This is a genomic window from Bradyrhizobium sp. AUGA SZCCT0222, from assembly GCF_018130205.1.
Lineage (GTDB): Bacteria > Pseudomonadota > Alphaproteobacteria > Rhizobiales > Xanthobacteraceae > Bradyrhizobium.
Map to the genome: position 1 here is coordinate 173,015 of NZ_JAFCLX010000009.1, position 44,771 is coordinate 217,785.

Sequence of the window (44,771 nt, forward strand, 5' to 3'; positions counted from 1 at the left end):
TGCGTGACAGAGATAGCGCGCTAGGGTTATATCCAGCAAGTACGCACAGTGCTGGCACTAGGTACCACGGAGTGAACCATGCAGGACCTGTTCGCCAAGAAGTACGATTGCGCAGCCGGATGTCCCGTGGAAGCGACGCTGGATTTGATCGACGGAAAATGGAAGGCGATCATCCTCTATCATCTCCTGAAGGGAACACTGCGCTTCAACGAGTTGAGACGCCGCCTGGCCAAAATCACCCAGCGCATGTTGACCCGACAGTTACGCGAGCTCGAGGAAGTCGGCCTCGTGAGCCGGACGATCTTTGCGGAGGTACCACCCCGTGTCGAATATAGGCTGACGGCCCAGGGACAATCGCTGGAGCCGGTCATCCGCGCCTTGTGGGTCTGGGGTGACGCCCACCTCGCCCAGCGAAGCCAGCAAACGACAAATCCGGTGCCCGTTATCAAGCGCGAGGAGCCGAAGCGTCGAGCTGCTGTCGCTGTCCGGGCGATGCGATGAACCTGGTGCGCGAGTTGGAGACCTCAGCCAGAAGCGTCTGAGCCGTCCCACTGTACCAACTCTACGGTGATGCCCTCGGGACCCTCGAAGAGCCGCAGCTTTCGGCTGATGTAGTCCATCTCGTCACTCAGCACGGTTACGCCGTTGGCCACGAGGCGCGCGGTAGCCGCCTCAATGTCGTCGACGCGGAACGCGAGATGATTGAAGCCCAGTTTTCGCAGATTCGTCGGGTGCGCACCCGGATCGGTCCCCGGTGGCGGGTCAAACTCAAGCAGCTGAATTTCGAAATGAGGATCCGCTCCTTCAAGCACGAGGGTGATGTGCTGCGCTTTCATGCCCGGCATGCCCATGTACCGGGCGGGAAGGCCACCGTCGATCGTCGCGACGTGACCCTTTCTGAAGCCAAGCAGCGCGAAGAACGCGATCGCCCGGTCGGCGTCTGCCACTGCGATCGTGATATGATCCGGATTGAGTATCATCTGGTCACTCCCTGTCATCAACGCCGCGCACTCGGCCGCACCGGCTTGCCTCCGTCAGGTGAGCTACCGGCAAATAGCGCACCCGCCCCTTAAGGCTACCAGCTCGCTCCGTCGCACGGTAGGCGGGCCAGCCCGCGGCGAAGTCTGCTTCGGGTCACAAGCTGGTCCGCTCATGGCCCGAAAGTGGACGGTCCCGGATTTACAAGTAACGCGCGAGCGAGCGCTGCGGACAAAGACTGCACGGCGCGATTGACGAAAGCCTCGCGCCGCGAGGATCACTACCAGCGCCTGACGTTGCAGATGGTCGGCTTCAATCATGGAATCATCGCCACCAATAGAGCGGGCCGGCCTTGATCTGGGTCAAAGACGTGACGCAGGCCAGCAAGCACTGTGCCGTAGTGGGGGCTCTCTTTCGCAACGGAGAAACGCATGAAACATGTAAGAAGGACTGTCCTTGTAGCTACCGCCTTCACGTGTGCGGCATTGTTCTCCTTCGGTTGGTCTGAGCAAGGCGGCATCTCACTCTCAATCGAGAGTGCCCAGGCAAGAATCGGTCGTCCGCTGACGCCTGTGAGCGTCGCGGGTGTTGCGCGTCGACAGGCGCGGCGCGGTGCGTACGGGTATGGGGCCGGGGTAGTCGGCGCTGGCCTTGCAGGCGCCGCCGTCGTCGGCACGGCTGCTGCCGTTGCTGCCGCGCCTTACTACGGAAGAACAGGTTATTACTCCGGCGGTCCTTACGCGGCTTACGGGTTCCCCGCGCAGGACTACGCGACCCGCAACGGCTTTGTGTGCCAGCCTGGAACCATGACAAAACTCGACGACGGCAGGATGTATCCTTGCCAGTACTCTACCATGCGGAGACGCGGCTCGTTTGAGCCGCGTCTACCGTCTTGGGCCGCCGGCGTTTCCCTGGAAACGACGCGGATTACTCCACCGGCACCACGTCCACGGCCACCGCGAGCTTTTGCTTGCGCGATCCCACGATGATGCCATCGACCGGCGAGACGTCGGAGAAGTCGCGTCCGACCGCCAGGATGATGTGGTCGTTCTCGACCAAAAGGTCGTTGGTCGGATCGAACCCGATCCAGCCGATCTCGCTGCCGCACCACACCGACACCCAGGCGTGCGTAGCGTCGGCACCCTGCAGGCGCGGCTTCCCCGCCGGCGGGTAGGTGCGTAAGTAGCCGCTGACATAGGCCGCCGGCAGCCCGAGGCCGCGCAGGCCTGCGATCATCACGTGGGCAAAGTCCTGGCAGACGCCGTGACGTTTCTCGAACACTTCCCGAAGCGGCGTCGAGATCACGGTGGCTTTCGGATCATATTTGAACTGGTTGCGGATGCGGTGCATCAGGTCGACCGCGCCTGTGAGAATGCCCTGCCCTTGCGGAAAGCTCGCCGCGGCGTAAGCCGTGACCGGGCCAAGCACCGGCACGAGCGAACTTGCAAAGACGTAGCCGACCGGCGAGGCCGGACCGAGGCTTGAGGCCTCGAAGGCGACGTCGCGGACGCTTTCCCATGACGGGCTGGGCGCGGTGCGGCCAAGCGCCTGCCGCGATACTGACACCCGCGACCTGGAATCGATCCGCAAGGTTCGATGCGCGGTTTCGATAAGCACGCTCTCGGTATGGGTTCCGAAAAAATCCCGCCGTATCGTGCGCTCCGCCGGCTTGGGTCGGATCTCGACGGAATGCGAGACCAGTTGCTGCCCGTCGCCGCTGCGCGGCTCGAGCCGCAGCGAGCAGCGCGCGAAACTCACCGGGCTCTCATAGCTATAGGTCGTGACGTGACGGATGTCGTAGATCACGCGAGGCCCGTCAGCTTCTCCGGCCGGCTCGCATTTGGTCCGTGCGGGAAGTAATGCAGGCCGATGGCGTCGGCGAGGTTGAGCAGATCCTGCTCCAGCGCGAACAGGGCTTTGACATCCAGCGCCGCGGCCTCCGCGGTCGTCAGCATCGCCTGCAACGCCACGGCCAGTCGCTGCGGCCGCTCGATCAAACCATGCTCCTTGAGGCTCGGAAGGCTCGCAATGTGCTCGTTGAGCGCCGCCACCTGGAACGCGACCGAGCGCGGATTGTAGGGGTCGAGCACCGCCAGATCGCGCACCGGCGCCAGCGCCGGGCCGACCAGATAGCGCGAACGGTAGGTGATCTGGCAATCCACCAGCGTCAGCAGGACATCGAGGTCCTCGTCGCCGGCTTCGTCATAGGCGAACTGACGCGCAAACCGTGCGGTGTTGATGGCGCGCTCGGCGCGGCGGCCCATCTCGAGGAAGCGCCAGCCGGCGGCGCGGTTCATGTTCTCCTGCGCCAGCCCGGCAAAGCTCGCGAGTTCCTGCAAGGACAGTTCGGCGGCGCTGACGACGCCGTCATCATCGTCGGCCTCCACAGAGAGGCGTTCCACCATCTCGGTGATGACCTGCCAGGCATCGGGCGAAAGCCGCTCCCGCAGCGAAGTCGCGGTGCGCTGCGCCGATCGCAGCAGCGACAGTGCCGAGCCGAATTTTTCCGCACTCTGCAGCGCCTCGGCGGCGACCTTGGCGGAATTGGCCCGGCTCGCCTGCGACGTCGCTCCCCAGGTCACCAGAAGACGCTGGATGCGCTCGACCGAATGCAGCGCGGTCGATGCCCCGGTCGGTGCGCCCTTGGCGGACTCGCGCGTCGGCGTGCCGAGCGCGCGGATCAGCCGCAGTGTCGCCTCGGCGCGTTCGAGATAGCGGCCGAGCCAGAACAGATTGTCTGCGGCACGGCTCGGCACCACACCGGCGATGCGCCTGATCCGCACCGTGTCGGCCGCCGGCAGCAGCGTCGAAGCCGCTATTGGTTTGTCGGACACCACCCAGACGTCGGCCGATCGCGCCCCGTCGCCCATCGATACGGCGCGGGCATCGGGCTCATCGGCGATCCGGCAGAAGCCGCCCGGGAGGATGGTCCAGCCGTTCGGCGTGGCGGCGGCAAACACCCGGAGCACGAACGGACGCGGCGTGATCCGGCCGTTCTCCCAGGTCGGCGTCGTCGACAGCCGCACCAGCTCCTGGCCGACAAAGTCGATGCCGCGGTCGGAAATCGCAGACCTGAGCCGCTCGCGCTCGGGCGGCAACAATTCACCTGATAGCACCGGGCCGTTGCTCGCAAAGCCCGGCACGGCGCGGCCATACGCGCCCTCGATCGCAAAATCGTCGAGCCGCGACAGCACTTCCTCGCGCGCCGATTTCTGGCCGCACCACCAGGTCGCGATGTGCGGCATCAACAAATCCTCGCTGAGCAGGCGGCGGCACAGATTGGGCAGGAAGCCGAGCAGCGCCCGCGCCTCCAGCACGCCGGAGCCGGGCATGTTGGCGACCACGACGCCATTTTTTCGCAGCACGTCGATCAGGCCGGGCACGCCAAGATGCGAGGACGCATCGAGCTCCAGCGGATCGAGGAAATTGGAATCGACCCGGCGCAGCAGCACATCAAGCCGCTTCAGGCCGGCGACGGTGCGGATATGGATGCGGTCGCCGCTGACGGCGAGGTCGTCGCCCTCGACCAGCAGGAAGCCGAGATAGCGCGCGATCGTCGCATGTTCGAAATAGGTTTCGTTGAAGGCGCCCGGCGTCAGCAATCCGATGCGCGGCTCGTCGCGGTCGGCGCTCGCGCGCAATGAATCGCGGAACGCCTCGAAGAACGGCGCGACGCGTTCGACATTCATCGACTTGTAAAGATTGGAGAAGGCGCGCGACAGCACCAGGCGGTTTTCCAGCGCGTAGCCGGCGCCCGACGGCGCCTGCGTACGGTCGCTGAGCACCCACCAGCGGCCATCGGGGCCGCGGCCGACATCGGCGGCGTAGAGATGCAGATAGCGTCCGCCCGGCGGTTTGACGCCGCAGACCGCGCGCAGATATTCGTTGCTGCCGGCGATCGCCGCCGCGGGCACCGCGCCATCAGCCACCAGCCGGCCCTCGCCATAGAGGTCGCGCAGTATCATTTCGAGCAATTGCGCGCGCTGGGCGATGCCCGTGGTCAATTGCCGCCAGTCGTTCTCGTCGATGATCAGCGGCAGATGGCTCAGCGGCCAGAGCCGGTCGGCGGTCTCGCCGGGCGCGCGATAGGTGACGCCGGCCTCCCGCAAATGGCGGTCGGCGGAAGCGAATCGGCGCTCGATGTCGGCGGGCGAAAGCGCGGCAAAGGCGTCGAAAAACCGGGCCCAGGCCGGCCGGGGCGCACCGTCCTGGCCGATATATTCATCGGGAATTCCGGGCAGCCGGGCGTAGTCACGGGTCCATTGCGCCATCCGGCGCTGGCCCGGACGGGCCTTGTTATCCTGACTGCCGGCTTGCCCAGCCATCCGACTCTCCGATCTCAGCACCTTTAGTGCCGGAGCGGCGTCCTCAAGTCGAGCGTCAAAGGAAATTCTATTGTGCGTTCCTCGGGCGGCAGATCGACCTTGCCCGGGGTGTGGCCGTGGTCCTGAAACCGGGCCAGCCGCCGCGCCTCGGCCTCGTAGGAATTGACCGGCTTGGTGTCATAGCTGCGGCCGCCGGGATGGGCGACATGGTAGACGCAGCCGCCGAGCGAGCGGCCATTCCAGGTATCAATTAAATCAAATGTCAGCGGGGCGTGGACCGGAATGGTCGGATGCAGCCCGGACGCCGGTTGCCAGGCCTTGAAACGGACACCGGCGACCGCCTCTCCGGAGCGGCCGGTGGCCGTCATCGGCATCCGCCGGCCATTGCAGGTGACGACGTGGCGGCCTTCGACAAAGCCCGACGCCTTGATCTGCAACCGTTCCACCGACGAATCGACATAGCGCACGGTACCGCCGGCCGAGCCTTCTTCGCCGAGTACGTGCCACGGCTCCAGCGCCTGACGCAGTTCCAGCGAAACGCCGCCGTGATGGACCCGGCCGAACACCGGGAAACGAAATTCGAGCTGCGCGGAATACCACTCCGGCGAGAATTCGTAGCCGGAGTGCTTGAGTTCTTCGAGCACGCCCAAAAAGTCTTCCCAGAGAAAATGCGGCAGCATGAAGCGGTCATGCAGCGTGGTGCCCCAGCGCACGAAATTGCCCTGTTGCGGCTCGCGCCACATTTTTGCGATCAGCGCCCGGATCAAGAGTTGCTGCGCCAGCGACATGCGCGGATCGGGCGGCATTTCCAGCGCGCGGAACTCGACCAGTCCGAGACGGCCGGTCGGCCCGTCGGGCGAATAGAGCTTGTCGATGCAGATTTCGGCGCGATGGGTATTGCCTGTTATGTCGACCAGGATGTGCCGGAACAGGCGGTCGACCAGCCATAGCGGCGCCTCGATGCCCGGCGGCGGCACGTGGGCCAGCGCGATTTCAAGTTCATAGAGGCCGTCATGCCGCGCCTCGTCGATGCGCGGCGCCTGGCTGGTCGGGCCGATGAACATGCCCGAGAACAGATAGGACAGCGACGGATGTCGCTGCCAGTACAGCACGAGGCTCTTCAACAGATCCGGCCGGCGCAGGAACGGTGAATCCTGCGGCGTGCTGCCGCCGACCACGACGTGGTTGCCGCCGCCGGTGCCGGTGTGGCGGCCGTCGACCAGGAAGCGGTTGGCGCCGAGGCGCGTTTTTGCCGCGTCCTCGTAAAGGCCGAAGGTGATGTCGACCGCCTCGCGCCAGTTCTGCGCCGGCTGGATGTTGATTTCGATCACGCCGGGATCGGGCGTCACCTTGATGACTTCGACGCGCGGATCATACGGCGGCGAGTAGCCCTCGACATGGACCTGCAGCTGCAGCTCTTCGGCGGTCGCCTCCACCGCCGTGATCAGCTCCAGATAATCTTCCAGTTTCTCGACCGGCGGCATGAAGGCGCACAAAACGCCGTCGCGGATTTCGATCGACATCGCCGTGCGCACGGGCTCGAGTTTTGGCTTCTCCTTGGCCTTCGCGTCCTTGGCTTTGGTCCCCGTGTCGGAAGCTGCCAGTTCGTCGCGTGGCTCCATCGGATCCTGCTCGACGATGTAGGGATATTCTTCCGGCGGAATGTGTTCCAGCGAAGCGATCGGCAGCCGCAGGCCCAGCGGGGAATCGCCTGGAAACAGGAACAGATGGCCGCGCCGGATCTTCCAGCGTTCGCTGCGCCAGTGCCCGGGCGGGTGCTTGAAGGCCTCGTTCCAGCGCTGGATCGGCAGCACAAATCCCTTGGGCTTGTTGAGCCCGGAATCGAACACCCGCGCCATCCGTGAGCGCTCTTCCGGATCGGCCAATTTGGAGTCGGTCGGATCGACGTTGGCCGGCAGCGCCGCTTCCTTCTGCAGCCAATGCGCGGTGTCTTCGAAGGCGGGCAGCACGTAGTCGGTTGTGAGGCCGAGCTTTTGTGCGACGCCTCCGGCAAAATGTTTGGCGTCGGCGATTTCGGCCTTGCGCGGATTTTCGATGTTCGCGATCAGTTCGGCGTTCTTCCAGATCGGCACGCCATCCTTGCGCCAATAGAGCCCGAACGCCCAGCGCGGCAGGCTCTCGCCCGGATACCATTTGCCCTGCCCGTAATGCAGCAGACCGCCGGACGCAAAACGCGCGCGTAACTTACGAATGAGATCGTCGGCGAGCGTGCGCTTGGTGGGACCGACCGCGGCGATATTCCATTCCGGCGATTCCAGATCGTCGACCGAAACGAAGGTCGGCTCGCCGCCCATCGTCAGCCGCACGTCATCTTTCTTCAAATCGGCATCGACCGCTTCGCCTAGCCTGTCGAGGCACGACCAGGATTCGTCCGAGAACGGCCGCGTGATCCGCGGCGCCTCGCGGATACGCTTGACGCTCATCTCGAAGCCGAACTCGACATTGGCAAAGCCGGCGCTGCCTGAAATCGGCGCCGCCGAACGATAATGCGGCGTGGCGGCGACGGGAATGTGCCCCTCGCCGGTCAGCATGCCCGAGGTGACGTCGAAGCCGATCCACCCTGCCCCCGGCAGATAAACCTCGGCCCATGCGTGCAGGTCGGTGAAATCGCTCTCGACCTCGCGCGGGCCTTCGACCGGATCGATGTCGGGGCGGAGTTGAATGAGGTAGCCGGAGACAAAACGCGCCGCGAGCCCGAGATGCCTGAAGATCTGGATCAGGAGCCAGGCGGAGTCGCGGCAGGAGCCGGAGCCGGCGGCGAGCGTCTCCTCCGGCGTCTGGATGCCCGGCTCCATGCGGATGACGTAACCGATTTTCTTCTGCAGCTGCGCGTTGAGGTCGACCAGGAAATTGACGGTGCTGTCGGCCTGGCGCGGGATGTCCTTCAGGTAGGCGGCAAATAGCGGCCCCTCGTCCGATGTCGCCAGATATGGCGCCAGCTCGGTCTTGAGATCGTCGGTATATTGAAACGGCAAACTGGTGGCATAGGGCTCGACGAAGAAGTCAAACGGATTGACCACGGTCATCTGCGTCGAGAAATCGACCTCGATCTTCAGCTCGGTCGCCTTCTCCGGGAAAACGAACCGCGCCAGCCAGTTGCCTTGCGGATCCTGCTGCCAGTTCACGAAATGATTTGAAGGCGTGACCTTGAGCGAATAGCTCAGGATCGGCGTGCGCGTGTGCGGCGCCGGCCGCAGGCGTACGGTCTGAGGCCCGATGTCGATCGGTCGGTCGTATTTGTAGTGCGTAACGTGATGTAGTGCGACGAAGATCGACACGGACGGGCTACTCCAGCAGCTTTTTTAAGCAGAACACTGGTTCCGGTGTGGATCAAGCACTAACAACGGGCAGCGGTTGCCTATGGGAAGTGCGGATATCGCCCTCGGTGTCGTCCCGGCCTTGAGCCGGGACCCATACCGCGTGATCTCTCCATGGGGCACACTGGCCGACACCTTCCGCAAAACCAAAGCCTGTGGTTATGGGTCCCGGCTCAAGGCCGGGACGACAGCGAATGTGCGTCACCTACATCGTCGCGCCAATCACCCACGGTGCAAACTCGGCGCCGCCGAAATCGAAGCTCTCGCTCTTGGTCGGCTGGCCCGATGCGGTTTTCAGCATCAGCTCGAAGATGCGCTGGCCGCATTCCTGCACGGTCTCCTGGCCGTCGAGGATGGTGCCACAATTGACGTCCATGTCCTCTTCCATGCGGGTGTACATCGGCGTGTTGGTCGCAAGCTTGATCGAGGGCGCGGGCTTGCAGCCGAACACGCTGCCGCGGCCGGTGGTGAAGCAGACCAGATTGGCGCCGCCCGCCACCTGCCCGGTCGCCGCGACCGGGTCGTAGCCGGGCGTATCCATGAACACAAAACCCTTCTTGGTGACGGGCTCGGCGTAGTTCAGCACGTCGACCAGATTGGTGGTGCCCGCCTTGGCCATCGCGCCCAGTGACTTTTCCAGAATCGTCGTGAGGCCACCGGCCTTGTTGCCGGGGCTCGGATTGGCGTTCATCTCGGCGCCTTCCCGCGCCGTGTATTCATCCCACCAGCGCATCAGGCCGACCAGTTTCTCGCCGACCTCACGGCTGACCGCGCGGCGCGTCAACAGATGTTCGGCGCCGTAGGTTTCCGGCGTCTCCGACAGGATCACGGTGCCGCCATGACGCACCAGCAGATCGCTCGCAGCGCCCAGCGCCGGATTGGCTGACACGCCTGAATAGCCGTCGGAGCCGCCACATTGCAGGGCCACGGTTAGTTCGCTGGCGGGTACCGGCTCGCGCTTCACTTTATTCGCGTCGATCAACGCCTCGCGCACAAAGGCGACGCCGGCTTCCACGGTCTTGCGGGTGCCGCCGACTTCCTGGATGTCCATCGCGCGCAGACGGCCCGCGAGCTTCTGCTCCTGCATCAGCCCGCCGATCTGGTTGACCTCGCAGCCGAGGCCGAGCACCACGACGGCCGAAAAATTCGCATGCCGCGCATAACCGCCGAGCGTTCGCCGCAGCAGCGCCAGCGGCTCGTCCTGCGTCATGCCGCAGCCGGTCTTATGCGTCAGCGCCACCACGCCGTCGACATTGGGGAAATCCGCGAGCGGATTGTCGCCGGTGAACGGGTTCTTCTTGAAGATGTCGGCGACCATGCCCGCGACATGCGCGCTGCAATTCACCGAGGTGAGGATGCCGATATAGTTGCGAGTCGCGACACGCCCGTCGGAACGGCGAATGCCTTCAAAGGTCGCGGGCAGATCGAAATTCGGCGTCGGAATAACGTCGACGCCGAACGCGTAGTCCTTGGCAAAATCGCCCATACCGCAATTCTGGGTGTGGACGTGCTGGCCCGGCGCGATCGGAATCGTCGCAAAGCCGATGATCTGGCCGTAACGCCGCACCGGCTCGCCGGCCGCAATCGGCTTGATCGCCACCTTGTGGCCGGCGGGAATCCGCTCGACCGTGGTGACGCCCTCGGCCACGACCATGCCCGCCGGCAGGCTGGAACGTGCAATCAGCACGCCATCATCGGGGTGCAAGCGGATCACGGGGGCTGGGGCCATGGCAGGTCTCCTGGCTATCTCAAAACGATCGTGCCCCGGATGCTGGTGATCCGGGGCCCATGTCTTACCACAACAAATCGGTCCCGGCTCTGCGATGCACCGCCAAAGCAGCGCTGCATCGCGTCCGGAACACAAGAGCTTACGCCTTGCCGGCTGAATCCTTGCGGGTCTGGTTCACCTGCATCTTGGCGTAGGTCGCCATCAGGCCGCTCTCGTTGGACAGCGTCACCAGCTTGAAGCCCATGTTGATCGCGCGCACGGCACCTTCGGCGCCCGAGCAGTGGATACCCGCGTGAAGACCGCGCTTGCCGCATTCCTTGATGATCTTCTCGTAGATCTTGAGGATTTCCGGCTCGTCGCGGTCGAGCTTCGGCACCAGGCCGTAGGAAAAGCCGAGATCGGAGGGGCCGATATAGACGCCGTTGATGCCCTCGACATCGAGGATCGCTTCCATGTTCTCGACCGCGGTCTTGGTCTCCATCATCGGCAGCAGCACGATCTCGTCATTTGCGGTCTGCTGATAGGTGCCGGCGGAACCGTACATGCCGGAGCGGATCGGGCCGTTCGAACGCGTGCCCTTCGGCGGATATTTCGCGTATTGAACCAGGTTCCGGGCTTCCTCCGGCGTGTTGATCATCGGGCAGATCACGCCATAGGCGCCGCCGTCGAGCACCTTGCCGATGATGCCGGGCTCGTTCCAGGGAACGCGGACCATCGGCGTCACCGGGTGACCGTTCATCGCCTGGAAACACTGCACCATCGACTGATAGTCCTGCACACCGTGCTGCATATCCACGGTGACGCTGTCGAAGCCGCATTGCGCGATCACTTCGGCCGAAAACCCTGACGGGATGGCCAGCCAGGCGTTGACGACGGCCTTGCCTGAAGCCCAGACTTTCTTGACGTTGTTTGTAGTCATTGATCGCGTTTCCTTTTGTGATCGTTGCAATCGGTGGATTTCACTGAACAGCTGAGCTCACCGCCCGCTGGATACTGACCTCGCTGACACCGACCTCACGGGCGGTACTGACGATCGCTGCCCAGGTATCATCCGGCAGCGGCACACCGTTGCTGGTGCGGTCGGCACGCATTTTCTTCTCGGGATCGCCGGGGATCAGCACGGCGTCAACGCCTGAGATCGGCTTGGTGTCCCGGATGAAGTCGACATAGCGCGAGATTTCGCCGTCGAAGAAATTGCTGGTGTCGATCACCTTGGGATCGACATAGATCGCGAGCATGCCGTTGGCGAATTGCCGGTCCGCCGAAGTAGCACCAGTGCCGGTCAACGCGCCGCCGAGCAGTTCGCAGATAAAGGCGAGCCCTGAGCCCTTGTGCTCGCCGAACGCGCGGATCGCGCCGGTACCCTTGGTGTGATCGCGCGGGCCTTCCGCGCTGTGCGGCCCATACAGCACGGCCGGGTCTTCATTCAGTGTGCCGTCGGCATCGACCAACGCACCCTCTGGCAATTTCTTGCCGCCGCGGCTCGCGACCAGCACCTTGCCTTCGGCGACGACCGAGGTCGCAAAATCGAGCACGATCGGATCCTGGCCCTTTCGCGGAATGCCGACGCAATAGGGCGCGGTCGACAGCCGCTTCTCGACGCCGCCATAGGGCGCGACCAGCAGCGAGCCGGCGGCGTTGACGAAATGCACCGAGACCAGGCCTTCGGCCGCAGCCATCTCCGCCCAGTCGCCGACGCGGCCGATATGGCCGGCGTTACGCAGGGCAATCGCGGCGAGCCCCGCCTTCTTGCATTTCTCGATGCCGAGCCGCACCGCCTGCGGCGTCACGGTCTGTCCGTACCCGAACTTGCCATCGACGACCGCAAGCGAAGGCGTATCAACCACGACTTCGACGGTCTGATCGGGAACCACCCTTCCCATTTTCTTCCAGCTGACATAGAGCGGCACCCGGATCACGCCGTGGCTGTCATGGCCGGTGAGATTGGCTGTGGTCAGGTAAGTCGCGATGCGCCTTGCTTCTTCGGCGGAGGATTCCGAACGGGAAAAGACCTCGGCAACGAAATCGATCAAATTGCTGACTTGGATCGTGACCATGTCTGGAGTTCAGCCTGTTCTTCGTCTGCGGTCCAGCCGCATCATCCCGCGACGAAACCGCTAGCTCCCGCACCGGTTTTCACGACCAGCTTGGCTGCACTTTGAGCGAAAAATGGCGCGCGTGTCTATGGCCTCAGTCGCACTCGGGCAATGATTGCAATCATTTGCCTGGCCGCTATGCGTGGCGCCGGTAGCATCATGCAAATTTGTGCTCACTCCTCGATCTCGCCGCTTTCCTCGCCTGCCACTTCCATGGCCACGAGGCAGCGTTCCAGCACGCCCAGCATGTCCTGCAATTCGGCAAGTTTGCGGGCACCATATCGGCTGGTGATTTCGGCGTAGATCGCTTCCGAGGTCGGCGCCACCGCCTCGATCAGTTTCAATCCCTTGGCTGATATCGACACCACGGCGCGGCGCAGATCGGCCTTGGCCGTACGGCGCTCGATCAACTGGCGCGCTTCGAGGTCGCGCAGGATGCGCGACAGGCTTGGTCCCAGCAGAAACGCGACACGCGCCAACTCGGTTACTTCAATGGCATCCACGGTGGTGAGCGCGCGCAGGATCCGCCATTGCTGTTCGGTCAGGCCGTGATTGCGCAAGGAGGGGCGGAACTGCCGCATCACGGCTTCGCGGGCGCGCAGCAGCGACATCGGCAGCGAACGCGAGAAGTCGCGCATCGGCGCGCGCCGCGCCGTCTCGGCCGCTTCGGTGCTGGATTCCGTCTGCGATTTCTTCCGTGCCATCCGCCAATCGTCCGCCATCAGTAATGTTGATCAAAGGGAATAAAGTTTTGCGGTGCAGCAAGCGCTAATTCGGTTTGATCGATTTCACTTAACATGTTAATCATCTGCCGGCACCATCTTTTTGCTGAGAGCATATGGCCCTTTCCACCGACCAGATTCGCGCCGCCGCCGAGCGGCTGGACCATGCGGAAAAGACCCGCACGCAGATCCGGCAGATTTCGCTCGAACACCCCGCCATCACCATCGCGGACGCCTATGCGATCCAGAAGGCGTGGGTCGAGATGAAGATCGCGCAGGGCCGCATTGTCAAAGGCCACAAGATCGGCCTGACCTCAAAGGCGATGCAGAGCGCGCTCAATATCAACGAGCCGGATTCCGGCATCCTGCTCGACGACATGTTCTTTGCCGATGGCGGTCTCGTGCCATCGGACCGGTTCATCGCGACCCGCGTCGAGGCCGAACTTGCGTTCGTGATGAAGACGCGGCTTTCGGGCCCCGACTGCACGATGTTCGACGTGCTCAACGCCACCGATTTTGTGGTGCCGGCGCTGGAAATTCTCGATACCCGCGTTGAACGCGTCGATCCGCAAACCAAAGCGACGCGAAAGATCTTCGACACCATCGCCGACAACGCCGCCAATGCCGGCATCGTGCTCGGCGGCCGGCCTATCCGCCCGATGGACGCCGATCTGCGCTGGATCGGCGCGCTGTGCTTCCGCAACGGTCAGCTGGAAGAGACCGGGCTTGCCGCGGGCGTGCTCAACCATCCCGCAACCTCCGTGGCCTGGCTCGCCAACAAGATCGCGCCCAATGGATTGGCGCTGGAAGCGGGGCAAGTGGTGCTGGCGGGATCCTTCATTCGCCCGATCGAAACCCGCAAAGGCGACACGATCCAGGCCGACTATGGTCCCTACGGCTCGGTGAGCTGTTACTTCGCTTGATATTTTTGCGAGAAACGCTGGAGTACCGACATGCCGCATTTCACGATCGAATACTCCGCCAATCTCGATGCGCGCGTCGATATGGGTGCGGTAGTGGAACTGGTGCGCAAGGCCGCGGTTGAAACCGGCATCTTTCCGCTCGGTGGCATCCGTGTCCGCGCGATCAGATGCGAGCACTACGCGATCGCCGACAACAGGCAAAATTACGGCTTCCTCGACATGGTGCTGCGACTCGGTGAAGGCCGCGATCTTGCCACGCGAAAGAAGGCCGGCGAGCACATTTTCAAGACGCTGTCCGCCCACCTCGATCCGGTGTTCAAGGAAACAAAATTCGCGTTGTCGTTCGACATGCAGATCAACGACAAGGAAACCAGCTGGAAACGCAACAACATCCACGAAGCTTTGAAGGTGGAGACGGTCAATGGATAAGGTCACCCCGAAAGACGCGTTTCAGGCCAATCGCGACCGCGCAGCTCCCCTGCTCGCGAAACTGAAGGCCGAGGGCATCGGGCACATGATCGATGGCAAGGTGGTGCCGTCGACATCAGGGCAAACTTTCGAGACCAAATCGCCGGTCGATGGCGCGGTGCTGGCCTCCGTCGCGCGTGGCAGTCCTGATGATATCGACCGCGCCGCCACGGCGGCGTCGCAGGCGTTCAAATCCTGGCGCGACATGCCGGCTGCGACGCGCAAGAAGCTGCTGCATCGCGTCGCCGACGCCATCGAAGACCGCGCCGACGATATCGCCGTGCTTGAATGCATCGATACCGGGCAGGCCCACCGCTTCATGGCCAAGGCGGCGATCCGCGCCGCCGAGAATTTCCGCTTCTTCGCCGACAAATGCGCGGAGGCGCGCGACGGGCTCAACATGCCGAGCGAGGAACACTGGAACATCTCGACCCGGGTGCCGATCGGCCCGGTCGGCGTCATCACGCCGTGGAACACACCGTTCATGCTGTCGACCTGGAAGATCGCGCCGGCGCTCGCCGCCGGCTGCACCGTCGTGCACAAGCCCGCGGAATGGTCGCCGGTGACGGCTGACCTCCTTGCAAAACTGGTAAAACAGGCCGGCGTGCCCGATGGGGTGCTCAACACTGTCCATGGCATCGGCGAAGAGGCCGGCAAGGCGCTGACCGAGCATCCCGCGATCAAGGCGATTGGGTTCGTCGGCGAGAGTTCGACGGGTTCGGCGATCATGGCGCAGGGCGCGCCGACGTTGAAGCGCGTGCATTTCGAGCTCGGCGGCAAGAACCCCGTGATCGTGTTCGACGACGCTGATCTGGACCGTGCGCTCGATGCGGTGGTCTTCATGATCTACTCGCTCAATGGCGAGCGCTGCACCTCGTCGAGCCGGCTGCTGGTCCAGCAGGGCATCGCCGAAAGATTCATCGAAAAGCTGACGGCGCGGGTCAAGGCGCTGAAGGTCGGCCATCCCCTCGATCCCGTCACCGAGATCGGCCCGCTGATCCACGAGCGGCATCTTGCAAAAGTCTGCAGCTATTTCGAGGCCGCGCAGAAGGACGGCGCGACCATCGCGGTTGGCGGCAAGCCGCATGACGGGCCCGGCGGCGGGCATTATGTCCAGCCGACGCTGGTCACAGGTGCGCATTCGAAGATGCGCGTCGCGCAGGAGGAAGTATTCGGCCCGTTCCTGACCGTGATTCCGTTCAAGGACGAGAGAGACGCGATCGAAATCGCCAATGGCGTGCAGTACGGCCTCACCGGCTACGTCTGGACCGGCGACATGGGTCGCGCGCTGCGCGTCGCCGACGCACTGGAGGCCGGCATGATCTGGCTCAACTCCGAAAACGTCCGCCATCTGCCCACCCCGTTCGGCGGCATGAAATCGTCCGGCATCGGCCGCGACGGCGGCGATTATTCGTTCGACTTCTACATGGAAACCAAACACGTCTCGCTGGCGCGCGGGACGCACAAGATTCAGAGACTGGGAATTTAACAGTCACCGTCGTTCCGGGATGGTCCGAAGGACCAGACCCGGAACCTCGAGATTCCGGGTCTGGTGCTAGCGCACCATCCCGGAATGACGAAGCCAATCAGGGAAACGCCATGCCGGTACCTACACATATCTTCGATCCACCGTTCAACATCATCCGCTCCAGCCACGCCGTGCTCGACGTGACGGATTTGAACGCCAGCAGCGATTTCTACGAGAAGACCGTCGGCCTCCATGTCGAGGACCGCGACGACAAGGCGGTCTATTTGCGCGGCGCCGAAGAGCATCAGCATCACTCGCTGGTGCTGCGCAAGGCACAGGCGGCGGCGTGCAACCGGCTCGGCTTCAAGGTCGGCAATGACGGCGATCTCGACAAGGCCGCAAGTTTCTTCTCGGAGAACGGCATTACCTATGCCTTCGCCGAGCAGCCGTTCCAGGGCCGCACGCTGCAGTTCACCGATCCCTTCGGCTTCCAGATCGAACTCTATGCGACAATGGAGAAGCGCCCGCACCTGCTGCGGCGCTACGACCTCTACAAGGGCTGCCATCCGCAGCGGCTCGATCACTTCAACGTCTTCGCCGCCGAAGTTCAAGGCACCGTCGATTTCTACGCCCGGCTGGGTTTCCGGCTGACCGAATATGGCGAGGAGGACGGCCCGAACGGACGCATCGCGGCAGCCTGGATGCACCGCAAGGGCAACGTGCATGATTTTGCCATCACCAACGGCAAGGGCCCTCGCCTGCACCATTTTGCCTACTGGGTGCCGACGGCGATGAACGTGCTGCATCTCTGCGACGTGATGGCTTCCAGCGGCTTCCTGAAAAATATCGAGCGCGGCCCCGGCCGCCACGGTATTTCGAATGCGTTTTTCCTTTACATCCGCGACCCCGACGGCCATCGGCTCGAACTCTACACCAGCGACTACTTTACCGGCGATCACGACCATGAGCCGCTGCGCTGGTCGCTCAGGGATCCGCGCCGGCAAACGCTGTGGGGCGCACCGGCGCCGCGCTCCTGGTTCGAGCAGGGCTCGCCCTTCACGGGGCAAGCCGTGCGCGAACCGGCATTCGTCGCCGACGTCACGATTGCGGATTAGGACACCCAGATGACCTCACCTCGCCTCGCGACCTATTCGATCGGCGGCGTCACCAAATACGGTGCCGTCACCGACACCGGCATCATCGATCTCTCCGCGCGCTTCGGACAAGAATATCCGACGCTGCGTGAAGCCATCGCCGCCGGCGCGCTGATGAAATTGACCGAGGACGCCGCAAAGCGCACACCGGATCATGCGCTCGACGCCATCACATGGCAGCCGCCGATCCCGGCGCCGGAGAAGATCATCTGCATCGGCGTGAACTATCCGGACCGCAACGCCGAATACAAGGACGGCCAGGACGCGCCGAAATTCCCCAGCATGTTCATACGCACGCCGCGCTCCTTTGTCGGCCACAACGCGCCGCTGGTGCGTCCGCGCGCGTCAGCGCAGCTCGATTACGAGGGCGAACTGGTGCTGGTGATCGGCAAGGCCGGCCGTCATATCAAGGAGAGCGACGCGCTGGATCACATCGCCGCCGTCACGCTGTGCAATGAAGGCACCATCCGCGACTGGGTGCGGCACGCCAAATTCAACGTCACCCAGGGCAAGAATTTTGATTCCACCGGCAGTCTCGGCCCGTGGCTCGTGCCCTACACCAGTGAATCACAAATCGCGGATATCCGCCTGACCACAAAGGTCAACGGCGAGACGCGGCAGGACGACCGCACCTCGCGGCTGATTTTCGGCTTCCGCTATCTCCTCAACTACATCTCGACCTTCACCACGCTGGTGCCCGGCGACGTTATCGTGACGGGAACGCCGACCGGAGCCGGCGCGCGGTTCGATCCGCCGCGCTACCTCAAGCCCGGCGACGTCATCGAGGTCGAAGCCGAAGGCGTCGGCGTGCTGCGCAATGGTGTGGCCGACGAAGCCTGATTGATCCTTGCAATGATGGAACAGTGACATGACTTCAACATCCGGCGGCGAAGCGATCGTCAACGGGCTCGTCGCGCACGGCGTCGATACCGTGTTCGGCCTGCCCGGCGCGCAGGTCTACGGGCTGTTCGACGCCTTCCATCAGGCACAGTTGAAAGTGATCGGCGCGCGGCACGAGCAGGCCTGCGGCTATATGGCCTTTGGCTATGCGCGCGCCAGCGGACGGCCCGGCGTCTTCAGCGTCGTGCCCGGCCCCGGCGTGCTCAACGCCGGTGCGGCGCTGCTGACGGCGTTCGGTTGTAACGAGCCGGTGCTATGCCTGACCGGCCAGGTGCCGACGGCGTTTCTCGGCAAGGGCCGTGGCCATCTGCACGAGATGCCGGACCAACTCGCAACGCTGCGCACCTTCGTGAAATGGGCTGATAGAATCGAATATCCCGACGACGCCCCGGCGAAGGTGTCGCGCGCGTTCCAGGAAATGCTGTCGGGGCGCCGGGGTCCGGTGTCGCTGGAAATGCCGTGGGACGTATTCACGCAGCGCGCGCAGGTGGCAAGCTCGATCCCATTCGATCCCTTCCCGGCCCCACAGCCTGATCCTGATCGTATCAAAGCGGCGGCGGCGCTGGTATCCGGCAGCAAGCGGCCGATGATCTTTGTCGGCAGCGGCGCGATCCACGCGCGCGAGGAAATCCTCGAACTGGCCGAAATGATCGATGCGCCCGTGGTGGCGTTCCGCAGCGGCCGCGGCATCGTCTCCAACGCGCACGAACTCGGGCTGACGATGGCGGCGGCCTACAAATTGTGGCCGCAGACCGATTTGATGATCGGAATCGGAACGCGCATGGAATTGCCAGCTTCGGGATTCCGATGGCCGTTCCAGCCGGCCGGCCTGAAGTCGATCCGTATCGATATCGATCCGTCGGAAATGCGGCGGCTGACGCCGGACGCCGCCGTGGTCGCCGACGCCAAGGCCGGTACCGCCGATCTGGTCGCGGCGGTGAAAAAAGCCGGTTACAGCAGGACCAACGGACGGCGATCCGCGATCCGCGAAGCCACCGCCGCGGCGCATCAGGAGATCCAGAAGGTCCAGCCGCAGATGGCGTATCTGAACATCCTGCGCGAGGTGCTGCCGCCGAATGCCATCGTCACGGATGAGCTGTCGCAGGTCGGCTTCGCCTCCTGGTACGGCTTTCCGATCTATGAGCCGCGCACCTTCATTACCTCAGGCTATCAGGGCACGCTCGGTTCGGGATTCCCGACCGCGCTCGGCGCCAAGGTCGCGCATCCGGACCGGCCGGTGGTCGCGATAACAGGCGACGGCGGCTTCATGTTCGGCGTGCAGGAACTGTCGACCGCCGTGCAGTTCAAGATCGGCGTAGTGACGCTGATCTTCAACAACAACGCCTACGGCAATGTGCGCCGCGACCAGCGCGAACGCTTCGACGGCCGCGTGGTGGCGTCCGATCTCGTCAATCCGGATTTCGTCAAGCTCGCGGAATCCTTTGGCGTCGGCGCGGCGCGCGTCACCTCGCCGGACCACTTCCGCGCCGCGCTGGAAAAGGCGCTGGCCGATGGCGGGCCGTATGTGATTTCGGTGGAGGTGCCGACGGATTCGGAAGTAAGCCCGTGGACATTCATCCATCCGGCGAAGCCGTGATTTCGTCATTCCGGGGCGCGCGAACGCGCGAACCCGGAATCTCGAGATTCCGGGTCTGGTCCTTCGGACCATCCCGGAATGACGGCGGATGGAGTCTAAATCCTTCTCTCCTGCAGACTACGCTGCATTCGCGAAGCCGCGATCACCACCAGGCCCGCCCCCGCGACCGCCCAGCAGGCAACCGGCGCCCAGTGCAACAGTGGCGCGTATTCCGGCAGCTTTTGCAGGCCGCCGGCGACCGCCGCCATCCGCGCAAAGGTCGCCAGTGCCAGCGCTGAAAACATCAGCCCGATCACCTTGCCCTCGGCGCCGGTGTCCCCGATCGCCAGCGCCGCCGATACCGCGCTCATCAGCATGCAACCCCATGCCGCGCCGGCCACGAACTGCGCGACAATAAGGATGTTGAGGCTGTTAGACAGCTCGGCGGTGAGCACCGCCAACGCACCGAACAGGCCGGCCGCGCCCATCACGACCAGCCCGCCGCGGTGCTTGACCACGACGCTCGCCGGAAACATCGCGATGTTAAAGCCGATCCAGAACACCGGCAGCAGCCACTGCAACTGATCTTGCGTCGTGAAACGCAGGAAGAACGACGAGCTGTTGAGGCTGAAATGCAGTTGATAGCCGAGCGACAGGATCACCATCGACGCGATGAAGAACATCGGGATCGTGCTGAGCGCTTTGGGTGGGACCGCCTTCTCGCTCGGGGCGGGCGCTTGCGCCGCAGCGTCGCGCTCGACCTTGGACAGCGCGAGTGTGGTGAGCAGCAGGACGACGCCCGAGATCAGGAATGGCAGCCGTGGATCATGGTTGCGCAGCACCGTACCGAGATAGGGCGAGATCGCGCCGGCCAGGCCGTAACCCAGCATCGCCAGCGCCGCCAGCAGCTGCACCTGTGACCGCGCGCGATGCTTGCCGAGCAGCGTCAGCGGCGGTGCACGCAACGCCGACGACGTCACGACCCAGATCACGATCAGCACGATGAACCAGGCCTGCGCGCACGGACCCGTGCCGGCCACGAACGGCAACGCCACGAACGCCGCGCAGGAGATCGCGGTCAGGATGCCGACGAAGACGCCAAGACGGCCGATGAAGGGCGCGATCCTGTCGGCCGCAATTCCCATCGCGGTGTCGGTGATGGTGAAGATCGCCTGATCGAGCATCAGGATGAAGATCACCATGCCGGGTGCGATCCCGACCTGCGCTGCGAGCTTCGGCAGATAGATGACGTAAGTGGTCCAGCCCAGCGTGAAGATCAGTTGCAGCACGGCCAGATAGATGCCGGTGCGGCTGGCGCCCGCGCCGCTGCCGGCTTTCGCCTCAATGGTCGTCATATTTCGCTCCCCGCCCGGCGGAGAGCATAGACCATACGAAACTTCGATGGGAAGCCGGCGTCAGCGCGCTTTTCGAAAAGTCAGATTGATGCGCTGGCGGCCCAATACAGCGTGTTCGCCGTCGGTCAGCGGCGCCACGCCGTGAAAAAACAAGCGCGACGGCCCGCCCCAGACCACGACGTCGCCATGCACCAGCCGAAACCGCGCCGGCTTGTCGCTGCGTTTCAATCCGCCGAACAGGAAGATCGCCGGCAGCCCGAGCGACACCGAGACGATCGGCGCGGCAAAATCCTGTTCGTCCTTGTCCTGATGCAGCGACATCCGGGCGCCCGGCTCGTAGCGGTTGATCAGGCAGGCATCGGGTGAAAAGTGTTCGAAGCCGCCCTCGGCCGCCGCTTCGGCGGCCAGTTCGCGAAACACCGCGGGCATCGCCGGCCACGGCTGGCCGGACTCGGGATCGATGCCGTCATAGCGATAACCGGTGCGGTCGGTGACCCAGCCGGCATTGCCGCAATTGGTCATCGCCACCGACATCTGATGACCGCCCGGCGTCGACATATGGCGGAACGGCGCCTCTGCCACGATCTCGCGCAGCGCCGGAATCAGATCGGCTTCAAAGCGCAGCACGAAGCCGCGCAGCAGCACGGCGCCGTCGGCCATCGCTTCCCGCGACGGCTGCACATCGGCGATGGCGTCGAACAAATCTGCAGTCAATTCGCTTCGCACCCACATGGCGTGGTGAATTACTTGGCGTCGTGAAAGATCACGCCGACGGTATGACGATGACCGGACCGGATCTGGCTGACGCCATGGCGCAGATTAACGCGATAGAACCCGCGCGTCCCCTGCACCGGGCGGTGATGCACAGCAAATGCCACCGCGTCGCCTTGTGTGAGCGGCACCACCTCGGGCCGCGACTGCATCCGCGGCCGCTGCTCGGTCAACACGAATTCGCCGCCGGTGAAATCACGCCCCGGCTCCGACAGCAATATCGCGACCTGCAGCGGGAACACATGCTCGCCATAGAGATCCTGATGCAGGCAATTATAGTCGCCGGGCCCATATTGCAGCAGCAGCGGCGTCGGCCGAATTTGCCCCGCGTCATGGCAGCGCTTCAGGAACGCCTGATGCGCCAGGGGATAGCGGATATCGATGCCCATCGTCTGGTTCCAGCGATTGGCAATGCCGCACAGCCGCGCATACAGCGCCGGGCGCAGTTCCGCGATCAGGTCGGGCAACGGATAGGAGAAATATTTGTATTCGCCGCGCCCAAAACCGTGACGCCCCATCACGATGCGGCTGCGGAATTTTGTGTCATCCGGATACAGCGCTGCGATCGCCCGGCATTCGTCCGGTGACAGCAATCCCTTCAGCACGGCGCAGCCCTGCCCGTCGAGATCGGTCGTCGCCTGCGTCCAGTCGATGGCCTCGACGCGGGCGGCGATGTCGGGGGACAGGCGATGGTCGGCGGTTTTTGCGGTTGCTTTCATGGAGGACAGTTTCGCAGAGCCGTACGCCTTAAGCCACCCGATTTCCGATAACTCCATCCCCGTCATTGCGAGCGCAGCGAAGCAATCCATCCCGTCGCGCGAAGAAAGAATGGATTGCTTCGCTGCGCTCGCAATGACAAAAAGGCGGCAGTCTATCCCAGCACCGGCAACGCGATCACATCATAGCCGTGGCCGATCTTGCGCTTCAGCACCGGGTCCTCCAGTTCGAACTCGAACCGGCTCGCCGGACGGATGCCGCCTTTGGCGGCAAAAGTGCCACCGAACATCGCGCAGCCGTCCGGCAGCCCTTTGCCGGCAAAGCCGCGGTCGATCAGGTCCTTGACCGGCAGCATGCCATCGAGCGTGCCCTCCTGATACAGCACCTTCTTGCCGTCGATGACGGCCCAGGAGCGCAGGATCATCTGGTCCCAGTGACCGATCACGTCCTCCAGCTCCCACAGCACGGAGGCCATCGGCTTGTCGCACATCTGTTTTGAAACCGTGACGCTGTAGGCTTCCACCTTGCGATCGGTATGGTCGGAGCCGCAGCCGACAAGGATGCGACCCTGCCAGCCGATCAGCACGAACTCGACCTCGCCGCTGGAATCGCCGCCGCTGACTTCGATGCTGTCAGTGGTGGTGATCCGGCACGCGGAGACACGGTAGTAAATCGGCGTCGAGGCTGGCCGCGCGATGCCGATCGCTTCCAACTCGGCAATGTGCTTGTCGCGCGCCACCGGATCGCGCCCCGTCCAGCCGGCAATCACGGCCTGATCGATCGCAAGCGTCAGCGGCGTCGGCGCGCCCTTGTCCTGAACAGTAAAGGTAAGATCAACCACGGATGACATTCTCCATTCCGGCCGCGAGTTCAAAGATGCAGCGATCTCTTCCGCCCGCTCCCGCGAGCATGAGCCCGACCGGCGCCTCGCCTTCGCGATGCGCGGGCAGCGAGATCGCGCAGCCGTCGAGCATGTTGATCAGCGTGCAATTGCGCAAGGCGCGCAGGTTTTGCGTCGCGAACGCCTTGTCGTCGGCGAGGTCGGCGATGACAGGCGGAGTGTTGGCCGTGGTCGGCATGACGAGCGCGTCATAGGGCGCGATGCGCGCTTCGGTGTGCGCGATGAACGATTTTCGCGCGCCGAGCAGATCGATATAGTCGGCCGCACTCATGCCTTCGCCGCGCAGGATGCGGACGTGCACGCGGGGATCGTAGACGTCGCCTTTGCTCACGATCAGATAGCGGTGCCACGCATAGCTTTCCGACGCCGCAAAGCCGCCTTTGGCGTTCATCGCGCCGACATCGAGGAATTCCGGCACCTCGATCCGTTCGATCAGCGCGCCCTGCCGCGACAACGTTTCCAATGCGCGCTCGAACGTCCTGGCGACCTCGTCATCGAGATCATCGAGCGCGACCGTGGTCGGCACCGCCAGCCGCATGCCCCTGATAGGGCGCGGCTGCAACACCGGTAGCTCAGGCTCATCGGCCAGCACGGCGTCCATCGTCGCGCAGCACTGCACCGTGCGCGCCAGCGGTCCAAAACTGTCGAGCGAGAAGGACAGCGGCACGCCGCCGTCGAGCGGCACGCGGCGCTGCGTCGGCTTGAAGCCAACGATGCCGTTGAACGCCGCCGGAATCCGGCAGGAGCCGCCGGTGTCGGTGCCGAGCGCGCCATGGGCCATGCCGTCGGCGACCGAGACCGCCGCACCCGAGGAAGAGCCGCCGGGCACGTGACCGACGCTGCGGTTCCAGGTGCTTTTCGGCGTGCCGTAATGCGGGTTGATGCCGATGCCGGAATAGGCGAACTCGGTCATGTTGGTGCGGCCGATCACGATGAAGCCGGCCCGGCGCAAACGCGCCACCACCGGCGCGTCGGCTTCCGCCGGCATGCAATCCTCCTCCAGTGCCCGCGAGCCGGCGCGGGTCACCTGCCCCTTGATGTCGAACAGATCCTTGATCGAGACCGGGATGCCGGCAAACGGCGACGGCACCGCATGCGCCTTGCGCAGCCGGTCCATCGCGTCCGCTGCACCAATGGCGCCTTCCTTGTCGACATGGATGAACGCGCGTGACCCCTCACCCGAGGCGTCGGCGATTTTGGCGAGACATTCCTCGACCAGCTTGCGGGCGGAGGTCGCTCCGCTGTCGAGATCGGCGGCGAGTGAGGCAAGTGTTGTTGTGTTCGGCATGAGTTTCTCTCGCTGCTTCTCTTTGCTTGGCTACTTGTCGTCCGATCCTGGCTCAATGTCGAGATCGAGCAGGGCCGAGCTCAACGATTTTCCGTGGGCATCCATCGCCAGCGAACGGGTGACGCCGCCGCCGAGCGCCTGCGTCATCACGAAATTCAAGGCCGACAGATTAGGCAGCTCGTAGCGAACCACTTCGCCCTCGACGACCCCGGCGAAATGCGCCTTCACCCGTTCGCTGGTGACCTGCTCGCGCAACAGCGGATAATGCTTCGCGTCATAGGCGATGACGGAAATATTCGCCGTGTTGCCCTTGTCGCCGGTGCGGGAATGGGCGATCTCGCGCAGCTTCACCTCACGCCCCCACGAAACGAACTTGGGGCTTTGCCAGTTTGCGGGGCAATAGCACCGATGCCACCGCAACGACATCGCGTGCGGATTTCCAGGCACCGCCGCCGGCTGCCGGGCCGTTGGTATAGAGCGTTTCGACCTCGTTGCCGATCCTGACTGCCTCGCGCAGATTTTCCGTGCGCCCCGCGACCCGAACGCGCACTTCATAGGGCTCGTTCGCGCGGTTCGAGACTTCCGCGCCATGCAGGGAATCGACGCCGACCAATTCGAACCGCAACTCGCTGGATTCCACGCCCGTCAACTTCAGCCGTTCGCGCACGATCTCCAGCGCAAGCCGGCCGCGCGCCAGCGCCCCCGGGCCGGCATAGGAAATCTGCCCTTCACCGATATAGCTGTCGACATAGCCGACCGAGACTTTCAGCGTCTCGGTTCGCTTGTGGCCGCGCCCGCCGCTGACGCGCACACGATCGGGCCCGATCTCCTCAATGGTCACTTGCGAAAAATCCGCGACCACGTCCGGCTGGAAATACTGCCGGGGATCGTGCACCTCGTAGAGCAGCTGCTCCTTGCAGGTCCGCGCCGTCACCGCGCCACCGGAACCCGCAACCTTGGTGATGACAAGGCTGCCGTCCTCACTGACCTCGCCGATCGGAAAACCGAGCCGCGCCAGGTCCGGAACATCCTTGTAACCGGGATCGGCAAAATAGCCGCCGGTGATCTGGCCCGCACATTCCAGCAGATGCCCGGCGACGGTGCCCTGCCCAAGCAAGTTCCAGTCGTCCATCGCCCAGCCAAAGGCGTGGATCATCGGCGCCAGGAACAGCGCCGGATCGGAAGCCCGCCCGGTGATGACGATATCCGCGCCCGATTTCAGCGCCTCTGCCATCGGCTCGGCGCCGAGATAGGCATTCGCCGACAGCAGGCGGTTACCGAGCTGCTTGATGGTGCCGTCGAATTCCATGATCGGCAGATCGCCGTCCTTGCAGGCATCGAGCACGTCGTCACCGACGATGGCGGCGATCTTCAGCGAGGACAGCCCAAGCGACTTCGCGATCTCGGCGGTCCGGCGCGCGGCAGCCTCCGGATTGGCCGCACCCATATTGGTGACGATCTTGATGCCTTTGGCCCCACAAACCGGCAGCACAGCCCGCATCCGCTCTTCGAGCAGCGGATCGTAGCCGCCCTCCGGGTTTTTCATGCGCGCCTGCTGCGCCAATGCTACCGTGCGCTCGCCGAGGCACTCGAACACCAGGTACTGGATGTCGCCCTTTTCGGCGAGTTCGACCGCGGGCTCGATGCGATCGCCCGAATAGCCGGCACCGGATCCTATTCGAATCGTTCGCACATCGTCTCCGTCATCGCGCGCATTCCGTGCGGCGCAATCACGAGCACCCTAGCGCGGGAAATCACTGGCATACAAGCGCCCTTGGCTTGGGGGAATGCGGCCATGCAACGGCATCGCTGGACCGTTGACGGGGAATGGTCAAATGTCGCATCAAGATTGAAACAGGCGGGCCCGTGCCCGACCCAGGGAGGAATGCCTGATATGGCAGAGCCAGCGCGCGCCAAACCGAAGCCGACCCCGGAAACCCAGCATTTTTGGGACGGTACTGCGGCCGGCGAATTGCGCCTGCAGCGCTGCGACGCCTGCGCCAACGTCTATTTCCCGCCGCGCCCGTTCTGCCCGTCCTGTGCCTCGCGCAAGGTCAGCGTGTTCAAGGCGAGTGGCAAGGCCAAGCTTTACAGCTATGTCATCAACCATCGCCCCGCCGCGCCCGGCTTCACCCCACCTTACGCGATCGCCGTCGTCGAACTCGACGAAGGTCCGCGCATGATGAGCAACATCATCGATTGCCCGCAGACGCCGGAGGCGCTCGAACTCGACATGAAGCTCGAGGTCGCCTTCGAAAAGCTCGACGACAAGATCACCCTTCCCCAGTTCCGTCCGGCGAAGGGCTAAGCCCATGCGCAGAAACCAGGTCGCCGTCGTCGGCGCTGCCGAGACCACCGAACTCGGCGTCATTCCCAACATGTCGCAGATCCAGCTGCACGCGGATGCGGCGCTCAACGCCATCGCCGATGCCGGATTGAAACTGTCCGACATCGACGGCATCGCCACCGCGGTGGAAACCCCGCAGCAGATCGCCCATTACCTCGGCATCAAGCCGACCTGGGTCGACGGCACTTCCGTAGGCGGCTGTTCGTTCATGCTGCATGTCCGCCATGCCGCCGCCGCGATCGAGGCCGGGCTTTGCAAGACCGTGCTGATCACCCATGCCGAGAGCGGCAAGTCGATGATCGGAAAACTGCCGCGCTCGACGCCGCCGGACAGCCTCAACGGCCAGTTCGAGTCCCCGTTCGGCGTGTTCGGCCCGCCCAGCATGTTTCCGATACCCGTGCTGCGCTACATGAAGACCTATGGCATCACCCATGAGCAGATCGCCATGGTCGCGGTGGTGCAGCGCGAATGGGCCGCGAAGAACCCGCGCGCCACCATGAAGGCGCCGATCACGGTCGAGGACGTGCTGAACTCGAAGATGATCGCCTATCCGTTCCGCATCCTGCAATGCTGCCTCGTCACCGACGGCGGCGGCGCACTGATCCTCACCTCGGCCGACCGCGCCAAGGATTTTCCGCAGAAGCCGGTCTATATCCTCGGCACCGGCGAGAGCGTGGAAACGCCGATGGTCAGCCAGATGGAGACCTTCAACTCTTCGCGCGCCTTCACGACGGCGGGACCGCTCGCGTTCAAGGAGGCCGGCATTGCGCACAAGGACGTCGATCATCTGATGATCTACGACGCCTTCGCGCATCTGCCGCTGTTCGGCCTCGGCGATCTCGGCTTCATGCCGCATGAAGAGACCGGCAGGTTCATCGCCGAGGGCAACACGCGCCCCGGCGGCAAGCTGCCGCTCAACACCAATGGCGGCGGCCTGAGCTACATGCATTCGGGCATGTACGGCATGTATGCGCTGCAGGAGAGCGTACGGCAAATGCGCGGCATCGCGCCGGCGCAAGTCAAGGACGCCAGGATATCGGTGTGCCACGGCGTCGGCGGCATGTTCGCGGCGTCGGGCACGATCATTTTTACGAACGAACGCTAACCACGTCCGTCATTCCGGGATGCGCCGTTTGGCGCAGGCCCGGAATCCATACTCCCGATCGTGGTTATGGATTCCGGGCTCGTCGCTTCGCTCCGCCCCGGAATGACGAAAGGCAATTCACACAGACAACAGGAGAACCACCATGACCAAATCACTGCAAGACAAAGTCATCATCGTCACCGGCGCGGGCCGCGGCATCGGCAGGGAGATCGCCCTGCTCTGCGCGGCCGAAGGGGCAAAAGTCGTGGTCAACGATCCCGGCGGCGCCGCCGACGGCGCGGGCAACAGCGCAGCTCCCGCCGAGGAAGTGGTGGACGAAATCAAGAAGCGCGGCGGCACGGCGGTCGCCAATTTCGAGTCGGTTGCGGAAGCGATCCCCGCGAGCAAGATCGTGAAGACGGCGACCGATCATTTCGGCCGGCTCGACGGCGTCGTCAACAATGCCGGCATCCTGCGCGACATGATCTTCCACAAGATGAGCGTCGAAGCGTTCGAATCCGTCATCAAGGTCCATCTGATGGGCTCGTTCTACGTCAGCCACGCCGCGGCGCGGCTGTTCCGCGAACAGGAGAGCGGCTCCTTCGTGCACTTCACCTCGACCTCGGGACTGATCGGCAATTTCGGCCAGGCCAACTACGCCGCCGCCAAGCTCGGCATCGTCGGCCTCTCGAAGTCGATCGCGCTCGACATGGGCCGCTTCAACGTGCGCTCGAACTGCGTCTCGCCATTCGCCTGGACCCGCATGATCGGCACCATCCCGACCGAGACCGAAGCCGAGAAGGCGCGCGTCGCGAAGATCCAGCAGATGGGACCGGAGAAGATCGCGCCGGTCTGCGCCCATCTGCTCAGCGACGACGCCAAGGACGTCACCGGACAGATTTTTGGCGTGCGCATGAACGAGATTTTCCTGTTCGGCCAGCACCGTCCGGTGCGCTCGGTTCACCGCAGCGAAGGCTGGACGCCCCAGACCATCGCCGAGCACGGCATGCCGGCGCTGAAGGGATCATTCGCCAAGCTCGATCGCTCGGCCGATGTTTTCACCTGGGATCCGATCTGAGCCACCAAGGTCAGCACTTTGTGAGGCGCGCGTCTTCGCGCGTCTCGAACCCCGAAGCCCGCGGCGATCCCTCCAGACGCCGCTGGCGCGGCCCCTCGAGATGAGGCGACGACTTCCGCGCCAAATACCATCCCCAGGTTGTTCGAGCGAAACTCGCCTGCTTTACGCCCAATTGCGGGCACATGATTTCCTTCCAACGAAAAACTGGGAGGAAAAAATGACAACTCTACCCCATGTACCTCACTCCACTGACGCCAAGGCGAACGGACTGGATCGCCGCGCGCTCTTGCGCGGTGCAACCGTGCTGGCCACCACGGCCGTGACCATGACAGCGGCCTCTGCGGCGAGCGTAGCGCCGTTAGGCCAAACGGGGGTCCCAACCCCGTCAACCGGCCCGCTGCCCCTGGGACCGCTACCCGGGGCCCGCTATCCGGATGCCCGCCTCGAGTCGATGAAAAAGAAGGGGGTTTCGTTCGGGCCTACCGGTTTCCCGGCCTTTGCCGGCACCATGGCCGTCGAGCGCGTCGCAACCGGGTTCCGCTGGGCCGAGGGACCGGTTTACTTCCCGGCCGGACGCTACGTGCTGTTCTCTGACATTCCCAACAACCGCATCATGCGCTTCTCGGAGGATGACGGTCACGTCAGCGTCTACCGCCAACCATCGATGAACTCGAACGGCAACACCATCGACCGGGAAGGACGCCTGATCAGCTGCGAACATAGCGGCCGACGGGTGACCCGGACCGAACTCGACGGCTCGATCACCATCATCGCCGACAAGTACAATGGCAAGAAGCTGAACTCGCCGAACGACGCGGTCGTCGCGGCCGATGGTTCGATCTGGTTCTGCGATCCGGCCTACGGTATCGGCGGCTTTTATGAGGGCATCAAAGCCGATGCCGAGCAGGACAAGAAGAATGTCTACCGGGTCGATCCGAAATCCGGCGACATCAAGATGGTCGTCGACGACTTCGTGCAGCCGAACGGCCTTTGCTTCTCGCCCGACGAGAAGAAGCTCTATATTTGCGACACCGGCTTCACCGACGGGCCGGACAACCCGTCGCATATCCGCGTGTTCGATGTGGATCTCGCGGGCGGAAAACTCTCGAACAGCAAGGTCTTTGCGGAGATGCCCAAGCCCAGCATTACCGACGGACTGCGCTGTGACACCGCCGGGCGTCTTTGGTGCTCCGTGGGTTGGGGCGATCCGAACGAGGACGGCGTGCGCTGCTACATGCCCGACGGCGATCTGCTCGGCAAGATCCACATCCCGGAGACGGTTGCAAACTTGTGCTTCGGCGGCATGCAGCGTAACCGGCTCTACATCTGCGGTTCGTCATCGCTCTACGCCGTTTACACCAGTGCGCAGGGCGCCATGAAGCCGTGAATCACCGCGGTCATTCCGGGGCGACGCGAAGCGTCGAACCCGGAATCTCGAGGTTCCGGGTTCGCGCTTGCGCGCGCCCCGGAACGACGGTCTCAACTCACCTCACCCGCTATTGCGCAATCCCGCCGAAACGCCGTTGATGGTGATCTGAATGCCGCGCAGCACCTGCTCGTCGGGGTTTTGTGCGCGGTGCTCCTTCAATAGTTCGACCTGCACATGGTTGAGCGGGTCGAGATAGGGAAAGCGGTTGCGGATCGAGCGCTCAAGCAGCGGGTTGCTCTGCAGCAGGCGCTCCTGCTGCATGATCTTCAGCAGCAAATCGATACAGCTATGCCACTCGCCGCGGATGCGCCCGAAAATGCTTTCGCGCAGCGCCACGTCAGGCACCAGTTCGGCATAGCGCGAGGCGATCGCGATCGAGCTCTTGGCCAGCACCATGTCCATGTTCGACAACAGCATCCGGAAGAACGGCCATTCGCGATAGAGCTCCTGCAGGAACGGCATGCCCTGCTCGGGATGTTCCGCAATCCAGGTCTCCACCGCGCTGGCAAAGCCATACCAACCCGGCAGCATCAGGCGGCATTGCGCCCAGCTGAACACCCAGGGAATCGCGCGCAGATCCTCGATCTCGCGGGTTTTCTTGCGTGAAGCCGGGCGGCTGCCGATGTTGAGCGTGGCGATCTCGTTGATGACGGTGGAGCCCCAGAAGTAGTCGGCGAAGCCCTCGGTCTCGTAGACCAGCCCGCGATAAGCCCTGAAGGCCAGTGCGGACAATTCCTCCATCGCCTTCAGATATTCCGGACGCGGCGCGCTGTGCTTCGGCTGCAGCAGGCTCGCCTCCAGCGTCGCCGCCGTCAGAATTTCGAGATTGTTGCGGCCGACTTCGGCGTTGGAATATTTGCTGGAGATGATCTCGCCCTGCTCGGTGATGCGAATCTGGCCGTTCACCGCGCCGCCGGGCTGCGCGATAATCGCGTCATAGCTCGGTCCGCCGCCGCGGCCGACCGATCCGCCGCGACCGTGGAACAGCCGCAGGCGGACGTGATGGCGTTCGAACACCTCGATCAGGCCGATTTCAGCCTTGTAGAGTTCCCAGCCCGAGGTGACGAAACCGCCGTCCTTGTTGCTATCGGAATAGCCGAGCATCACTTCCTGAATCGCTCCGCGACTGTCGACCAGTTTGCGGTAATCGTGCAGCGACAATATGCGGTCCATGATGCCGCTGGAGCCCTGAAGATCCTCGATGGTCTCGAACAGCGGCACGATGTTGATCGCGCAACGGCCCGAGGGGCGAACGAGGCCAGCTTCCTTCAGAAGCAGCGCGACCTCCAGCATGTCGGACACCCCCTTGCACATGGAGATGATGCACTGGGGGATCGCGGCGGAACCATAACGGGCATGCGCGTCGGCGGCCGCATGGAAAAGCGCGAGTTCGCCGATCGTTTCCTCGCTGTATTTCACAAAAGCCGACGTCAGCGGACGCGCATTGCCGAGTTCCTTGACGAGCAAGGCGATCCGCGCCTCCTCGTTCAACGCCAGATAGGACATGCCGGGCATCGCCGCGTCGATCAACTCCGCGACAGTGCGTTCGTGCACGGCCGAATTTTGCCTGATATCGAGGCTCGCGAGGTGGAAACCGAAGCAATCCACGGCCCGGCGCAACAGGCGCAATCGCCCGCGCGCAATCACGCCGGAATTGTTCGAGATCAGCGAGCGATAGAGGATATCGAGATCGGCCTTGAATTCCGCGACATCGGCGTAAGGCGCGGCCTCGCCGACCGCCGGGCGTCTGGTCTCCACGTCCAGCCGCGTCGCGGTCGCGGTGAGGCGCGCGTAGATGCCGGATACCGCAAGACGATAGGGCTCGCCGCTTCGGTGCGGCGACTTATCCGGCGAACGCTCCGCAAGGACACGCAAATCCTTGGAAACATCGGCCAGATGCGCCGCCATCGACAATTCGGCGCCGAGGAGATGCAATTCCTCCAGATAAAACCGCAGCACCCGGCTGGACTGCAATTTCAGCGTCCCGCGCACCACGTCGGCGGTCACGAACGGATTGCCGTCGCGATCGCCGCCGATCCAGCTTCCCATCTTGAGAAACGAAGCCAGTTCGCCCCTTGAGCTGTCGCCCTCGTTCAGCCGGTCCTCCAGCGCGCAATGCAGCCGCGGCACCTCATGCAGGAACGTGTAGTCGTAGAACGACAGGCCATTGGCGACCTCGTCGAGCACCGTGAGCTTGGTCCGGCGCAAGAGGTTGGTCTTCCACAACGTCAGCACCGCGCGGCGCAATTGCTCGTCGCTGGCCTCCACCTCATCGGGCGTCAGTTGCACCCGCTCCTTGCGGTCGAGCAGCGCGGCGATCTCCATTTCGCGGTCGATCGTGCTCTTGCGGCGGACTTCGGTCGGATGGGCCGTGAGGACCGGACTGACTTGGGCGCTTGCAAAGAACTTGCGCAGATCGGCGGCGCTGATGCCGGCCGTGCGCGCGTGCGCCAGGGTCTGGGCCAGCATGCTGGCGCGCGGCGCCCCGCCGGGCCCGGTCCGCGCCCGCATCTGGCGGATGTTGTTCTGGTCTTCGGCAATGTTGGCCAGATGCGAGAAATAGCTGAAGGCGCGCACGATCCGCACCGTCTGGCTGATCGACATGCTGTCGAGGATCTGTTCGAGCTCGCGCCGCGCCGGCTTGTCGTCGTCGCGATGGAACCGGATCGAGGTCTGCCGGATACGCTCGACCAGGCCGAAGACGTCGGCGCCTTCCTGGTCACGCACGGTATCGCCGAGAATGCGCCCGAGCAGCCTGATATCGTTCCTCAGCCGGGCGTCCTCCGCGTCTTCGACGCGGTTGGCACGGATCTCGGTTTCGGAAGGCACGGTCTGGGGTGACATGGTCGGCTACTCCAGAGGGCTTGCCCGGCAGTTCTGGAGTGTGCAAGTTTTTTGCCGCAGTGCAAGATAAAGATGGAGGCGGTGCAGAAACTAACCGACCTCATCCTGAGAAGCGCGCCCCCTAAATCCGCCGCCCTGCCCGCTCCCAATAGGGATCGCGCAGCCGTCGTTTGAAGATCTTGCCGGAATCCTCCCGCGGCAGGTTGGCCTGGATTTCGACGTGCTTGGGCACCTTGTAGTCGGCCAGTGACTTCTTCAGCTCGGCGCGGACCGCGCCGACGTCGAGCGTCACGCCCGGCTGCGGCTCCACGACCGCCATCAACGCCTCGCCGAACTCCTCGTCGGGAATGCCGAACACCGCGCAATCATGGACGCCAGGCACGGCGTGCAGTGCGGCTTCGATTTCCGCCGGGTAGATATTGACGCCACCCGAAATCACCATGTCGCGCTTGCGGTCGCAGATGAAGACGTAGCCGTCTTGATCAATATAGCCGACATCGCCCGAGGTAATGAATCCCTCGCGGTCGATCTCGGAACGCTTCTCCGGTTTGTTGTGGTAGGTGAAATCCGGATTGCCTGAAATCCGCGAATAGATTTCGCCGATCTCGCCCGGCGGCAGCACGCGCCCGTCATCGCCGATGAAGCGCAGTTCAGCGCCCGGCGATATCTTGCCGACGGTGCCGGGCTTCTTCAGCGCGTCCTCGGAATTGGCAAAGGTGACGGCGCCGGATTCGGTCGAGCCGTAGAATTCGTAGATCACCGGTCCCCACCATTCGATCATCGCGCGCTTGACGTCGGCCGGACAGGGCGCGGCGGCGTGAATGATATGCCGCAGTGACGACACGTCGTACTTCCTGCGCACTTCCTCCGGCAGCTTCATCAGCCGGATGAACATGGTCGGCACCATGAAGATCGTGTCGACCCGCTCGGTTTCGATCAGCCGCAGAAATTCCTCCGGCTCGAAGCGCGGCATCAATATCAGCGCGCCACCAAGGCGTCCGGCGCGCAGGCCGAACGAGTTCGGCGCGGAGTGATACAGCGGTCCCGGCAGGATCGTGCGCGCGCCCGGCTTGAGGCCGTAAATCATCGCCCGCATGGCTTCGGCGTTGGCAGACTGCGCCGGCGTCGGTGCAAAGCGGCGCACGCCCTTCGGGTGGCCCGTGGTGCCCGAAGTGTAGATCATGTTCTGCGGCTGCGGCACCACCGGCCCGTCATAGCGCGATTGTTGCTGGAGCCAGGATTCGAAGTCGATCGCGACATCCGGCGTTGCGAGATGATCGGGGTTGATCTTGTAGTTCGCCAGTATCTCCGGCGGCGTCGGCACGCTGAGCGCGGTGACGCCTGATGGAATCGCATCCCGCAGCTGATGCAGCATGTCGGCATGCGCGATCAGCACCGAGGTGCCGGAATCCTCCAGCACGTAGTTGATTTCCTCCGGCTTGAAGTGCCAGTTCACGGGCACACCGTAAGCGCCGAGCCGCATCGCGGCATAAGCGGCCTCGATGAAGGCGATGTCGTTGCGCATCAGCATGCAGACGCTGTCGCCCGCCTTGACGCCGAGCTGATGCAGGCCGCTGGCGATGCGGTCGGTGCGCTCGGCGACCTCGGCGTGCTCGCGCCGGCGCTGGCCGCTGATGATGCCGAGGAAGGGGGATGTTGTCATTGTCTCGTCCGATCTCTCGCCGGGTTTTAGTAAGCTGTCATCCCGGGGCACGCGAAGCGTGAGCCCGGAATCTCGAGATTCCGGGTCTGGTCCTTCGGACCATCCCGGAATGACGGTGAACGTTCACCCAACATCCGCAAACCGCGGCGCGCGTTTTTCCAGATTGGCGCGCACGGCCTCCTGCTGGTTGGGACCGCCCATCAGCTTCATCTGCTCGACGGATTCGGCAAGCAATGCCGGGCCGGGATCGACGGACAGATTGTTGAGCATGCGCTTGGCGGCGCGGATCGCGTCGGGGCTCTTGCCGGCGATCTCACGCGCAACCTCGAAGGCCGCGGCGCGGGGGTCGTCGCAGATCCGCGTTGCAAGGCCATAGCTCATCGCTTCCTGCGCCGAGAAGATGCGCCCGGTGTAGGTGAGGTCGCGCAGGATATCGTCGCGCACGAGGCTTGCGAGGATCGGCGTGCCCGCCATATCAGGCACCAGGCCCCACTTGATTTCCATGATCGACATCCGTGCATCAGGGGTGAGGAAGCGCATGTCGGCGCCGAGCGCGAGCTGGAACCCGCCGCCGAAGGCGACGCCCTGAATTGCCGCAATGACCGGCACCGGAAGTTGCCGCCAGCCCCACACCGCCTGCTGTGGAAAATTGGCGAGGCCGTGGGTGCGCGCGGAAAGGTCGCGCTTCTCGCCGCCGGCGATCCCGTTACCGCCCTGCTCCTTCATCGCGGCGAAGCGGCCCATATCGAGGCCGGCGCAGAACGACCGTCCTTCGCCGGACAATACTACCGCTCGAACCCCTTTTTCATGCGCAAGCCGTTCAGTTGCAGCGACAATCGCCTCGAACATCGCGGCATCGAGCGCGTTCATTTTGTCCGCTCGCACCAGCCGGACGTCGGCAATGCCGTCCGAAATCGATATCGAAACGCGCTGCTCCATGAGAATTGTCCTCCACTGCTATTCGCTGTTATCGCTTTACAGAACGGCGTTGTCCGGATTTAGTCAATCGACCAATTAACAGCAATTCCTTTCGGGTGGAAACGATGTTCAACGATCAGCTTCTCGCCGGGCGACGCATTCTCGTGACCGGGGGCGGTACCGGCCTCGGCAAATCCATGGCAGCGCGATTCCTTGAGCTTGGCGCCGAGGTCCATATCTGCGGCCGCCGCAAGAGCGTGTGCGACGAGACCGCTACCGAATTGATGGATCTGCACGGCGGACGTGTGGTCAGCCACGGCGTCGATATCCGCAACGCGCTTGCGGTCGACGAGATGATCGAACAGATCTGGACCGGCGGTCCGCTCACCGATCTCATCAACAACGCCGCCGGCAATTTCGTCTCGCGCACCCAGGACCTGACGCCACGCGGCTTCGACGCGATTGCCAATATCGTGATGCACGGCACGTTCTATGTCACCCACGCTATCGGCCGCCGCTGGATTGCCGAGAAGCAGCGCGGCAACGTGGTGTCGATCACCGTGACCTGGGTCCGCAACGGTTCGCCCTATGTGGTGCCGTCGGCGATGAGCAAATCGGCGATCCATGCCATGACCATGTCGCTGGCGATGGAATGGGGCCGCTATGGCATCCGGCTCAACACCATCGCACCCGGCGAAATTCCGACCGAGGGAATGAGCAAGCGTCTCAACCCGGGCGATGAACCCGGCGCACGCACCATCGCACGGAATCCGATGGGCCGCGTCGGCAAGATGGAAGAATTGCAGAACCTTGCCGTGTTCCTGATCTCGGGCGGTTGCGACTGGATCAACGGTGAGACCATTGCGATGGACGGCGCACAGGCGCTGGCAACCGGCGGAAACTTCTACGAGCTGCGCGAGTGGTCCGATGCCGACTGGGAGCATGCGCGCGATTCGATCAAGGCGCAGAACGAAAAGGACCGCGCGGCGCGGGGCGGGTAAAACTCTACGTCGTCCCGGCGAAGGCCGGGACCCATAGCCACCGTCGCCAATTGTTACGAAGGCGACTAACCGCATTTCTTCACCGATGGGCCGCGGCGTATGGGTCCCGGCCTTCGCCGGGACGACGCTGCTTGTTTTTCGCGCGCGATACCGCCAAACTCGGTGCAACGAAAATAAGACACGACGGGAGAAACATGTCCGCCACACAAGCGCCGGCAAACCTTGCCGAGATGGTGCGCGAGCGCGCCAGGAGCCGCGGCAACGCCCTGGCCTATGAGTTCGAAGGACGCCAGACCAGCTTCGCCGAGTTCGACATCAAGACCAATCGCGTTGCGAATGCGCTTGTAGCGCTCGGCGTCAAGCCGGGCGAGCGCATCGCCTACCTCGGCAAGAACAGCGACATCTATTTCGAACTGCTGATGGGCGCGATGAAGGCCAATGTGGTGATGGCGCCGGTGAACTGGCGGCTCGCCGGTCCCGAGGTCGCCTTCATCGTCGCCGATTGCCGGGCGCCGGTGCTGTTCGTAGGTCCCGAGTTCATCACGCAAGCCCGCAACATCAAGCCGCAACTGCCTGACCTTCGCACCATCATCACCACCGAAGGCGGCGCCCCGGAATGGCCGGATTTTACGGCCTGGCGCGATGCGCAGAGCGGCGATGACCCCAAGGTGCCGATCAGCCCCAAGGACGTCGCGATCCAGCTCTATACGTCGGGCACGACAGGCAAGCCGAAGGGCGCGATGCTGTCGCACGCCAATTTCCTCAACCTGGTGCAGACCGGCAGCGAGGCCGAGAAGCCCGACTGGAACAAATGGTCGACCGACGACGTCTCGCTGGTGGCGATGCCGATCTTTCACATCGGCGGCTCCGGCTGGGGCGTGATGGGGCTCTATCACGGCGCCAAGGGCGTGATCGCGCGCGAGTTCGATCCCACCAAGGTGCTGGATTTCTTCGAGCAGTCCGGAATTACAAAGCTGTTCATGGTGCCGGCCGCGATGCAGTTCGTGGTGCGGCAGCCGCGCGCCCGGCAGGTGGATTTCTCGCGGCTCAAATACATGCTCTACGGCGCCTCGCCTATTCCCGCAGCGCTGCTGAAGGAATGCATCGAAGTCTTCAAATGCGGCTTCGTGCAGATGTACGGCATGACCGAAACGACAGGCACCATCGTCGCGCTGCCGCCGGAGGACCATATCGAGGGCCTCGACCGCATGCGCTCGGCCGGCAAGGCCCTGCCCGGCATTGAGCTTGCGATCCTCGACGCCGACGGCACGCGGTTGCCGGTCGGCGAAGTCGGCGAGATCGCCACGCGTTCCGGCTCCAACATGGTCGGCTACTGGAACCTGCCGGAAGCCACCGCCAAGACGCTCGACCGCGACGGCTGGCTGCGCACGGGCGATGCCGGGTACATGGACAAGGACGGCTACCTCTACATCCATGACCGCATCAAGGACATGATCATCTCCGGCGGCGAGAACATCTATCCTGCCGAAGTCGAAAGCGCGATCTGCGATCACCCTGACGTCGCCGAAGCCGCTGTCATCGGCATCCCCGACGACAAATGGGGCGAAGCGGTCAAGGCGATCGTGGTGATGAAGCCGGGCAAGCAAGCTACTTCCGCCGACATCATCAACTTCACCCGCGAACGCATTGCTGGCTTCAAGACACCGAAGTCGGTGGATTTTCTCGAGGCGCTGCCGCGCAATCCGTCGGGCAAGATTTTGCGGCGGAATTTGCGCGACCCGTATTGGACGGGGAAGGACCGGCAGGTGAATTGAGGCTCGCTGCGCATTGCACCCTCGATGTCGTCCCGGCCTTGAGCCGGGACCCATACGCCGTGCCATCATTGATTGCGGGAAGTATTTGTTGCCTGCGCTTAACGAGCGTGCCCCACATGTCACCCTGTGGTTATGGGTCCCGGCCTTCGCCGGGACGACGTGTTGGTAGAGTGAGGTCCATCTCCCCTCAATGCTTCCCTGCCCCCATATACCCGAACAGGAATCCCGCCACTTTCCGCTTCTGGATTTCCTCGCTGCCTTCAGTGATGCGGTAGCGGCGGTGGTGGCGGTAGATGTGCTCGAACGGTTTGTGGCGCGAATAACCCATGCCGCCATGGACCTGCATGGCGCGGTCGGCGGCTTCGCAGCAGAGGCGATTTGCCCAGAAATTGCACATCGAGACCCTGTCGGAGAGCGTGTGCTCGACCTCCGCCTGGGTCAGCTTGTCCATTTCCCACGCCGTCTTGCGGATCAACAGCCGCAGCATCTCGGCTTGCGTGGCGAGTTCCACCAGCGGCCACTGGATCGCCTGGTTCTCGGCCAGCGCCTTGCCGAACGGCTTTCGCTCGCGCGCGTATTTGACGCTTTCGTTGATGCAATAGACGGCGGCGCCGAGCGAACTCGCCGCCTGCCGGATCCGGTTCTCATGCACGAAGCATTGCGCCAGCGACAGGCCGCGGCCGACCTCGCCGAACAGCGCGTCGTCAGGCACGAACACGTCGGTGAAGCTGACGCGGGGGTGATCGGTCGGCATGTTGAAGGTCCACATATATTCCTCGACCTTCACGCCCTCGGCTTTGGCGGGCACCAGCAGACAGGTGATGCCGCGCGCGTCGCCGTCATTGCCTGAGGTGCGGGCGAACAGCGCGCAATGCGTCGCCACATGCATGCCCGTGGTCCACATCTTCTGGCCGTTGACGATCCAGCCCTTGACGTTGTCACGGGTCGCCGGCACCGCCCGGGTTTCCATATGCGTGGCGTCGGAGCCGTGCTCGGGTTCCGTGAGGCCAAAGGTGATGCGGTACTTTCCAGTGATCGAACCGTCGATCATCGCCTTCTGTTCGTCGGTGCCGTAGCGGTCGAGCATGGTCACGATCGGGAGGTTGCCGACAATCGAATGCTCGTTCTGCAGGTCGTTATGCAGGCCCAATCCCTGGGAAGCGAAATGCTCGCGGATCACGGCCATCCAGAGGTTGGAGCCGTCCTTGCCGCCGTAGCGTTTCGGGATTGCGAAGCGCAGGTGGCCGGCGGCGTCAGCGAGGTTTTTCGCCTTGCGCAGCAGCGCTTCCCATTCATGCCGCGGCAAACCGCCCTTGTCGAAATCGGTGCGCGCCCATTCGCGGCGATGGTCGAAGAAGCGGATGTTGTCGTCGGCCTCTTCCAGCGGCTTGATCTCGCGCGCGATGAACTTGTCGAGTTCGTCGAGGTAAGCGACGAGGTCGGCGGGCAATGCAAAATCCACGGCGGTCTCTCCCGGAATGTCGTTTATTGTGTTTAGTGGCTAGCCGGACCAGGCGGCGCATGTTCGATTAAGGTTGGAATACCCTGGCCAAGTCAAGCAACGGAATATCGCTTGTGACGCGCGGCTCGCTTGCGTAATTGAATGGGTTCCGGCGGCTGGCACCGCGCTATCATTCCTCGTCACAGAAAAACAGCGGGAGCGAACATGGATCTCAAATTCTCCAAGGTCACGCGCAAGGGTCCGATCACGATCATCACGTTGAATCGCCCCGAAGTGTACAATGCGTTGCATATCGACGCGCATTTCGAACTCAACAAGGTGTTCGACGATTTCGCCGCCGATCCCGACCAGTGGGTGGCGATCGTCACCGGCGCCGGCGACAAGGCCTTTTGTGCCGGCAACGATCTGAAATGGCAGGCGGCCGGCGGCAAGCGCGGCTGGGACAAGGGTGGCTTTGCCGGCCTCACCTCGCGGTTCGACTGCGACAAGCCGATCATCGCCGCCGTCAACGGCGTCGCAATGGGCGGCGGGTTCGAGATCGCGCTGGCCTGCGACCTCATCATTGCCTCCGAGAATGCCACCTTCGCATTGCCCGAACCGCGCGTCGGCCTCGCCGCCCTCGCCGGCGGCGTGCACCGGCTGCCGCGCCAGATCGGCATGAAGCGCGCCATGGGCATGATCCTGACCGCGCGCCACGTCTCGGCGAAAGAGGGCCTTGAACTCGGTTTCGTCAATGAAGTGGTTCCTGCCGGCGAAGCATTGGCGGCCGCCGAACGCTGGGCCGAGACCATCGCCAAGAACTCGCCGATGTCGATCCGCGCCTCCAAGCAGGCGATCCAGAAGGGCATGGCGGTCTCGCTGGAACAGGCGATCGCCGAACAGCGCGAATATCCGGCGGTGAAGGCGATGGCGGCCTCGCAGGATTACATCGAGGGACCAAAGGCGTTTTCGGAGAAGCGCGCGCCGAAATGGCTGGGGAAGTGACGACGTAGTCGTCATTCCGGGATGGTCCGAAGGACCAGACCTCAGGTGCGCAATTGCGCACCGGGGAATCTCGAGATTCCGGGTTCGATGCTTCGCATCGCCCCGGAATGACGGAAGTGGTGATCACTTATTCCCCAACTCCCTCTTATACGACGCATAATTCGGCTGATCGACGGCGAGTTTGTCCATCGTGGTTTGCCATAGATGATCGGCCAGTCCCGGCGTCTGCAGATCGACCTCACCCTTTGCAATTTTATCCGATAGCGCGCGGTTGAGGTCGAGCAGCGCACCGTCGATGCCGAGCAGTTGCTTGAGCCGCGCGGCCTCTGCGCTATCGCTATCGCCTTCCAGCGCCAGTTGCCGCGTCACCAGATCGAGCCCGTTGATGGCGACGCGGAGCTTGAAGGCGTTGTGGCCCTTGATGGCGGGCGTGATCTCGTTGCGCAGAAAATCCGCGACCGCCTTGATCAGTTCGGTGGGTGTCGGTTCGTCCTGCATGTTAGACTCTCTGTTTGGGCATGATCTTATCCGAAAACCGGTGTCCACTTTTCGGGATCATGCCCCTCCCCTCGGGGCTAGCAATCTCAGCAGATCGATTTCCGTCTCCGACGAACGGCGCCCGATCATGGCGCGCTCCATCGAATGATCGGGGCCTTGGCGAAAACGCTGCATCATGCCGCAGCACATGATGCCCCAGCGCAGCGTGCCCATCACTTCCCAGAACATCACGCGGTCGGGATCGGCCTTGCGCCCGGCGGCTTCATAGCCGGCGAACAGATCCTCGCGCGAACCAAAGCCGCCGACCGGCTTGTCGATCTCGCCAAAGCGCCAGGAGTTGACGCAGATCCATCCCAAATCCTCCATCGGGTCGCCGAAATGCGCCAGCTCCCAATCCAGCACGGCGCGGACGCCGTCGGGCCCGATGATGAGGTTGCCGTGGCGAAAATCGCCGTGCACCAGCGTTACTTCCCTTGACGGGCCGGGATCGCGTTCGCGGAGCCAGCGCAGTGCCAGCTCGAACACCGGACGCGGCCGGCCAAAACTGCGATACTCCCGATCGAGATCGGCGATTTCCTTTGTCGCCGACATCTCGCGCAGCTTTGGCAGTTTTGCCGACGGCAAGCCGTGGATGCTGGCGATCACCCCGCCAAGCTGGCGCGCCAGGATCGGGCGCGCTTGTGCGAATTGTTCGTCGCGCAGAATTTTTCGCGCGATGGTCTCGCCCTCGATCCGCTGCATGATGAAGCCGGTGCCGAGTTCGTCCTCGGGCTTCAAGACATGCATCACGCGCGGCGACGGCAGGCCAGCGTCGTGCGCGAGCTGCATCAGCGTTGCTTCCGCGTCGAGCCCTGCGGCGCGGCCGGGTGACGCGCCATAGCCCGGCGGCGCACGGCGCAGGATCGCGCCGACAGTGCCGCCCGGGTGCACGATGTCGAACGTCCAGGTTTCCTGGCTGGCGCCGCCGGAAAGTTTTGCCGCGCCAGTGACGCCGGTCGCGCCCGGATACCAGGCGGCGACGCAGCGTCCGAGTTCGGCCTCGATCATTTGCCCCTGAACTTGGCGGGGCGCTTTTCAAGGAACGCGGCGACGCCTTCCTTGAAATCTTCCGCCGAGCCCGCGATACGTTGCGACTCGAATTCGAGGTTGAGCTGCTCCTCGTAGGAGTTTTCCGGGCTGTCCCAATAAAGTTTTCGGATCAGCGACAGCGCGATCGTCGGACCATTGGCAAGATCCTGCGCCAGCTTCATCGCCTCTTCCATCAAGACCGCATCGTCATGGACGCGGTTGACGAGGCCCCATTCCAGCGCCTTTTCCGCCGGCAGCCGTTCGCCCATCAGCGACAGTTCGACCGAGCGCGCCTTGCCGATCATCCGCGGCAGCAGCCAGGTCGATCCGCAATCCGGCACCAGGCCGATGCGGCGGAACGCCTGCAGGAAGTAGGACGAGCGCGCGCACAGGATCATGTCGCCCATCAACGCGAAACTCATGCCGGCGCCGGCGGCGGGGCCGTTGACGGCGGTCACGATCGGGCAATGCAGGTTGCGCAGGCGACGCAGGAACGGATGAAACGCGGTTTCCAGCGCCGCGCCGGCATTGACCCGGCCCGGCTTGGCGTTGTTGCGGCCCTGCAAATTGGCACCCGTACAGAACGCGCGGCCGGCCCCCGTGATCACAAGGCAGCGCACCTCCGCCTTCCTGTCCTCGATCGCATCCAGCGCCTCGCCGAGGCCGCCCAGCATGTCGATCGAAACCGCGTTCATGACCTCCTGGTGGTCAAGTTTCAAAATGGCGACCGAGCCATCGAAATCGAGCGTGACGTGCTTGAACTGCATTTGTTTCCTCGCGAGTTGTGTTTACGCGCTATCAGGCTTGCGCGATGGGTCGGATGTGTTGTCTGGGCCCATATTTGATTTTCCTGACGGGCTTGTCCATGGTCGGACTGAACCTCTGCCCACCACTGGGCGCAAACCTTGTTGTCTTGGGCATGATTCTTGTCGGAAAACCGGCGTCCACTTTTCCGGATCATGCCCTAACGCGCGCCAGACCAAATGGAAACACCCAAGGGATACATTCATGAGCATTTTCGACCTCTCCGGCCGCGTCGCTGTCGTTACCGGCGGTAATGGCGGCATCGGTCTCGGCATTGCGCAAGCGCTGAATGCGGCCGGATGCACCGTTTCGATCTGGGGCCGCAACGCCGACAAGAATGCGAGCGCGGCAGCAAGCCTCGCCAAGGGTCCCGGCAAGGTCGACACCCGCATCTGCGACGTCAGTGACCCCGCCTCCGTCAAGGCCGCGATGAAGGCCACGCTGGATGCTCTCGGCCGCGTCGACGGTTGCTTTGCCAATGCCGGCATCGGCGGAGGCGGACGGCGCGCCTTCATCGACCGCACCGAGGAGGAATGGCGAAAAATGTTCGCGACCAATCTCGACGGCGTCTTCCACGTGTTCCAGGCCGCCGCCCGCCACATGACCGAACGCGCGGAAGGCGGCGACAAATTCGGCCGTCTGGTCGCGACCTCGAGTCTCGCCTCCCTGTTCGGCACCGCGCGCAACGAGCACTACGCCGGCACCAAGGCCGCGCTGAACGCATTGTGCCGCGCGCTCGCGGTCGAACTCGCGCGTCACGGCGTCACCGCGAATGCGATCCTGCCCGGCTGGATCAAGAGCGACATGACGGCCGGCATCATGGCCAATGACAAGTTCGTCGCCAACGTGATGCCGCGCATTCCGGTGCGCCGGTTCGGCGAGCCCGCGGATTTCGGCGGCATCGCGGTGTACATCATGAGCCAGGTGTCGTCGTATCATACGGCGGATTGCTTTGTGATCGATGGCGGGTACACGGCGTTTTGAGGATGGACGCGGCGAAGCTCTCTCCACTCGTCGTCCCGGCGAACGCCCTAGGGCATGCACACATCTGATGTCGGGGATTCCCGAATCGGCATTTTGTGTGATTCATATTGTGACACTTCGGCT

General features: G+C 63.6%; 37 protein-coding genes. 15 read left to right on the forward strand and 22 right to left on the reverse strand.

What is annotated here, in order from left to right; genetic code table 11:
* Positions 1 to 78 precede the first annotated feature (78 nt).
* The gene (locus JQ629_RS10775) at positions 79 to 501 is read left to right on the forward strand and encodes a winged helix-turn-helix transcriptional regulator (RefSeq protein WP_212412628.1); all 423 of its coding nucleotides are present in this window, start codon (positions 79 to 81) and stop codon (positions 499 to 501) included.
* Between the two features lie 23 nt (positions 502 to 524).
* On the opposite strand, the gene JQ629_RS10780 is transcribed toward JQ629_RS10775, so the two are convergent.
* The 8 genes from JQ629_RS10780 to hpaR all read right to left on the reverse strand — a co-directional run bounded on the left by JQ629_RS10780 (position 525) and on the right by hpaR (position 13,170).
* Complete coding sequence (locus JQ629_RS10780) at positions 525 to 980, reverse strand: VOC family protein (protein WP_212033361.1); 456 nt, start codon at positions 978 to 980, stop codon at positions 525 to 527.
* Between the two features lie 925 nt (positions 981 to 1,905).
* Positions 1,906 to 2,784: a transglutaminase family protein gene (locus JQ629_RS10785; RefSeq protein WP_212412629.1), complete on the reverse strand. Its 879-nt coding sequence runs from the start codon at positions 2,782 to 2,784 to the stop codon at positions 1,906 to 1,908.
* Positions 2,781 to 5,303, reverse strand: coding sequence for a circularly permuted type 2 ATP-grasp protein (locus JQ629_RS10790; RefSeq protein ID WP_249134953.1), 2,523 nt, complete (start codon positions 5,301 to 5,303; stop codon positions 2,781 to 2,783). Before JQ629_RS10790 ends, JQ629_RS10785 begins: the two co-directional genes overlap by 4 nt.
* 23 nt (positions 5,304 to 5,326) lie before the next feature.
* On the reverse strand, positions 5,327 to 8,602 hold the full coding sequence (locus tag JQ629_RS10795; RefSeq protein ID WP_212412630.1) for a transglutaminase family protein: 3,276 nt from the start codon (positions 8,600 to 8,602) through the stop codon (positions 5,327 to 5,329).
* Between the two features lie 244 nt (positions 8,603 to 8,846).
* The gene (locus tag JQ629_RS10800; protein ID WP_212412631.1) at positions 8,847 to 10,370 is read right to left on the reverse strand and encodes a UxaA family hydrolase; all 1,524 of its coding nucleotides are present in this window, start codon (positions 10,368 to 10,370) and stop codon (positions 8,847 to 8,849) included.
* A 139-nt stretch (positions 10,371 to 10,509) separates the two neighbouring features.
* Positions 10,510 to 11,289, reverse strand: coding sequence for an HpcH/HpaI aldolase family protein (locus JQ629_RS10805; protein WP_212412632.1), 780 nt, complete (start codon positions 11,287 to 11,289; stop codon positions 10,510 to 10,512).
* 40 nt (positions 11,290 to 11,329) lie between these two features.
* Positions 11,330 to 12,427, reverse strand: coding sequence for a malate/lactate/ureidoglycolate dehydrogenase (locus JQ629_RS10810; protein WP_212412633.1), 1,098 nt, complete (start codon positions 12,425 to 12,427; stop codon positions 11,330 to 11,332).
* Between the two features lie 212 nt (positions 12,428 to 12,639).
* Entirely contained in the window at positions 12,640 to 13,170 is a 531-nt protein-coding gene (gene hpaR, locus JQ629_RS10815) for a homoprotocatechuate degradation operon regulator HpaR (RefSeq protein WP_212412634.1), read from the reverse strand.
* A gap of 134 nt (positions 13,171 to 13,304) precedes the next feature.
* Here hpaR and hpaH point away from each other — a divergent pair, with 134 nt between their 5' ends.
* From hpaH to JQ629_RS10845, 6 genes are all read left to right on the forward strand, one after another.
* Positions 13,305 to 14,111, forward strand: coding sequence for a 2-oxo-hept-4-ene-1,7-dioate hydratase (gene hpaH, locus JQ629_RS10820; protein WP_212265496.1), 807 nt, complete (start codon positions 13,305 to 13,307; stop codon positions 14,109 to 14,111).
* A gap of 30 nt (positions 14,112 to 14,141) precedes the next feature.
* The gene (locus JQ629_RS10825) at positions 14,142 to 14,540 is read left to right on the forward strand and encodes a 5-carboxymethyl-2-hydroxymuconate Delta-isomerase (protein ID WP_212412635.1); all 399 of its coding nucleotides are present in this window, start codon (positions 14,142 to 14,144) and stop codon (positions 14,538 to 14,540) included.
* On the forward strand, positions 14,533 to 16,068 hold the full coding sequence (gene hpaE / locus JQ629_RS10830; protein WP_212412636.1) for a 5-carboxymethyl-2-hydroxymuconate semialdehyde dehydrogenase: 1,536 nt from the start codon (positions 14,533 to 14,535) through the stop codon (positions 16,066 to 16,068). The genes JQ629_RS10825 and hpaE overlap by 8 nt, the downstream gene beginning before the upstream one ends.
* 110 nt (positions 16,069 to 16,178) lie before the next feature.
* Entirely contained in the window at positions 16,179 to 17,162 is a 984-nt protein-coding gene (hpaD, locus tag JQ629_RS10835; protein WP_212412637.1) for a 3,4-dihydroxyphenylacetate 2,3-dioxygenase, read from the forward strand.
* A 9-nt stretch (positions 17,163 to 17,171) separates the two neighbouring features.
* Positions 17,172 to 18,041: a fumarylacetoacetate hydrolase family protein gene (locus JQ629_RS10840; RefSeq protein WP_212412638.1), complete on the forward strand. Its 870-nt coding sequence runs from the start codon at positions 17,172 to 17,174 to the stop codon at positions 18,039 to 18,041.
* A 28-nt stretch (positions 18,042 to 18,069) separates the two neighbouring features.
* Positions 18,070 to 19,698 carry a thiamine pyrophosphate-dependent enzyme gene (locus tag JQ629_RS10845; RefSeq protein ID WP_212412639.1) on the forward strand — a complete coding sequence of 543 codons (1,629 nt, stop codon included), beginning with the start codon at positions 18,070 to 18,072 and terminating at the stop codon, positions 19,696 to 19,698.
* 95 nt (positions 19,699 to 19,793) lie between these two features.
* Here the strand turns inward: JQ629_RS10845 and JQ629_RS10850 are convergent, their stop codons facing one another.
* The 7 genes from JQ629_RS10850 to JQ629_RS10880 form a co-directional block, all read right to left on the reverse strand.
* Positions 19,794 to 21,032, reverse strand: coding sequence for an MFS transporter (locus tag JQ629_RS10850; protein WP_212412640.1), 1,239 nt, complete (start codon positions 21,030 to 21,032; stop codon positions 19,794 to 19,796).
* A 60-nt stretch (positions 21,033 to 21,092) separates the two neighbouring features.
* Complete coding sequence (alkB, locus tag JQ629_RS10855) at positions 21,093 to 21,746, reverse strand: DNA oxidative demethylase AlkB (protein ID WP_212412641.1); 654 nt, start codon at positions 21,744 to 21,746, stop codon at positions 21,093 to 21,095.
* Between the two features lie 29 nt (positions 21,747 to 21,775).
* Entirely contained in the window at positions 21,776 to 22,522 is a 747-nt protein-coding gene (locus tag JQ629_RS10860) for a 2OG-Fe(II) oxygenase (protein ID WP_212412642.1), read from the reverse strand.
* Between the two features lie 152 nt (positions 22,523 to 22,674).
* On the reverse strand, positions 22,675 to 23,361 hold the full coding sequence (locus JQ629_RS10865; protein WP_212412668.1) for a DUF2848 domain-containing protein: 687 nt from the start codon (positions 23,359 to 23,361) through the stop codon (positions 22,675 to 22,677).
* A complete protein-coding gene (locus JQ629_RS10870; protein WP_212412643.1) occupies positions 23,354 to 24,709 on the reverse strand; it encodes an amidase in 1,356 nt (451 codons plus the stop codon). Before JQ629_RS10870 ends, JQ629_RS10865 begins: the two co-directional genes overlap by 8 nt.
* A 30-nt stretch (positions 24,710 to 24,739) precedes the next feature.
* A complete protein-coding gene (locus JQ629_RS10875; RefSeq protein WP_212412644.1) occupies positions 24,740 to 25,060 on the reverse strand; it encodes an AtuA-related protein in 321 nt (106 codons plus the stop codon).
* Position 25,061: 1 nt separating this feature from the next.
* The gene (locus JQ629_RS10880) at positions 25,062 to 26,402 is read right to left on the reverse strand and encodes an acyclic terpene utilization AtuA family protein (protein ID WP_212412645.1); all 1,341 of its coding nucleotides are present in this window, start codon (positions 26,400 to 26,402) and stop codon (positions 25,062 to 25,064) included.
* Between the two features lie 201 nt (positions 26,403 to 26,603).
* Between JQ629_RS10880 and JQ629_RS10885 the strand changes: the two genes are divergently transcribed.
* The 4 genes from JQ629_RS10885 to JQ629_RS10900 all read left to right on the forward strand — a co-directional run bounded on the left by JQ629_RS10885 (position 26,604) and on the right by JQ629_RS10900 (position 30,605).
* Positions 26,604 to 27,017 carry a Zn-ribbon domain-containing OB-fold protein gene (locus tag JQ629_RS10885; protein ID WP_212033379.1) on the forward strand — a complete coding sequence of 138 codons (414 nt, stop codon included), beginning with the start codon at positions 26,604 to 26,606 and terminating at the stop codon, positions 27,015 to 27,017.
* 4 nt (positions 27,018 to 27,021) lie between these two features.
* Positions 27,022 to 28,161 (forward strand): thiolase C-terminal domain-containing protein, encoded by a 1,140-nt coding sequence (locus tag JQ629_RS10890; protein ID WP_212412646.1) that lies wholly within the window; start codon positions 27,022 to 27,024, stop codon positions 28,159 to 28,161.
* Positions 28,162 to 28,303: 142 nt separating this feature from the next.
* Positions 28,304 to 29,218 carry an SDR family oxidoreductase gene (locus JQ629_RS10895; RefSeq protein ID WP_212412647.1) on the forward strand — a complete coding sequence of 305 codons (915 nt, stop codon included), beginning with the start codon at positions 28,304 to 28,306 and terminating at the stop codon, positions 29,216 to 29,218.
* Positions 29,219 to 29,669: 451 nt separating this feature from the next.
* Positions 29,670 to 30,605: an SMP-30/gluconolactonase/LRE family protein gene (locus JQ629_RS10900; RefSeq protein WP_212385741.1), complete on the forward strand. Its 936-nt coding sequence runs from the start codon at positions 29,670 to 29,672 to the stop codon at positions 30,603 to 30,605.
* Positions 30,606 to 30,707: 102 nt separating this feature from the next.
* Here JQ629_RS10900 and ppc read toward each other — a convergent pair whose 3' ends face one another.
* From ppc to JQ629_RS10915, 3 genes are all read right to left on the reverse strand, one after another.
* On the reverse strand, positions 30,708 to 33,491 hold the full coding sequence (ppc, locus tag JQ629_RS10905) for a phosphoenolpyruvate carboxylase (RefSeq protein ID WP_212412648.1): 2,784 nt from the start codon (positions 33,489 to 33,491) through the stop codon (positions 30,708 to 30,710).
* A gap of 121 nt (positions 33,492 to 33,612) precedes the next feature.
* Entirely contained in the window at positions 33,613 to 35,154 is a 1,542-nt protein-coding gene (locus JQ629_RS10910) for an acyl-CoA synthetase (protein WP_212412649.1), read from the reverse strand.
* 123 nt (positions 35,155 to 35,277) lie between these two features.
* A complete protein-coding gene (locus tag JQ629_RS10915; RefSeq protein ID WP_212412650.1) occupies positions 35,278 to 36,093 on the reverse strand; it encodes a crotonase/enoyl-CoA hydratase family protein in 816 nt (271 codons plus the stop codon).
* A 104-nt stretch (positions 36,094 to 36,197) separates the two neighbouring features.
* Here JQ629_RS10915 and JQ629_RS10920 point away from each other — a divergent pair, with 104 nt between their 5' ends.
* Entirely contained in the window at positions 36,198 to 37,073 is an 876-nt protein-coding gene (locus JQ629_RS10920) for an SDR family oxidoreductase (RefSeq protein WP_212412651.1), read from the forward strand.
* A 194-nt stretch (positions 37,074 to 37,267) separates the two neighbouring features.
* The gene (locus JQ629_RS10925) at positions 37,268 to 38,848 is read left to right on the forward strand and encodes a fatty acid--CoA ligase (RefSeq protein WP_212412652.1); all 1,581 of its coding nucleotides are present in this window, start codon (positions 37,268 to 37,270) and stop codon (positions 38,846 to 38,848) included.
* Positions 38,849 to 39,035: 187 nt separating this feature from the next.
* Here JQ629_RS10925 and JQ629_RS10930 read toward each other — a convergent pair whose 3' ends face one another.
* Complete coding sequence (locus tag JQ629_RS10930; protein WP_212000641.1) at positions 39,036 to 40,310, reverse strand: acyl-CoA dehydrogenase family protein; 1,275 nt, start codon at positions 40,308 to 40,310, stop codon at positions 39,036 to 39,038.
* A gap of 204 nt (positions 40,311 to 40,514) precedes the next feature.
* Here JQ629_RS10930 and JQ629_RS10935 point away from each other — a divergent pair, with 204 nt between their 5' ends.
* Positions 40,515 to 41,294, forward strand: coding sequence for an enoyl-CoA hydratase-related protein (locus tag JQ629_RS10935; protein WP_212412653.1), 780 nt, complete (start codon positions 40,515 to 40,517; stop codon positions 41,292 to 41,294).
* A 123-nt stretch (positions 41,295 to 41,417) separates the two neighbouring features.
* Here the strand turns inward: JQ629_RS10935 and JQ629_RS10940 are convergent, their stop codons facing one another.
* From JQ629_RS10940 to JQ629_RS10950, 3 genes are read right to left on the reverse strand one after another with little or no spacing between them, the layout of a single operon-like run.
* Positions 41,418 to 41,792, reverse strand: coding sequence for a DUF6285 domain-containing protein (locus JQ629_RS10940; protein WP_212412654.1), 375 nt, complete (start codon positions 41,790 to 41,792; stop codon positions 41,418 to 41,420).
* A 57-nt stretch (positions 41,793 to 41,849) separates the two neighbouring features.
* Positions 41,850 to 42,839: a phosphotransferase family protein gene (locus tag JQ629_RS10945; protein ID WP_212412655.1), complete on the reverse strand. Its 990-nt coding sequence runs from the start codon at positions 42,837 to 42,839 to the stop codon at positions 41,850 to 41,852.
* On the reverse strand, positions 42,836 to 43,627 hold the full coding sequence (locus JQ629_RS10950) for an enoyl-CoA hydratase/isomerase (protein WP_212412656.1): 792 nt from the start codon (positions 43,625 to 43,627) through the stop codon (positions 42,836 to 42,838). Before JQ629_RS10950 ends, JQ629_RS10945 begins: the two co-directional genes overlap by 4 nt.
* 241 nt (positions 43,628 to 43,868) lie before the next feature.
* Here JQ629_RS10950 and JQ629_RS10955 point away from each other — a divergent pair, with 241 nt between their 5' ends.
* Complete coding sequence (locus JQ629_RS10955; RefSeq protein WP_212412657.1) at positions 43,869 to 44,648, forward strand: SDR family NAD(P)-dependent oxidoreductase; 780 nt, start codon at positions 43,869 to 43,871, stop codon at positions 44,646 to 44,648.
* Positions 44,649 to 44,771: the final 123 nt, after the last annotated feature.

Coding starts and splice junctions, on each gene's coding strand:
- JQ629_RS10890 (WP_212412646.1), top strand. CDS start 27,022: ATGCGCAGAAACCAGGTCGCCGTCGTCGGCGCTGCCGAGACCACCGAA.
- JQ629_RS10955 (WP_212412657.1), top strand. CDS start 43,869: ATGAGCATTTTCGACCTCTCCGGCCGCGTCGCTGTCGTTACCGGCGGT.
- JQ629_RS10895 (WP_212412647.1), top strand. CDS start 28,304: ATGACCAAATCACTGCAAGACAAAGTCATCATCGTCACCGGCGCGGGC.
- JQ629_RS10845 (WP_212412639.1), top strand. CDS start 18,070: ATGACTTCAACATCCGGCGGCGAAGCGATCGTCAACGGGCTCGTCGCG.
- ppc (WP_212412648.1), bottom strand. CDS start 33,491: ATGTCACCCCAGACCGTGCCTTCCGAAACCGAGATCCGTGCCAACCGC.
- hpaH (WP_212265496.1), top strand. CDS start 13,305: ATGGCCCTTTCCACCGACCAGATTCGCGCCGCCGCCGAGCGGCTGGAC.
- hpaE (WP_212412636.1), top strand. CDS start 14,533: ATGGATAAGGTCACCCCGAAAGACGCGTTTCAGGCCAATCGCGACCGC.
- JQ629_RS10915 (WP_212412650.1), bottom strand. CDS start 36,093: ATGGAGCAGCGCGTTTCGATATCGATTTCGGACGGCATTGCCGACGTC.
- JQ629_RS10790 (WP_249134953.1), bottom strand. CDS start 5,303: ATGGCTGGGCAAGCCGGCAGTCAGGATAACAAGGCCCGTCCGGGCCAG.
- JQ629_RS10780 (WP_212033361.1), bottom strand. CDS start 980: ATGATACTCAATCCGGATCATATCACGATCGCAGTGGCAGACGCCGAC.
- JQ629_RS10840 (WP_212412638.1), top strand. CDS start 17,172: ATGACCTCACCTCGCCTCGCGACCTATTCGATCGGCGGCGTCACCAAA.
- JQ629_RS10925 (WP_212412652.1), top strand. CDS start 37,268: ATGTCCGCCACACAAGCGCCGGCAAACCTTGCCGAGATGGTGCGCGAG.
- JQ629_RS10940 (WP_212412654.1), bottom strand. CDS start 41,792: ATGCAGGACGAACCGACACCCACCGAACTGATCAAGGCGGTCGCGGAT.
- JQ629_RS10850 (WP_212412640.1), bottom strand. CDS start 21,032: ATGACGACCATTGAGGCGAAAGCCGGCAGCGGCGCGGGCGCCAGCCGC.
- hpaR (WP_212412634.1), bottom strand. CDS start 13,170: ATGGCACGGAAGAAATCGCAGACGGAATCCAGCACCGAAGCGGCCGAG.
- hpaD (WP_212412637.1), top strand. CDS start 16,179: ATGCCGGTACCTACACATATCTTCGATCCACCGTTCAACATCATCCGC.
- JQ629_RS10775 (WP_212412628.1), top strand. CDS start 79: ATGCAGGACCTGTTCGCCAAGAAGTACGATTGCGCAGCCGGATGTCCC.
- JQ629_RS10945 (WP_212412655.1), bottom strand. CDS start 42,839: ATGATCGAGGCCGAACTCGGACGCTGCGTCGCCGCCTGGTATCCGGGC.
- JQ629_RS10860 (WP_212412642.1), bottom strand. CDS start 22,522: ATGAAAGCAACCGCAAAAACCGCCGACCATCGCCTGTCCCCCGACATC.
- JQ629_RS10825 (WP_212412635.1), top strand. CDS start 14,142: ATGCCGCATTTCACGATCGAATACTCCGCCAATCTCGATGCGCGCGTC.
- JQ629_RS10910 (WP_212412649.1), bottom strand. CDS start 35,154: ATGACAACATCCCCCTTCCTCGGCATCATCAGCGGCCAGCGCCGGCGC.
- JQ629_RS10800 (WP_212412631.1), bottom strand. CDS start 10,370: ATGGCCCCAGCCCCCGTGATCCGCTTGCACCCCGATGATGGCGTGCTG.
- JQ629_RS10920 (WP_212412651.1), top strand. CDS start 36,198: ATGTTCAACGATCAGCTTCTCGCCGGGCGACGCATTCTCGTGACCGGG.
- JQ629_RS10810 (WP_212412633.1), bottom strand. CDS start 12,427: ATGGTCACGATCCAAGTCAGCAATTTGATCGATTTCGTTGCCGAGGTC.
- JQ629_RS10885 (WP_212033379.1), top strand. CDS start 26,604: ATGGCAGAGCCAGCGCGCGCCAAACCGAAGCCGACCCCGGAAACCCAG.
- JQ629_RS10935 (WP_212412653.1), top strand. CDS start 40,515: ATGGATCTCAAATTCTCCAAGGTCACGCGCAAGGGTCCGATCACGATC.
- JQ629_RS10870 (WP_212412643.1), bottom strand. CDS start 24,709: ATGCCGAACACAACAACACTTGCCTCACTCGCCGCCGATCTCGACAGC.
- JQ629_RS10805 (WP_212412632.1), bottom strand. CDS start 11,289: ATGACTACAAACAACGTCAAGAAAGTCTGGGCTTCAGGCAAGGCCGTC.
- JQ629_RS10950 (WP_212412656.1), bottom strand. CDS start 43,627: ATGCAGTTCAAGCACGTCACGCTCGATTTCGATGGCTCGGTCGCCATT.
- JQ629_RS10900 (WP_212385741.1), top strand. CDS start 29,670: ATGAAAAAGAAGGGGGTTTCGTTCGGGCCTACCGGTTTCCCGGCCTTT.